Source organism: Acinetobacter sp. ABJ_C4_1 (assembly GCF_044538495.1).
GTDB lineage: Bacteria > Pseudomonadota > Gammaproteobacteria > Pseudomonadales > Moraxellaceae > Acinetobacter > Acinetobacter nosocomialis_A.
Genome location: NZ_JBIUCQ010000014.1, coordinates 55,960 through 112,619 on the forward strand (window position 1 = coordinate 55,960; position 56,660 = coordinate 112,619).

Here is a 56,660-nt window from a genome sequence, read left to right on the forward strand (position 1 = left end):
AGCAAGCTGTAGATCGCGAGAGCGCTTATGAAATGCTGCAAAATAAAGTCGCTGAACGTGAGCAGCAAAAACAGGATGCTGAGCTTGCCAAAGAGCAAGAAGCTTTAGCGAAGCAACAAGCCAAGGAACAAGAACGTTTAGCACGCGACCAACAGAAGGAAGAAGAACGCGCTGCAAGAGAACGAGCAAAACTAACTCAAGATATTGTCGGAACTTTCGCAAAAAGTGCTGCTCGAAGCTTAGGCGGCAGTACAGGACAGAAATTAGTACGTGGGCTACTCGGCTCATTATTTGGAAAATAAAAAACTTAACCAAATCATGATTTTATTTTAAGGGATTTAATATCCCTTAATTTTTTTAAGGTTTTTGTAAAAAAGCTATTGCCACAATTTTTTTAAAGATGTATTTTAAATACATCTTATATAGCCAGATAATTAAGGTCTAGCCATGACTCCACAACAAATTGAACTCGTTAAATCTACTGTACCTGTATTACGTGAACATGGCGTTACACTGACTACATACTTTTATAAGCGTATGTTGAATAACAACCCTGAATTAAAAAATGTATTTAATCTTGATGATCAGACCAGCCTGCGCCAACCTCGCGCTCTTGCAGCAGCAGTACTCGCGTATGCTGAAAATATTGAAAATCCGACAGTGCTCGCTAAAGCAGTTGAACGTATTACCACCAAGCATGTGAGTTTAGATATTCAGCCAGATCAATATGCAATTGTGGGCGACAACTTACTTCATTCAATTAGTGAAGTTTTAAATGTTCCATTTGAATCAGAACTCATTGAAGCGTGGAAACAGGCTTACTTACAGTTGGCAGATATCTTAATTGGTGTTGAAAAACAAAAATATGAACAGCTTGAAAGCTTAAAAGGTGGATGGGCTGGCTGGCGTTCATTTGAAATTACACAAATTGATCCACTTGAGTCTGGCAAGCGCTTTACGTTAAAAGCGACTGATCATGAAGATGTACTGACTAGTCCAGTAAATGCTTTTATTTCAGTAAAAATTCAAGTTCCCGATCAACAACTAGAACAACCTAAAGCTTTTAAATTTACAGAAGCTCAAGAGAACAATACTTATCATTTTGATGTTCAGCCTGAAGAAAACCATACAGAGTTCTCGGTTTCGAACATTTTGCTTGAACACTATAGAGTGGGTGATCAAGTACAAGTTTCAGCCCCTTTAACGCTGTAACTGAAAAAGCGCTAGCCTGAAAGTTTTATTCTTTAGACTTTCAGGCTAAGATGATCAACCTCTTAACCTTTAGTTTTTGGTGATCATGCAACTTAATAAATTTACCGATTATGCTTTGCGAATATTAATGTATGTCGCTCGCCCAAGTGACGCGCCTTACACAATTGCAGAAATCGCTCAAGATTTATATGTTTCGCAAAATCATCTCGTGAAGGTTGTCCATTTTATGGGTAAACAAGAGTGGATTATCACCATTCGCGGTAAAGGTGGTGGAATTCGCTTAAATCCCAAAGCATTAGACTTAAAGCTCGGTGCAATTGTCCGAATTTTACAAGGTGACCATCAAATTGTTGAATGCAACACCCCACCTTGCGTTCTACGCTCGCATTGCGGTTTAAAAGGAATTCTTGATCAGGCTTTAGAAAGCTTCTATCAAAGTTTAGACCAATATACGCTGGGAGAAGTCTTACAACAGCCTAAATCTGCTTCAAACACCTCACCTATAGACTTTTTACAAATCTAGTGCCCGTAATTCTATTTATCTTTGCAAGCAAGCTTGCTGAAAATTAGCAAGAATAACCAAGCTCCTTTATACTAGGCGCGAGCCCTCTCATTTAAAAAGTTATTTTTTATGCGTCGTAGTGAAAAATCGAAAGACACCAAAGCCAGACTCGCACCCAAGCAAAAGATCAGTTATGAAAAGAAACCAGATCCAGCAATCACAGCGTATGCTGTGCAATCTCTGAACTGGTTACGCCAAGCTGAATTTTTAATGAGTGCTCCTAAATTGGCACTTTGTGTTGAAGATAGTGGCTACGAGATTGCTTTTGCAGGGCGCTCAAATGCTGGTAAATCTAGTGCTATTAATGCCTTAACCAACAAAAAACAACTCGCACGTGCCTCAAAAAAACCAGGCCGTACTCAAATGATTAACTTCTTCAGCTTAGGTAATCCTGATCAACGCTTAGTTGACCTTCCTGGTTATGGTTATGCAGCTGTACCAGAAGATATGAAGCGTGTTTGGCAAAAAGAATTAGAAAATTATCTAATCCACCGTAAAAGCTTACAAGGATTAGTGTTACTTATGGATATTCGCCACCCTTTACAGCACTTTGATATGATGATGCTAGAGTGGGCTTATTCACGCCATCTATTTGTGCATATTCTTTTAACTAAAGCAGACAAACTGAACCGTGGTCCAGCAAACAAAGTCTTGCTTGAAGTTAAACAACAACTGAAAAAAATGAAGCTTGATTTCTCTATTCAGCTTTTCTCATCACTTAACAAATTAGGTTTAGAAGAACTCGCAAGTGTGATGGCTGGACGTCTGCACTTTACGCTTGATCAAGAGCCAGAATTTGACGTTGATGCGATCCCTGAAGCAAGCGACGAGGATGCTGAAGAGTAAATCGTCAAAACAGATACAATTTCTTTATTAAATTTATATTCAATTGGCCCCTATTGCTAAACACAAATGTAGGGGCTTTTTTTATACTCGTTATAACTTCATCGAGTTAAAAATCAGGACTAAATGATGAAATTGCTATCTTTTTTGAAGAATAAGGCTTTAGGTTCTTCTATTGATTATAAAATTCTTCCACGCAAAGTAAAATTTGACTGGAAAGATACCCCTGTAGACTGGATTCCAAACCAACCGTTTGCAAGTTATTTTATTAATGAAATTAATAATATCCTGCCTGCTGGAGAGTTCTGGTTCTGCCGACTTTATAACAAGGTTTTACCTCGTATTACCGATGAAAAACTTAAACAGGATGTTCAAGCATTTATTCGCCAAGAAGCAATGCATGCCAATGCACACACTTCTGCCAATAAAGAATATTTAAGCGCACGTAATATTGATATCCAGAGAAATCTGGACATTATGAATTATCTATTTACCACCGCTTTGGCAGATAAACCTTTTGACAAAGAAGTTCCTCAATTCTTGCAAGAGCAATGGGATTTATTTCGTTTAGGCGTTATTGCAACTGTTGAACACATGACTTGTGTACTCGGTAAATATGCGCTTTATAACAACCGTTGGGAGGAATTAGGCGCAGACCCTGAAATGGTCGATCTGGTTAAATGGCATGGTTCTGAAGAAATTGAACATCGCACCGTGGCTTTTGATTTATACCGTCATCTTGGTGGCGGATATATTCCACGTTACTACTTAAGCCTCGCAGTGATTGTACTGGTACTTGGATTATGGGTAGACGGCGCTGCACATATTATGAAGCAAGACCCTCGCTTTGCTGACGCTGCTAAGTCGAGATTTTTCCCAGCCTGGGTTGCTGTAGAGTGGTATAAAATTAGCCGAAAAGATAATCAGGTTTTACCAAACCCAATCTGGCTTATTGCTCAGCAAATTGACTACCTTATGCCTTGGTATGATCCGGTCAAAGAAGGCAGCACTGAAGACGCGGTAAGTTATTTATCTCAATCTCCAGCAGCAAAAAGAGCCGAGCTACAAGCCGCTTAAAAATAAAAAAAGCAGGATATAAATCCTGCTTTTTTTTATTTAGAGATCAGACACTGATATCTTTATCTTTTGTATATCGATCTACAACCACACTAATCATCATATCGCCCTGAACATTTACCACTGTTCTTACCGTATCAAGTAGACGGTCGATTGGAAGTAAGATTGCAATCGCTTCGGCTGGCAAGCCTACAGACTGTAAAACCATAATCATGGTAACCATACCCGCGCTCGGAATTCCCGGTGCTCCAAGTGATGCAATCATTGCTGTTAAACACACGACAATTTGCTGGGTCAGATTTAAATCTAGTCCTACTAGATTTGCCACGAACAGTGCAGCTGCTGCTTCATATAGTGCGGTACCATCCATGTTGAGCTGCGTACCTAATGGAATCACAAAACCCGCCGTTTGAGGACGTACGCCTAAGTTTTCTTGTGCGCATTTCATACTCAGTGGCATTGTGGCAGAGCTAGAGCTGGTTGCGAATGCAGTAATTAAAGCTGTACGTGTGCCTTTGAAAAAAGTCCAAGGACTCATACGACCAAAAATCCAAAGCAGTAATGGCAAAACAACAGCACCATGAAAAATAGTGGTTCCGGTTACCACAACGGCAAACTCTGCCAATCGACTTAATACTGAGATGTCTTCTGTAGCCATTAACTTAGCAAGTAATGCAAAAATTCCCAATGGCGCCAGCTTCATGACCCAGCCTACTAGCATCATCATCATTTCAAAAAACTGATGACTCAGTAAGCGGATACTCTTAAAACGCTCACCACCATGAACTAAAGCAACACCCACAAATAGTGCAAACACGACAACCGCTAGGACATTTCCATCACTAAATGCTTTAAATGGGTTAATTAAAGTATTTTGAATAAAATTCGTGAAGAAAGTTGCTGGGTTTAAACTATCTGGTGCCTGATAGCTTTGCATTGATGCCTGAAAAATTGAAATATCTACGCCTCGACCCACCTCAAATAAATGAGCACAGCTAATACCTAAAATTAAGGCCAAGGTAGTAGTGGTGATACAACATAAAAATGTGATTTTCCAAACGGGACCTAACTGCCCGCCTGCCTGTAAATTTGAAACTCCAACCACAATGGAAGTAAAAATTAATGGCACCAACAACATTTTAAGTAGTCCAATAAAAACATTACTTAATATGCCCAAGCCATATAAACTATGTTTTACAAAAGCAGTGTCTGGATACATGGTGAGTAGGAAGCCAAAGGCTAGACCTAAAATCGCGGCAATCAGAATTTGTGTATTTAAGTTCATATCAACATTATTTTTTTCAGTAGGCAATCCTTTTGCAAATATGACATGAGCTTGCTTTTCATTCGAGCAATTTTTTGTCACATCCTTTGAATTAAAAATAAAAAAGCCATCTTTTCGATGGCCCTTTATTATTTATTGCGTTTCAATTTCCCGCAAACGGATCAAACCCTCTTGCACCGTACTACATACAAGTTGGCCATTTTGCCACATACGGCCAAAATTCAATCCACGAGAAGCTGCACTAACCGTTGCCTCCATGTCATAAAGCATCCATTCATCAGCACGAAGTGGACGATGGAAATAAATGGCATGATCAATACTGGCACATTGCAAACTTGGAGAAATATAGCTTAAGCCATGTGGTCTTAAAGCCGTAGTCATTAAAGTGAAGTCTGAATAAAACGCCACAATTGCTTGGTGTAAAGCAATATCATCTAGCTGTTTTGGAATACGATCATGGGTACGAATATAGTGCGCATTAAACGGCGCTTCCGGCTGAGGCTGAAATGGATTGACCGGATCAATCGGACGAATTTCAACATGACGCTCACGCATGAAACTTGCACGGACATTTTCTGGTACAAAATTAAGAATACCTTCTTTCAGTTCACTTTCCGATTTTAACGTCTCAGGAGCTGGGTATTCTGGTTCTGAATGTTGGTAGTTCAAACCTTCTTCAGGATTGGCGAAAGACACCATTGCCGAGAAAATAACTCGTCCATGCTGGATTGCCCGAACTTGACGGCTGACAAAGCTTTTTCCATCACGCAAACGATCTACTTCATAGATGATTGGAGCATTAATGTCGCCACCATATAAAAAGTAAGCATGCATTGAATGCGCAGGACGGTCGGTTGTATAAGAGGCAGCACGTAAAGCCTGACCTAAAACCTGACCTCCAAAAACACGTTTACCGACCAAATTACGGCTAATTCCACGGTAAATATTTTCTTCAAGCTTTTCTAAAGTGAGCAGCTCAACCAGTTCTTGGGTTAACGCATTCATGAGAGATACCTTCATATTGCAGGCAAAATTGGTATTAAAGGACAGATGTGTAGAATCTATTGTGCCATAAAAAACTATTTGCACATGGAACAATCAGTCAACTTCTGACGAACATTGCCCTTAAAACAGCTAAAAATACGATTTTTAACGATAAAAAATGCCAAAAGCATTATAATTTATAAGAAAGTAGCATATTGTTTTTTTTAATAAATGCCTCAAAATAATTACCCTCTGCATTTGGTGCCGGGATTTGTCTTTAAGAAGTAGGAGTTCTTATGTCCAAGAGTGGGTTTGGTCAAATGTATCGTCGGCTTTCGAGTAAGCTACTTGACCTCGTGGTAACACCACATGTTCTTGGGGAAGTTCCTACTGAACCAGTATCAGAAACAGCGGAAACTGAAGCAAAGACTGAGCGCCAAAAAGTGGTGTGCTATGTCTTACAAAATCATTCTCGCAGTAATGCTTTAGTGGTGGATGGGGAAACTCGCCGTTTAAATTTAAAGCCGGCTTTAGATCCGTTAGTGATCGGTTCTCATCAGGAAAAAGCATCAGTTTTATTTTTACAGCACAATGATGAAAATAACCTGTTAAATCCCCCTCCTCATGCTTTTCCTCCGCGCTTAATTAAACTGATTGAAGTTTTACAGGCAAATCCTGAGCTCGACATAGAACTGGTACCAGTTACCGTTTTGTGGGGTCGCTCTCCAGATAAAGAAGACTCTTGGTTCAAGCTCTTGTTCTCAGATACATGGGCAACACCAAGTACAGTTAAGCAGCTTGTGAATATCGGTTTACATGGTCGCCAATCTTATTTGGAGTTCCATGAACCGCAGTCTTTACGTGATTTGGTTGAGTATGCTCAACAGCATTATCCAAACCTTTCACCAGCGACTTATATTGTTAGCACTTTAAATGACTATCTTGACCGTCAGCGTGAAGTGGTCTTAGGTCCTGACTTATCAGACCGCCGCAATGTCATGCAGTCAGTTGTAAAGTCTCGTGATGTGCAAGAAGCCATTCGACGCGAGAGTATTCGCGGCAAAATCAGCATGCTCGAAGCAGAACGTCGTGCGATTGGTTATGTCAATGAAATCGTATCTGACTATTCCCACTCAGCAGTTCGCTTTGCAGATTTAGCATTAACACGCCTATGGACTCAGCTTTATGACGGCGTAGAGGTTCACAACTTTAGTACTGTTCGTGAACTAGCGAAAGATTACGAAATTGTTTATACACCGTGTCATCGTAGCCATATTGACTACTTATTATTGTCTTATGTGATTTATAGACGTGGCCTAATGGTTCCGTATATTGCTGCTGGTGATAACCTGAACTTGCCTTTCGTAGGTCAGCTTTTACGTGGTGGCGGTGCCTTCTTTATTCGTCGTTCTTTCCGTGGCAATGGCCTTTACACCACTGTATTTAAAGAATATTTGTATAGTATTCTTTCTCGCAATACACCACTTGAATACTTTATTGAAGGTGGTCGTTCGCGTACAGGTCGTTTATTACCACCGAAAACCGGTATGCTTGCCATGACGGTTCATAGTCATTTACGTGGCCGTACAAAGCCAATTGTGTTTGTACCAACTTATATTGGTTATGAGCGCCTGATGGAAGGTTCGACTTACGTTGGCGAAATGCAAGGTAAGCCAAAAGAAGCTGAATCTATTTTTGGTATTGTTAAAACATTACGAAAAATTGAACGTATTTTCGGTAAGGTACACGTTAACTTTGGTGAACCCGTTTTTCTTGATGATTTGCTTAAACAGCATAATGCAGAAAATGTCTATATTGAGAAAAATGACGACCCAATTCCTCAAGCCGTTTCAGATGCTGTAAATAGCTCTGCACATGCAATTTTAGAAAATATTAACCGTGCGGTAGTCATTAACCCGGTTTCTTTACTCTCTATTATCTTACTTGCAACTCCAAAGCATACGCTTGATGAAGAAATCTGTATTAAGCAGCTTGAAGCTTACCGCAATTTAGCATCGAATTTCCCTTATGATCAGCGTACAGAAGTAACTCCGTTATCTGGCAAGGAAATTATTGCTTACGGCTTAAAGCTTAAATTGATTAAGCGTGTACAACATGCGCTTGGCGATATTATTGCGATTGAAGATAACCAAGCGGTTCTGCTCACATACTTCCGTAATAACATTTTGCATGCTTTCGTTTTACCTTCATTGGTTGCGTCGCTTGTTGAACATAACGGGAAAATCAGTCGTGCTGATTTAAGCAATGTCATCTATACGCTTTATCCATTCTTAAAAGCAGAACTATTCCTTAAATGGAAAAGCACTGAGCTTAAAGAACAGATTGAGCAATATGCAGATGCATTGGTTCAATCAAACCTTATTCAGCAAGATGACGAAGGCAACTTGATTAGCTCTGCACCAAATACTGAAGAGCATAATCAACTTGTAGTATTAGCAACACCTGTTAAGCAAAGTCTAGAACGTTATTACATGACTTTAGCTTTAATCACACAACGTGGTTCAGGCAATATCTCAGCAAAACAAGTTGAAGAGTTAAGTCATTTATTAGGACAGCGCTTGTCTGTTCTTTATGAGTTTAATTCTCCTGAGTTCTTTGACAAAGCACTGTTCCAAAGCTTCATTAAAGTTTTAACTCAGCAAAATTACATTCGCACAAATGACCAAGGCCAAATCGAGTTTGATGATAATTTCCGTCAAATGGCAGCAGGCGCACAGTTAGTACTTGATGAAGTAACGTTACAGATGTTGCAACACATCACGACCTTTACTGATGAAGAGTTAAAAGAAGCTCTTGAAGCAATGGCATCTCAACAAGCGAAACGTCGTTTAAAACGTAAAAAAGCTTAAAATTTTACTCAAAATAAAAGGCAACTCAGGTTGCCTTTTATTTTATCTACGCATTGAACATTCGAAATAACGTGGATCATCGATACAACGTAAACGCTTCATCAACTCAACAAAGTAAGCATCATAATATCCAGAGCGAACATATTGATTGCGTATTTTGGCCACCATAATGTCGTAGCTCTGCTTTTCGTAAAAAGAAACATCTACCCAATAATAGGCAGGTAAATGGTTTTCCCACTGTATCGCTCGATTCGTTAATAATTGGCTATTTTGCACAAACCAAGCCCGAATTTTTCGGCCAAAATTGGCAGGATAAGCTTGAGGCTTAATAATTAAATTTACTCCGAAATAAGCCAGTGGAAAGTTAATCACCTGAGTGTCTGGCCCAAAATCTTTTTGTAAGTTATAAGGTAAAAGCCCATAAATCGGTGCAGGCATAATATCGATTTTGTTTTGCTGAAATTGTGCAATCGCATTGGATAAATCGACATAGACTGGCTGCGCCCCTACACTTCTCACCAAAGCCTGCTGTGGCGGATTATTGGCTAACACCCCGACCCGTTGACCTCTAAGCTGTGCCACTTTCGATATTTTTTTGTTTTTCATGACCATATAGGCAGTTCCAACTGGAATCATACCAACCACTTCATAGTCTTGATTAATAAGTTTTTTCTCAATTGTAGGATGATTTAAAAGCTGTAATAAATTTCGAGCAGTCCTGTTATTAGGTATAAGGCCAATCCCTGAGCTACTTCCCATAAAATGATTGTATTGATACGTATTAAAGTTACTCGCTGCTAAACCTGAACATTTACCATCATCAAAAGCTTGAATGGCTTGCTGCTCTTTTTGATAACTGACAACTTTGAATTTGACATTATATTGCTGAGCATATAATCGGATGTCATTTAAACGACGCGTTATATCTCCTTGGGTACCCATAGGATCATATATACACCACAACTGATCCTCTGCCCAACTCGCAATAGACATTGCACTCAAAATAAGAGCTAAACAAAATTTCTTTACTTTCAACATTTTTATCTTTATCGGCAATTTATTTGCCTCTTCAGGTATTTCTATTGTTATTTAAAGTTTAGTCTAAATTTTGATTTGTACCATGAGCATTTAAACATAATAAATAGTCATTAAAGCAAATCGGGTGCTCAAGCTGAAAACCTGTTTCAAATAAATGTTTCGCATATATTTTTTTACCTGAGACATGAGCTGAATCTAAGGTAAGTAGCGGTAAGTCTAATTGGCTTTGAAACCAAAGAATGACTTCATGTAGAGGCACAGGGGCATTATTGGCAACAAGATAACTCTTATGCGGTTTTTCAAAATCGGCTAAAAATGCTAAAAACCTTGCTAAATCATCAATATGAATACGATTACTATAGTGAATATTTGGATAAGTTTCTGTGTTTTCAGCCATTCGTTTTAATCGGTCAACCGAAGCACCATAAATACCTGTAGGACGTACAATCACGCACTGTGACGGAAAATATTTCTGCCAAAGCAATTCCATATTATGAAGGATATGCCCTTGAGCATCATTCGGATGGATCTCACTATGATCATCAATTGCCTCACCAGAATTTTCACCATATACCCGCGTAGATGACACGACAATCAGTCTTTTGACTGGATGAGCTTTTAAAGCCTGACGAATAGGTTCAATACTGTCCACATAAGTATGTTGATAACCTTGAACTGTACTATCGTCCGGAGAAAGTAAAATATAAACTACATCTACAGGCGCAATTTCACTTAAATCGAGCGCAAAAATATCCTGTACGAGGTGTGTACCGTAAGGATCTGTTTTTTCAGTGCGGCTGATTGTGGTAATTTGATGTCCTGTCTCAAATAGTTGTTTAGCAACACGCTGAGATGTTTTACCATAACCGATAAATAATATATGCATAGAAAACTCGTTGAGGGGACATGACTTCAGTCCATCAGTTACAAGGCGTTGGATCGGCTTCAGCAGCCCTACTCGAAAAACTAAATATTTTTACCACAGATGATTTACTGTTTCATCTGCCCCGTGATTATGAAGATCGCAGTACTATTATTCCTATGAATCAATTGGTGGTTGGTCGTAGTTATTTACTCGAGGGTGAAGTCAAATCTGTTGATTTCCCTCCAGGTAAACGTAAATCTATGGCCGCATTAATACAAGATGAATTTGGTAAGGTGACTTTACGCTTTTATCATATTTATAAAAATTTAACCGACAAAATAAAACCTGGTAACCGTTTACGTATTTTTGGTGAAGTTCGCGTAGGTGCACGAGGGCTTGAGCTTTATCATCCAGAAATTCAGCTCATTAATGAACATACACCTCTGCCAAAAACACAGCTCACCGCAATTTACCCGAGTACTGATGGATTAACACAACCTAAATTACGCGAATATGTTAAACAGGCGTTGAAGCATCATAGTGATGCCTTGCCTGAGTTGCTCCCTAAGCAATATACAAATGGGTATGCTCTCAAAGAAGCTTTACATTACATTCATGAGCCACCTGTCGATGCCAATATGATTCAATTGGCCGAAGGATCTCACCCTGCTCAGCAGCGTCTTATTTTTGAAGAACTGGTCGCACACCAAATTAGTCTTCTCACCCGACGTGCTTATATTCGTCAAATTGCCTCACCCGCTTTTCCAAGTAGTAAAGTACTAGCAAAAAAACTATTAGAAGCTTTACCCTTTCAAATGACCAATGCACAAAAGCGTGTATCAAAAGAAATTTTAAGCGACTTAAAACAACACCAGCCTATGCTGCGTTTGGTACAAGGTGACGTAGGTGCAGGGAAAACTTTAGTTGCGGCAGTTGCAGCATGTCATGCATTAGAAGCAGATTGGCAAGTTGCATTAATGGCACCTACCGAAATTTTGGCAGAGCAGCATTATTTAAATTTTAAACGTTGGTTTGAACCTTTAGGCATTACGGTCGCTTGGTTATCAGGCAAACAAAAAGGTAAAGCGCGAGCACAAGCTGAACAACAAATTAAAGAAGGTCATGCCGAACTGATTGTAGGTACTCATGCCTTGTTTCAAGATAATGTAGGGTTTGCAAAGCTAGGACTTGTGATTATTGATGAGCAACATCGCTTTGGGGTAGACCAACGGTTAGCCTTACGTAATAAAGGCGCTGAACAACTAACTCCACATCAATTGGTCATGACTGCAACGCCAATTCCTAGAACATTAGCGATGAGCGCTTATGGCGATTTAGACACATCCATTATTGATGAATTACCACCAGGCCGTACACCAATTCAGACAGTCACGATTCCACTAGATCGTCGTGAAGAAGTGCTAAATCGAATTGCTACAAACTGCCGAGAAGGCAAACAGGCCTATTGGGTATGCACTCTGGTTGAACAGTCCGAAACTTTAGATGCTCAAGCCGCGGAAGCCACCTATCAAGAAATGAAAGAGCGCTTTCCTGAACTTAATATCGGTTTGGTTCATGGCAAAATGAAGGCTGATGAAAAGCAATCTGTCATGCAAGCATTTAAAAATAACGAATTACAGCTCTTAATTGCAACAACGGTCATTGAAGTAGGTGTAGATGTACCTAACGCTTCAATTATGGTCATTGAAAATGCTGAACGATTAGGACTTTCACAGCTACACCAATTACGTGGTCGTGTCGGACGAGGTGCAAAAGCCAGTTTTTGCGTTCTTCTTTATAAACCACCACTTTCACAAAATGGTCAGGAAAGACTTTCAATTTTAAGAGAAAGTAATGATGGCTTTGTGATTGCAGAAAAAGACCTTGAGCTAAGAGGTCCGGGTGAATTATTAGGAACAAAACAAACAGGTGATATGGGATTTAGAGTCGCGCGATTAGAACGAGATGACCATTTATTAAGTCAAGCGCATTATGTTGCACAACAAGTTCTAAAAGACTATCCAGAACAAGCTGATGCCCTCTTGAAACGCTGGCTTCCTGAAGCACCACGATATGCTTATGTTTAAGTTGTTCAATCCTCAATATCTTTTTCAATTATTGTCCCCTTGCCTGTTATGTGAAATAGGAACGCGGGGTAAGCACTCTCTTTGTAAAGAATGTTGGGAACAACTACCGTGGCTTAAGCAAACAGTCCAGCGCAATGATCAATCTGTTCTTGTGGCCTGTCATTATGCCTATCCAATTAACCGCATAATTCAGCAGTTTAAATATGAACAAAAATTACATTACCAAATCTTACTTGCTGAAATTTTACAGCAATTAAAATTTCCCAAGGTACAGGCCATAGTACCCATGCCTATTTCTAAACAGCGGTTAACGGAGCGAGGTTTTAATCAATCATTATTACTTGCCAAGCTTCTAAGCAAGCAATTAAGAATACCCGTTTGGCAGCCTATCCAACGCCTCAATGAGCGTTCACAAAAAGGGTTATCTCGACTCGAAAGATTTGAAAACATTGAACAGCAATTTGTTGCGATAACTCAAGAAAAACGACGCTACCGTCGTGTGTTGATTGTTGATGATGTGATCACAACAGGAAGTTCAATTTCCGCTTTAAGTCAGGCACTCAAACAGCTAGGTTGCACCTCTATTTATGCAAGCTGCCTAGCTGCTGCCTCATCTACATCGTATTAAAATAATCAAACTGTAGATAAGTTTTGCTCACACCATGGAATTACAATTTCTTTAGTTAATGGCGCAAGTTTGGTCTCGGAATCATTAAATTTCACCCACTTCATTTCAGCAATTTCAGCTGCAATTTGTGGAGATTGCTTTAATCGAACCAAATATAAATGGCTAATCAGCGTATGGTCCGGTTCATTAGCAGCTGCTGTCTCAAAACGCCCTATAAACTGTTCTATTACACACGGGCTGCCTATTTCTTCCAAAATTTCACGTTGTATGGCCGTTTCCGGAGCCTCATTTGGCTCCAGCTTACCGCCTACTTGCATAAAAGCTTGTGTATTACGCTTTCTAACAAGCAATAATTCATTGTGTTCATTTAAGATCACCGCAGCGGCGACCGTAATTATTTTCACCTATCTAACCTCGTTTATGGTTGAACGTCTGCATTAGCCCATTTTGGAGCTGGTGGTTGATATTGTTCAAATTGTTGAAGAATATCCTCAATTTTATCCGATGCGATCAATTTATCAGCGAATCGTGCTTGGCTAAAACCTTTATCTACAGTTCCTTGAACCATTTTAAGCAAATCTTCATAAAAGCCCGCTACATTTAGAAAAGCACACGGCTTTTGATGAATACCTAATTGCGCCCACGTCCATTGTTCAAAGATTTCTTCCAATGTACCTGCACCACCTGGTAAAGCAATAAAACCGTCCGACAGATCTGCCATTTTGGTCTTACGCTCATGCATATTCTCGACGACATATAATCTTGTCAGTCCGGGATGAGCTAACTCGCGATCGACTAAAGCACGAGGAATGACGCCAATGACCCGCCCACCGGCTTGCAAAGCACTATCAGCGACAACGCCCATTAAACCTGAACGGCCACCGCCATAAACGAGAGTTTTACCTTGTTTGGCAATAGTTTGACCGGTTAATTGAGCAATTTGTTGAAAGATTGGGTCTGAACCTAGAGATGAACCACAGAAAATGCAAATTGAATTCATAGTATAAAAACCGTTTTATTGAACTGTCATGCTGACAAACTAGACTATCGACAGAGTTTTTTTTTGCAAAATAGCGTATTGGCAAGTGTTTTTCGGCAAATCCTTGTCTAAAATACACCCATCGATTTCCATCAGACTGCGTGAGGAAAAAAGACACATGCTTGAAGCCTTTTATGCCACAGAACGCGGAAGTCTGGAAGATGCCACCATCAACGGTGGATTTGATCTACATCCCGAATTAGTATGGCTTGATCTAATTGCACCCTCTCAAGAAGAACAACAATGGGTCTTAGATGCCTACGATCAGAACTTACCTACACTAAAATCGCTAGAAGACATTTCATCTTCTGCTCGATTCTACCGTGATGATGACGGTATTTTGCATATCAGCACCTATTTTTTAACGAAAAATAAAAATTATCAGGTCGATGGTGATGCTGAAGAGTCATCGCATATGCTTGCCATGGTGCAAACCGTAGCATTCATTTTACACAAAGATCGCTTATTTACTTTGCGTGGTGAAAAGCTCGTTGCCTTTCGTGCATTTCGTGCCCGAGCTCGCCGTAATGACTATGAAATGGATTACAAAGATCCAACTTGGATTTTATTAGGCCTACTTGAAGCAAAGCTGGATGAGCTTGCGGATATCTTAGAAGATATCCACAAGGATCTAGAAAAATACTCTACTGAGGTTCTTAACAACCATCAACGTGAGAAGATTTTAGACCTTGATGACATGATTACCCGTTTGGCACAACAAGAAGACATGCTTGGAAAAGCACAACTTTGTTTAATTGATTTACGACGTGTCTTAACGTTTTTATCTCGTCCACGTGCCTTAGGCAGTCATATCTATGATGCAGATATTCGAGAGCTCAGTGAAGACGTCCGCTCGCTTGTAGAACATGATGCGTTCTTATTCCAAAAAGTACGATTCTTACTTGATACAACGTCTGGGTTCATTAACACCGAACAAAACGATACGATTCGTCGATTCTCGATCTTACCAAGTATGTTGGCACCACCAATGCTGATCGCAAGTATCTATGGTATGAACACTGAAGTATTGCCTTTTGCTCATGGTAAAAGTAGTTTTATCGCAGTCTTATTAATTATCGCTGGCTTTTTTATTGGCCCGATCATTTATTTCCGTTGGAAAAAATGGATTTAAAGTCTGTTCTTTTCCACCCATCCTTTATATAAAAAAAGCACCTAAATTTAGGTGCTTTTTTTGTTTTTGCATAGTCAGACCAAATGTAGATCTTCTTGCAAATGGCAAGCTTGAATGATTTTCAGCATCTTCTCTGGAACATTTTTAAAATGTAATCCAGACTTCTGTGGCGTCTGACGTAACCATTGGACTAATACCGCCAATGCTAACGTATTACCATGCTCAAGCTGTTTTAAATCAACAATTAGAGGAAAGCTTGTCTGCTTTTTAATAATTGCCAATCCAGCTTGGTATTGTTGTTCAGCATTTTCAAAATCGATTTTGCCTGAAACAACTAACTCTTGGTTAAGATACTGAACCACTCTTCACCTACTTATTTTTGTTTGTTCTGATTAACAGCAGCATCTGCATCAGGTTGGAATGTAGCAATTGCTTTATTTAAATCGCCACCATTACGCTTCACAGTTGCAGCAAACTGGTTGCGGAACTGTAAACCTAAATCAATACCAGAAACATTGATGTTACGGATTTTCCACTGCGAACCTTTGTCAGCCAACTGGAACGACACAGGAATTTTGTCGCCATTGTGGTTGAAGTCTAAAGTCACAACAGGGTTTTTACCTGCAGTCGCTTTATAAGGACGCATGGTGTAAGTCTGGTTTGTATACTTAGCAAATGCACTACCGTAATTCTCAATTAATGTATTACGGAAGTTTGTTTCAAACTGAGCACGCTGTGCAGCTGTACTATACTGATTTGTCGCATAAGTACCCATCACAATACGAGTGAACGCTTGTGAGTCAACATACGGATCTAAGTTCTGACGTATGATTGATTTAACCAAAGCAGGGTTGTTTTGCAACTTGGCATGATCTGTTTTCAAACGAGCAATCAAACCATCAGCAACACGCTTAATAAAATCAGGTGGTGCTTCTGAAGGTGCAGCAAAAGCTGTACCTGCAATCATAGTAGACAAAATACTTGCTGTCAGGGTTTGTTTAAACAACGTATTCACCTGGAACCACTCCTTCAAATAATCTCTTACTCAACAAATGACGGCTGTGCGCTGCTGTCAGTACTTGCAGGAGCTTTTTCTTCTGCTGAGGATGATGAACCAGCGGCAACTTTACCTGCGCCACCACCAGTAATAAATTTACTAATTAAATCTTCTAAATCCATCGTTCCTTGGGTGTTAGAAATTGTATCGCCACGTTTAAGGTAGTTAAGACCACCACCCGGTACGATTTTTAAATATTTCTCACCCAACAAACCATTGGTTGCAACCATTATATAAGCATCTTCATCAATACTGGTGATGGATGACATGTTACTGATCAGTTGCTGTTCCATTGTTTTTTGTTGCGCTGGCGTCGCTTGCGTATAATCAGAACTATAACGTAATTCGTCTAAAGCATTTTTTTGAACTTCTTTTAACTGCTGAGCATTAAAACTTGTCAGTTTTCCATCAAGGTCAAAAGTTACTGTAGCTAAACGTGTAACTGGATCAAGCGTAATTGAATCAACACGGCCAATTGTTACACCGCTCATCGTTACTTTAGCACGTGGTTTAAGTCCGTTAACGTTATCAAACTGAGCTTTCATGGTGTAACCTTCGCTCAAGTTTGTACCTACCAAACCACTTACTTTCATTGCTAAAAAGAATAAAGCGATACCGAAGATAATGACAAAGATACCTACGGCCAGCTCACTAGTACGTGATTTCATTAAATCCCTCCGAACATGACCGCAGTCAACACGAAATCAAAACCTAAAACACATAATGAAGAATATACAACCGTCCGGGTCATTGCCGTTGCAATGCCTTCAGGTGTTGGATCACATGCATACCCTTGGAAAACTGCAATCCATGTACAAAGTAAAGCAAATACAATGCTCTTAATGATGCCATTTACGACATCATGGCCAAATTGAACATTATTTTGCATACCACTCCAGAAGGAGCCTTCATCAACGCCAAGAAAGTCAACACCAACCAATTTACCGCCAACAATACCAATCGCAGCGAAGATAACAGTTAACATTGGCAAACTGACTATGCCAGCCCAAAGACGTGGTGATACGATTTGCTTTAAAGGATCAACACCAATCATTTCCATACTGGCAAGCTGTTCACTTTGTTTCATTGAACCAATTTCAGCAGTTAATGCAGAACCTGCTCGTCCAGCGAATAGTAAAGCAGCAACAACTGGTGCAAGCTCACGCAGTAGGGTTAAAGACACCATCGTGCCTAACATTGATTCACTACCCACATTGACCAATATTGAGTAGCCTTGCAATCCGAGTACCAGACCAATAAATAAACCTGATACCGTAATAATAAGTAAAGACATTACCCCTACACGATGCATTTGATAGACGAAACGCCCAAAACCGCCCGATGAAGGTAATGAAAAAATAATCTGTAAGAGCATCAGTGCCGCAACACCAATCCCTCTAATCCGCTCAATAACGAGTCTACCTAACCAGGCAATCGTATTCATGGACGAACCTCGTTATCTAAATAAGCTTGATGGCTAAACTGGTATTCAACCGGACCTTCTGCCGAGCCGGTTAAGAACTGTTTTACAAATGGCGAAGCATATTTTTGCAATTCTTCTGGCGTTCCTTCCCCTTGAATTTTCCCTTCTGCCACAACATAAATGTAATCGGCAATAGATAGGGTTTCAGGAACATCATGCGAGACAATAATGGTGGTTAAATCCAAAGCTTCTCGCAATGAACGTATGAGACGCGTTAAAACCCCTTTTACAATCGGGTCCTGCCCTGCAAAAGGTTCGTCATACATAATTAAATCTGGATCAAGTGCGATTGCACGAGCCAAAGCAACTCGTCGGTTCATACCGCCTGATAGCTCAGTAGGCATAAGCTGTTCTGTTCCACGCAGGCCAACAGACTCAAGCTTTAAAGCGACCAGTTCAGCAATCAGATTTTCAGAAAGCTTCGTATGCGCACGGATTGGAAAAGCGACATTTTCATAAACCGACATATCGGTAAATAAAGCGCCACTTTGGAATAGCATTCCCATACGCGCACGGGCTGCAAACAATTCCTGACGTGACATTTGAGCAATATCTTTACCATCAAGCAAAACTTCGCCTTGATCAGGAACAAGCTGTCCACCAATCAGACGTAATAAAGTCGTTTTACCCGTACCAGATGGTCCCATGATGGCCGTAATCTGGCCTCGACGTATATTTAAACTAATATTGTCATAAATGACGCGTTCCCCTCGGTTAAAACTCAAGTTTTTCACTTCAATGAGTGACTGAGTCGAGAGAGGAGTTTTATTATTCATAATGGCAATCATTCCTGCACTTTTATGCCCGCATACTATAACACTGAATTTTGGGAATCTTGTTGTAATTTTGACAAAAGCAAAATCAGGCTCATTTATAAATATGAGCTAGATTTTAAAAAGAAATTTATTGATTGAGAACTTGAAACTGATCTACGAAATGGCCAGTTAACAAAGCATACGCAAAATAGATTCCATTACACAAAGCGAGTGCAATAAAAAGGTATGGCAAACCACGTTGAAGTAATAATTTACTCAACCATGCCAATGGAGTCTCTTTTCGCTTACTTTTACGCATTATTACAATAAATGTTGAACTATTTCACACTTTGTTATTTTATAACAAAACTGAAAAATAAAAAAGGCCAGTATGTTAACTGGCCTTTTTTTTAAATCTTTTTAAGATTAACGGTCGAATTTACGACGCGGTTTATCATCAAAACTACGACGTGGACGATCTTCACCACCGAAGCTACGTTTTGGACGATCTTCGCCACCAAACGCTGGACGCTCACCACGTGGTTTGTCGTCAAAGCTACGACGTGGCTTGTCATTAAAACCACCTTCACGACGTGGACGGTCTTCGCCACCAAAACTACGTTTTGGACGGTCACCGAAACCACCTTCACGACGTGGTTTATAGTCTACGCGGTTACCACGGTTATCATCATTTGAATCAAAACGAGGCTTATCGTTAAAACCACCTTCACGACGTGGGCGATCAGAGTTGAACTCGCGACGTGGACGGTCTTCACCACCAAAGCTACGTTTTGGACGGTCTTCAAAACCACCTTCACGACGTGGACGATCTGAATTGAACTCGCGACGTGGACGATCTTCAAAACCACCCTCACGACGTGGGCGATCAGAATTGAACTCGCGACGCGGACGATCTTCACCACCGAATGGACGATCACCACGTGGTTTGTCATCGAAGCTGCGACGTGGACGGTCATCACGACCACCTTCACGACGTTTGAAGTTGCTTTCGCCTTCAAAACGACGACCACCGCCAAAACCGCCACCACCACGACGACCATCACGACCACCGTTGCCGCCACGACCGCGACCACCACCATCACGACCTGAACGTGCAGGAGGTGGAGATGGCTCTAAGCCTTCAATTTCAGAAACACTTAAACGAGCTTCTAAATATTCTTCAAGTGCACGAATCTTACCGCGTTCACGATAAGTCGCTAGAGTAATCGCTTGACCTGTACGACCCGCACGACCTGTACGACCAATACGGTGTACGTAGTCTTCGTGCTTCATTGGTAAGCCGAAGTTAATTACGTGAGAAATAGTTGGTACGTCAAGACCACGAGCAGCAACGTCAGTTGCAACTAAGATCTTCGCACGACCTTCACGGATACTACGTAAACGACGGTTACGAACCGTTTGTGGCATTGCACCGTGAAGTGCAACAACTGAATGACCTGCTTCTGCAAGTTCTTCAGCCAACATATCAGTGTCTTCTTGAGTGCTTGCAAAAACTACAGCTTGATCTAAGTTTTCATCACTTAACCAGTGAGTAAGTAATTTTTTCTTGTGCTCAAAGCCATCAGTCCAATGCAATGTTTGCGTAATATCTGTATTGGTTGAATGACCTGTTTCAATTGCGATACGCATTGGATCTTTCATCATGCATGCTGCAAGACGAATAATACGATCAGCAAATGTTGCAGAGAACATTAATGTTTGTTTACGGTTAGCCGCTAATTCGCTAATTGCTTCTAAGTCTTCAGAGAAACCTAGGTCAAGCATACGGTCCGCTTCATCAACGATTAAAGCATCTACTTGGTCTAATTTAATTTGACGACGATTTACCAAGTCAAGTAAACGACCTGGTGTTGCAACAACAACTTGCGCGCCTTTTAACTGTTGGATTTGTTTAGCAAACGGCATACCACCCATGATGGCAGCAATACGAACACCTTTCATGTGACGTACAAATGCGATTGCATCTTGGCTTACTTGTTGCGCCAATTCACGAGTTGGTGAAATTACTAAAATATTCGGTTGTGTTACAGCTTTCATGCGTTCTTTGAACGGAACGAAAGTTTCTTGACCTGCCAAGTTATTTAATGTCGGCAACAAGAATGCAGCAGTTTTACCAGAACCAGTCTGGCTAGAAACTAAAAGGTCTTTACCTTCTAAAGCTGCAGGAATAGATTGTTCTTGCACAGGAGTCGGGGTAGTAAAACCTAAACCTTCAAGCGCTTGTTGTAAGGTTTCATGCAAAGAAAATTCGGCAAAAGTTTTGCTCATAGAGAGTTTCACCCTAGTGGGTGCTCCATTTTTAATAAGTACAAAATAGACATCGGCACAAAGCGGCAAAGCAAAATTAGCTGAACCTTATTATTCAGCGGCAATCCGAGTAACGACGATGTGGATTAAACGCACGCTTGATTACGGCCGAACCTGAAGAATCGCTGAGCGATCGGGGCGCAAGAAATGGTCCTCTCTATGGACAGCGTGCGCTTACAATGAATAGAACAGAATGTTCAGGTAATGAACGGAAATTTAAGTGCGTGGGCGGATTATAGCAGAAAGAATTTAAAAGTCATGTGTTTTAATCAACTTTATCGTTATTTCTACTATTATTTGTATTTTACCGATCATTAAAAAGTTAAAACCCTCTATAAAAAGAGGGTCTTAACATTGAAAGCATTTCTAAATTATTTTGCAGCTTTGTCCCAAGCAGGAACAACTGTTTGCATTAATGGCTTTAACATTTTAAGTGAACATGCAATCACTTGACCATTTTCAAGTGAATCATTTCCACCACGAGCATCAACCACTACACCGCCCGCTTCTTTAATAATAAGCTCACCAGCAGCGATATCCCATGGTTTTAAACCAAGTTCGAAGAAACCATCGAAACGACCAGCAGCAACATAAGCTAAGTCGAGAGCAGCTGAACCACCACGACGGATTTGAGCACCCGCTTGAGTCACAGCTAATAATGAAGCAAAGTGCTGCTCTGCATAAGATACGATTTCACCAGCACGTTTAGCACGGTAAGGGTGACCTACTGCCAAGAATGTATTTTCTAAGCTATCTTTTACATTTACACGAATACGGCGTTGGTTCATTACCGCACCGCGACCGCGACTTGCAGAGAACAATTCGTCACGTACAGGATCGTAAATTACGCCGTGTTGAGTAACGCCTTTATGTTGAACTGCAATAGAGATACAGAAATGAGGGAAACCATTAATAAAGTTTTGCGTGCCATCAAGTGGGTCAATTACCCAGCACCAGTCTGCATCATGGCCTTTGCCTTCTTGCAAACCGAACTCTTCACCTAAGAAGCTATGGTTTTTATAACTTTTACGTAACGTATCAATCGTTAATTGTTCTAAATAACGATCTACACGTGTTACCGGGCCATCAATGCCTTTCTCTTCAACTTGCAAATCGAGTTTATGACGATTTTGATGCGCTTTTAAAAGCTCTTGACCAACTGTTTGAGCCGCACGCGCAGCCATAACCACCATAGGTTCCATTGAACACCCACTACAATACAAATTTGAAGATTTTGACAAAGAATAATGCATAAAAGCGCATACATTTTAGCAAATGAATGCGCTTTATGGGAAAAAATGTTTCAAAAATTTTATTAAAGGCTTAAACCACCTGATTTTGCTTAAGCCAAGCTCTCTCAATTGAGTTCAAAATACCCTTAGCATCTAGACCACAATCTTGCAGCATTTGATTATGCGAAGCCTGATGCAGGAATGAGTCTGGCAAACCTAAGTTAATGATAGGTCTCACAATTTGCTCTTGTGCCATAAACTCATTCACCGCACTACCTGCACCACCCATAATCGCGTGTTCTTCAACTGTTACGAACAAATGAGTATGTTCAGCCAAGTCTCGAATCATTTGTTCATCAAGCGGTTTTACAAAGCGCATATTTACGACACGCACACCGACATCATGTTTTTGTGCAAGTTGCTCGGCAGCTTCTATAGCAACCATGACACGGCTACCAAATGCTAGAACTGTAATTTGCTCATCACTATTTGGTTTAATTTCTGCAACGATTTCAGCTTTACCTAATTCAAGAACAGTCATTTCTTTTTGAATTTCGACACCAACACCTGCACCACGTGGATAACGTACTGCAGCAGGGCCATTATAGGCATAAGCTGTATGAAGCATTTGACGACATTCATTTTCGTCTTTTGGTGCCATAATCACCATATTCGGTACAGTACGCATATAGGCATAGTCATATGCACCTGCGTGTGTTGGGCCATCTTCACCCACTAAACCAGCACGGTCAATCCCGAAAGTTACATCAAGATTTTGTAATGCAACATCATGAATAAGTTGATCGTAACCACGCTGCAAGAATGTCGAATAAATTGCAACAACAGGTTTTAGTCCTTCACATGCCATACCAGCTGCAAGTGTTACAGCATGCTGCTCTGCAATGGCGACATCAAAGAAACGTTGTGGGAATTGCTTGGCAAACTTAACCATGCCCGAGCCTTCACACATGGCAGGCGTGATCGCAAGCAAACGCTCATCTTGAGCAGCTTCGTCACATAACCACTCACCAAAGACATCGGAATACTTTGGTGGTGTTTTCCCACCTGAAGCAGCATTAATTTTACCAATCGCGTGGTAAGTAATTGGGTCAGCTTCCGCTGGAGCAAAGCCTTTGCCTTTTTTAGTATAAACGTGAACTAAACGTGGGCCTTTACGTTTTTTAAGCGCATTGAACACTTGAACCAACTGAGTGACGTCGTGCCCATCAAATGGTCCAAAATAATCAAAACCAATTGCTTTAAATAGATTATCTGCTGCATCGGTTGCTGATTGGTGTAACCGAGAGTTATAGGTCCATTTTGGATGTGGCTGAATATAAGCCTCACCATGTTCATCTACATTGACTAAATGACCTTTTTCCCAAATTGCAGCTAAATGCTTAGCAAAGCCGCCAGTACTGCAAGAAATTGACATGTCATTGTCATTAAGTACAACAATCAAGTCAGCATCATGTGCGACAGCATCGTTCATGGCTTCAAAAGCCATGCCTGCAGTCATTGCACCATCACCCACAATACAAACAACTTCACATGGATCATTTTGATAGCGGCGTGCAAGTGACATACCCAAGCCAGCTGAAATAGCTGTTGATGAATGCCCTACCCCAAAGGTATCAAAAACTGATTCTTCTCTAGCAGGGAAAGCTGCTAAACCATTTTTTGAACGGATAGTTGTAATTTGTTCACGGCGACCAGTCAGGATTTTATGTGGATATGCTTGATGTCCCACATCCCAAACTAAACGGTCATTTGGTGTATTAAAGCAATAATGCAGCGCAACCGTCAGCTCAACCACGCCGAGGTTAGCACCGAAATGGCCACCACTCTGGCCTGCTGCATATAAAATATATTGACGCAACTCATCAGCCACTTGAACCAGTTGGCTATGCTCGAGCTGACGTAATTGTTGAGGATGATCAATTGCATCTAACAATGGCGTAACAGGGCGTTGAGTTGGAATTTCGGTATACAACATATGTGGCAAAGCCTTTATAAGCCTGGCAAATCCTAAGCTGGGTCAAAATGGGTCGATCATACAATCGAATGAAGTCACCTTCAATCAGCCACATTTGCGAACGAGATCATGCAAAGCAGTCTCTCATACATTATGGGTATGGTTGGCAGATTATCCTGAATAATCTGACTATTTATCAACTATTATCGTCTTCTTTATACAAAAAAGAAAACCTTAGTGTGCAAAATGATTATGACAATTCGACCAATCTCCCAGCATTACGCTATACTTTAAACCGTTTTCGGTTAAAAGATGAGTTAATCTGTGCCTATAGAGTTCATTGCAACATCAAAACTCCCGACCGCTTTTGGTGAATTCAATATTTCTGTGTTTCAAGATCCAGCAACAGGTGAAGAACATGTGGCACTTTCTAAAGGGTTAGAAAATCCGCCAACAGGCCCTGTTTTAGTCCGTGTACATTCTGAATGTTTAACAGGTGATGCTTTTGCATCATTAAAATGTGATTGTGGCCCACAACTACAAGCCACTCAAAAACTCATCAATGAAGCAGGACAAGGCGTAATTCTATATTTACGCCAAGAAGGTCGTGGAATTGGTTTAACCAATAAAATTCGTGCTTATGCCCTACAAGATCAGGGACACGATACTGTAGATGCTAATTTACTACTGAATTTACCTGCCGATGCACGTCGTTACGATATGTGCAGCATCATGCTCGACCACTTAAAAGTAAAAGAAGTAAAGTTAATTACCAATAATCCTTTGAAAATTCAGGCACTCAAAGATCAGGGAATTAATGTCGTAGACCGTGTACCGTTAACCGTAGGTCGTAATCCTTTTAATGAGCAATATTTAAAAACTAAACGTGAAAGAATGGATCACCTTTATCAAAAAGATGATTTTTGATTTCAAATCCAAAGTTTAAAAACAATGTTTAAGGGATTTTTTCAAGATTTAGAAAAAATCCCTTACTTTTTTTATGGTTTTATGTTTTGATGTATTTAATTTATATCAATCATCTTTGAGGGTCATTATGCAACATCCGACTTCCACAGATATTCAACGTGTCCGCGAATTTCTCCTCGATTTACAAGCCCGTATTTGCGCTGGTTTAGAACAACAAGAAAAAGCTGGCGGTGGTACGGCAGAATTTATTATTGATGATTGGGAACGACCTGAAGGCGGCGGCGGTCGTTCACGTGTGCTGCAAAATGGCACAGTGATCGAAAAAGGCGGCGTGATGTTTTCTCACATCAACATTAGTAAACTGCCTGCTTCTGCTACTGAACGTCACCCTCAAATTGCAGGCGCTAAAGCTCAAGCACTGGGTGTTTCTTTAGTTATCCACCCTAAAAATCCAAATATTCCAACTTCTCATGCCAATGTACGTTTATTCGTTGCAGAACGTGAAGGACAAGATCCGATTTGGTGGTTTGGTGGTGGATTTGACCTAACGCCATTTTATCCAGATGACCAAGATGTTTTAAATTGGCATCAAGCTGCTTATGACCTATGTAAACCTTTTGGCGACAATGTTTATGCTGAACATAAGCAATGGTGTGATGACTACTTTTATTTAAAACATCGCGATGAACAGCGCGGTGTCGGTGGTCTATTTTTTGATGATTTAAATTGCTGGGATTTCGAAACTTGCTTTAAATATATTCAAGCTGTAGGCAATGGTTATTTAAATGCCATTTTGCCAATTTTCGAAAAACACCGTGAACAGCCTTATACCGAAACTCAACGAGAATTTCAGCTTTATCGCCGCGGCAGATATGTTGAATATAACCTAGTGTATGACCGTGGTACTTTATTTGGTCTACAAACAGGCGGTCGTATCGAGTCGATTTTAGTCAGCTTACCTAATTTAGCTGCATGGTCGTATCGCCCTGAATGGGATGAAGACTCACCAGAAAAACGTTTAACTGACTACTACTTAAAACCTCGTGATTGGTTAGGCTTAAAAGAAAAAGTCGCTTAATTTTTTGTTTTGGAGATTCTTTGGCTTCCACCCTAAAGGATCTCCTTTTTTGTTTTCAACTTTTCTACACCCTCCAAATATTTTTTCTTGTGCCAATTTGACTTATAGTGAGGCCTGCTGAATATTCAGTATAGGCTTTGTCTGCCTCATGCCATTTTAAAATTTTGGATACAAGAATGACCAAACAGTTTGCAGTAATTGGCAACCCGATCGAACAATCACGCTCTCCTGAATTGCATCATGCTTTCGCTGAAAAAACAGGTGTTGATCTAAACTATCAAAAACGGCTGGCTTCTCTCGATGGTTTTGAATCGAGCATGCGTAGTTTCTTTGCAGAAGGCGGAAGTGGTATGAACGTTACTGTTCCGTTTAAAGAGCAAGCTTTTGCTTTATGTGATGTGTTAACTGAGCGTGCTCAAATTGCTAAAGCTGTAAATACGTTATGGATGGAAAATGGCAAATTGCATGGCGACAATACAGATGGCCAAGGCTTAGTCGCCGCAATACAAGCTTTAGATTGGAACTTAGAAAATACAACTATTTTAATTTTAGGGGCTGGTGGTGCAACTCGTGGAGTTATTTATCCACTTGTACAAGCTGGCGCTAAAAAGATCGTCATTGCCAACCGAACCCTCGCTCGTGCAGAACAACTTGTAGATGACTTAAAAACAGCAGTTCCACAAGCCCAATTACAAGCAATTTCTTTAAATGATTTAGACGGCGATTTTGATATTGTAATTAATGCAACTTCTGCAAGTCTTTCAGGTGATGCTTTACAACTTCCTGAAAAATTACAGTTCAAATATGCGTATGAAATGGCTTATGGCAAACCTTCTAGTTTCCTTGATCAGGCGAAACAGCGTAATGTGCCTTATGCTGAAGGTTTCGGCATGTTAGTAGGCCAAGCGATTGAAGCTTTTTATATTTGGAATGGTGTAAGACCAGACTTAAAAGATTTCTTATAAACAAAAAAAGAACCTACTTAAAGTAGGTTCTTTTTTATCTCATTTACTATTTTTTAGCAGCGACCATTTGCTTATAAACATCTCGGAAAATTTCATAATCAATAAATTCATTATGTTCAGGTTTTAACTTCTGAATTGTTTTTTCCGTAAGCTGTTGTTTACGAGCGGCCACATAGACATTTCCTAAAATATCAGCCGTTTCTGATAACAAATGCTTTTCTTCAGCAGAAACACCGTTTTGTTTTTCAAAATCTAACTGATACTGTTTTGAGAAAAGTTGAGCTGGCTGTTTATATTGTTTCTGTAGTTTTTGCCAAGCTTCACGCCCTGCTTTACCTTGTATAGTCTCTATTACAATATGATCTACAGCACGACCTAATTCATGATCAAACTGCTCATCTTGCTCAAGATGATGCTTTTGCTGTAAAGCTGTAATACGTTCTAAAGCCTTTCCTTGAGGATTATAAGTATCTTCCTCAGAGAACCAGTAAGCATAAACCTCAGCAATTTCTTGGAGTTGTTGAACTGAGTAATACTTAATATATGACGGTTTTTCGGCAGTCAATTTGGCAATAAATACTGCTTTATAAGTTTTGTCATAAGCAGGCGTTGCATCATAGGTTTTATCTGCAAGTACAGCCAGATTTGTATCTAAATCTTGTACATCACTATGTGTGCCTACTGGATGCTCTAACACATCACCTTGACCAAGTTTTTCTCCAAAGCCTTTAATAAAGTTTTCCAGCATAGAGCCTTTACTTGCTTCAGCTACAGACTTGGCTTGTTTAAGTTGCTGCTGATCAATTGAAGTTGCTTTACCGTAGTTTAAAATTTGCATATCCGCTTTAATATTAAAGCTGTGTTTAAACTCAGCTGGCGTATAAGCAACATCATAAGTCATGTTCACTGCACGGCCTTTGTCATCTAAAGCTACATCAATCGTAATTGGATTTCTTTGCTTCGGTAAAGCTTGTTCAATCTCGGCTTTGTGTTTTAGCCATAGTGCTTTGAATGCTTCATCATTGATAAACTGGTTTTGGTTATAAGCTTCAAAAGTTTGTTTTAAAGCATCTCGGCGAGACTTAGTTTGAACTTTTTCAGCACTTGCAGCGCTTTGATCAAGCACATCTATACCGTAGACTTGGCAATAATTAATATCACCTAAAGCAACAGGTTTCTTCAGTGATTTTAATTCAATACATTGATCTTCAGTGAGGTTTACAACATCTTCAGCTTGTGCATCTTGTACACCATCTGCAGCAGCTTCTTCACTGGCATCTTCGTCTTCAGAAACTGATGCATCTGCAGCTTCCGTAGCTTGTGCTGCCGTACTTAAATTATCTTCACCTTCATCATCTGATGAAGAAAGAGCACCATCAAAGTGTGCGTTGATTAAACTATATAGTTCCTGACTTACAGCAGCGGCATCATCCGAAGAAACTTTTTGTTCTTCTTTATCAGCAGCTCCTTTTTTCGCTTCAGCAGCAGCAAGCTCATTGGCTACCTTTTCTGCCATCTTTTCGTTGTCGAAACCTAAGACACTTTTTTGAAGGTATTTATCATTGACCTGACCATACAGCTCAACTTCTAAAAGTAATTCTTCAATCGTGGTTTTTAAACGAATTTTATCAACAGCCCCAGCCTTACGATCAGTATCTGTCAGAGATACACGTTGTAAGTTTTGTGCGTCTGCCAAACGATAAGACACTGCGCTAGAAGCCTTAAGATATTCAACAAACTTCTTCATATCGACATTTTTAAAGAAGTCTTTGTACTTTGAAAAATCAATATAAGCTAAATTGTTTTGATTTTCTTTATTGACCAAATACGGCATTAAACCAAAGTAATTTACGTAAAACTTATAATTCTCTAAATCAAGCACCATTGGCAATTTTGCCTGAACCAATAGCGTTGGTTTTTCATATCTGGCAGTCAGGTTAAATGAACCCATTTTTTGACGATAATGAATTGAACCATCATAGCTAAACTGAAGATCATTTAATAAATTAATTAATACAGCATTTACTTTTTCAGAACGTGCTGATGAGGTCAGCCCCAAATCGCCTTGTTCATTTGCAATCGCTGCATATAAAGTCTGTTTCTGTGCTTTACTTAAGCCAACCTTTTGCTCACGTAGATACTGATCAACTTTCTTTTGTAATTCAGCATCAAGCTTAGGTGTATTTTCAGCTTTTGAGTTTTGCTTTATTTGTGATGGATCAACCGTAATTTTAAAGTTTCCGCGATAATCGTAACTTGGATATTCATACATCGCGTTAACGCTTTGAATAGCTTTTTGCTCTAAATTCGCAGATGCCACTTGTGGTCGCACACTGTGTTGCGCACATGCCGTCAAGCCCAAACTAAATAAACATAAACTGAGATATTTTAAATGCATAACCTTTTTTAAAACCTTATCGCTTTATCTTTTCAGCAAAACTTGCTAAAAATAAAAAAATTAATTGTTTTTTCACATAAAAGTATAAGACCTGACTTTATCAGAAATTATAATTTTCAGTGTATTTATTTTCGACAAAATTCGCTTTTCTGACATTCTTTTCGGGTGTGATTAACATTGTATTTTTATCATGCGAGTGAATAATCAAATCATCGATTGAGATAATCCCACAATGATTCAAAATTAGGATTAAAGCCATGCCAGCATATAAAGCTCCCCTACACGATATCCGCTTCTTAATGAATGAAGTACTAGACTACCCTGCTCACTATAAAACTTTATCGAATGGTGAAAGCGCGGATCCAGATACTGTAGATATGATTCTTGAAGGTGCGGCCGATTATTGTGAAAACGTACTGTCACCACTTAACCAATCTGGCGATGAAGAAGGTTGCCATTTTGACAACGGCGAAGTGAAAACACCAAAAGGTTTTAAAGAAGCTTATGACCAGTTTGTAATGGGTGGTTGGCAAGGTCTTTCTTATCCTGAAGAATTTGGCGGCCAAGGTCTTCCAATGTCTTTAAACCTGATCAAATCAGAGATGATGGGTACTGCAAACTGGTCATTTACCATGTATCCAGGTTTAAGCTCAGGTTGTATGAATACTATTTTGCAATTCGGTACAGATGAGCAAAAACAAACATATATGCCTAAACTTGTTGAAGGTACATGGAGCGGCACAATGTGCTTAACCGAACCTCAATGTGGTACAGACTTAGGTCAGGTAAAAACTAAAGCTGAACCTCAAGCAGATGGTACTTACAAAATCACGGGTACAAAAATCTTTATTTCTGCCGGTGAACACGATTTAACTGAAAACATTATTCACATTGTGCTTGCGCGTCTTCCAGATGCACCAGCGGGTACACGTGGTATTTCTTTGTTTATCGTACCTAAATTTATGCCTACAGCTGATGGCGGTGTTGGTGAACGTAATACGGTAACTTGTGGTTCAATCGAACACAAAATGGGTATTCGTGCTTCTGCAACTGCTGTACTCAACTTTGACAATGCAACAGGTTATCTGATTGGTGAAGTAAACAAAGGTTTACATGCAATGTTTACCTTCATGAACACAGCGCGTATCGGTACTGCGGTTCAAGGTATTGCACATGCTGAGTTATCTTTCCAAGGTGCTCTACCATATGCCAAAGACCGTATGTCTATGCGTGCCCTTTCTGGTAAGAAAGATCCAGATAAAGTTGCTGATGCAATCATTCACCATGCAGACGTACGCCGTATGCTTTTAACTCAAAAAGCAATCGCTGAAGGCGGTCGTGCAATGATTTACTACGCTGCACAAATCGCTGACAAAATGACAGATGCATTAACACGTGGTGATCAAGCTGCTTTTGAAGACTACGATGACAAACTTGGTTTCTATACACCGATCTTAAAAGGTTTCTTAACTGAACTTGGTTTAGAAGCTGCTAACCACGGTATGCAAGTTTATGGCGGCCATGGCTATATTAAAGAATGGGGTATGGAGCAAATCGCACGTGATGCACGTATTGCGACCTTATACGAAGGAACAACAGGCGTTCAAGCTCTCGACTTGATTGGTCGTAAAGTGTTGTTAAGTTCAAAAGGTAAAGTAGTACGTGAATATACTGCTGAAATCTTAAAATTCTGTGCTGCTCATGCACGTAATAAATACTTACGTCGTTTTGCTTGGGACTTAACAAAGCTTTGTGCACAGTGGAATACGTTAACAGTTCGTATCATGCTTGCTGCACGTAAAGACCGCGACATCGTATCTTCTGCTTCTGTAGATTTCTTGATGTTCTCAGGCTATGTCATGATGGCTTATTTCTGGGCACAACAAGCTGTGGTTGCTTCTGAAAAATTAGAAGCAGGTAACGGCCAAGAAACTCCTGAATTCTATAAAGCAAAAATTAAAGTTGCTGATTTCTACTTCGACCGTTTATTGCCACGTGCACAAGGTCATGCAGAATCAATGGTGACTACGTCTCGTACACTTACTTCATTACCAGTTGAACACTTTAGTTTCGACTACTAATAATAAGTAAGTATTAAAATCAAAAGAGCGCAATATAAATTGCGCTCTTTTTTATTAAATTAAAATTAACTTTATTCTTTATTAAGCACATAGGCTTTTGTGGGAACAAAATAGTTTTGTTCTAGAAATTCACGATTTTTACCATAATCGCTGTAGAACAACTTCTCCAAATTTACGATTAATTTTTGTTTTGAAATAATATTAAAATAAAAATTAACATCTGATGTTGGACATTGAATCTTTAACTCATGAGCATCAGAATCAACTTTCCACGTCAAAGAAGGGCATAATTGATTAATGGCTGCACTTTTTGCACCGTCTTTATTACTAATTCGGCCAAAATGAATAACATTCCAATACGCAGTACCATCAGGTAATAAATTTAAAATATATTCTGCTTCACCTGTTTCACAATCGGCAAAATTATCTTCACACGAAATACGAGTATGGTAGCGACCCGCATATTGTTGATCTGTTTCAGATAATTTTGACGTCTTATCTTGCACACCATCAGGCAAGAAAGTTCGTCCCGCGGCATCATCCAAAGTTTTAACCACAGTAGTACTTTTAACTAAACTATCTTCATGTTTAGAGGTCGTTGCTACCGCTGAGTGATCCTTAGAATCGGCATGATTTGCATCACAGGCACTCAGTCCTATACATAAAATGGCAGCCAAACCCAAATGTTTCATTAAAAGACCAGACGACTTCAAAGATATATACATCATTTACATACAACAGCAATGCCACAGTTCAAACTAGGATTCAAGAACGATCTCATCACTGCTACAAACACTTTCAGCCCCGAAAGAGTGCATTTTAGTTGATGTTGCTTTCATTCATTTAAACCATTTACATATTTTAACTATTTTTAGTTTTACCGGACTTTAATTTGCTAATTTTGACGCCATATTTCTACTAAGCAAGGGAAATAAATATCCCTTGTCATTTATATATTTGAGGAGAACTACATGACCAATTCTGGTTTATATCGCTCGAACCGACAAAGCATGATCGCCGGTGTAATGGGCGGTATTGCTGAACGTTTTGGTTGGAACGCAAATTTATTACGCATTATTTTCGTATTGGTTTCGGTAATGAGTGCGGCTTTCCCAGGAATTTTAGTCTACTTGGTTTTATGGTTAGTCATTCCTAAAAGACAGCCTGAACAAGTACAAGGTTATCAACAACCTGTTCGTACTGTACGAGAAGAACAAATACATTAAATAACTTAGTTTATTTTGGTCGCTACGGTTGTATCCCCTAATCAACCGTAGCTTTTTTTATTTTAAAAATTATAGTTTTCGATTTAACTGTTGCTGTAAAGCCGCGATCATATCTGCACGACTAATCATTCCTATAAGCTTACGATCTTCAACCACAGGAATGTAGTTAAACGACTTTTCAACAAAGTATGGCACTAAATCTTGAATAGGTTGAGTTGGTAGTACAGTAACCACTCGACGACTCATGATCTGCTTTACATAATGCTGCCAAGAGTTTCTTGGATCAGCTGCCCTTTTAAACCACTCTACGATTTCATATAACGCTAAAGTTCCCACCAAATGGTTTTCTGCATTGACCACAGGTAAACTCATGAGATTCTGCTGTTTAAACTTATCTAATGCCTGATGAATATCATCATCTTCATGCAACTTAATGACATCACGGCTCATAATATCCTGACAGATATATTGGTTCACCATACGTTCATTAGCGTGCTCTTGCGCTTCTAAAATAATTTTTTCTAAATCGTACTGGCTAATATCTAACAGTTCAGTGTGATGCTCTAATGCATACTCAATATCTTTAGGTTGAATCGACACTTTCTGAGTTGGCGTTGGATCCTTACTTCGCTCATTTAAATGTGCGGTAACAGGATAATGTCGCCCAATCAATCGATTAAAGAAAATAGCGAAACCGAGTAGAAGCAAAGAGTTGAGTAAAACTGGATAAAAAACGAAATAAAAACCTAATTTATGAATGGCAGCACCACCTAGTACAGCCGTAATTGCGACTGCTCCACTCGGCGGGTGTAAAGAGTCGGTGGTCATCATTAAAAAGATGGCGAGCCCAACAGCCACACTAAAAGCTGTAGTTAAATCAGGAATCCACTGCGCACAAGCAACTCCAATAATTCCGGCTAATGTATTACCAACAATCACATTCCAAGGTTGAGCCAACTGACTGGTTGAAACTGCAAATAATAAAACAGATGAGGCGCCCATAGGCGCGATGTACCAAGCATTAATTCCGCCAAGAACATACCAACTAATTAAGGAAGAAATTGCTAAACCACATAGTGCTCCAATACCGCAAAGCAATCGCTCTTTTAGTGGTAAAACCTTAAAATTCGGCTTTAAAATCTGTAACCATTCTCGCTGTATAACACTCACAGTACACCTTAGGGGATATGCCGTTATTTATAACGGGCAAAAGTATACGCCCAAAGCCACATAAAGTGCATTTAAATTATATCTTTTAAATATCAGAAAACTTGTTGAACGTATTCTTACTATTTTAAAACTTTAATATTCAATTAGTTTTTCATTCAAATAACGCCAGTACCGTTTCGGCAAATACTGCACGTGGAGTTTGATATTCTGACGTTCTGTAATATTTACACTCTTAAAATAATCTTTCCAAAGCTGATCATACAAAACTTCCTGCTCATCTAACTCAAGCTGAAAACTTTGACTCATGCCATTTTTTAAATTACGGTCAACTTCAGAAGCTTCGAGTGAAACTTCATGTATTTCACGTAAATCATAATAAATTCCAAACTTACGTTGCTCATCATAAATGAGCCAACGCTGATCTTGATAACGCCGTTTAAAATGCGGCTGGATAAGCGGTAAAACATTAAAATCAGGACGAACCAGACTTAAAAAAAGCTCATCTTTAGTTTTCTTAAACCGAATAAAAGCCTCCATTCTATGCTTTTCTCGCCCGACTTTTTTCGTCCACTGCGCAATCGCTAAAACACTTGGGTGCGAATAATCTTTTTCTACAGACGAATGACTACTAAACACATAAATACAATAATTAAATAAATGCTGATAGGCATCTAAAGATTCAGATAAATAAGCAAAATAAAATTGTTTCAACGAAGAGGATGAAAGCTTTTTTTGTAGCGCAGACCACACACGTTCGGCATGTTGCTCGTTATTTGCAACTTCAATTTTATCGGCAAATAAGCCATATTGAGCCGCATCATTTAAACAGAGCCTGACCTGTAATTCTTTAAATTGAAATGCGCGAAATACACAGCTCAGCAGTCCAACCATTGAACCATCAAAATAGTAAGCGACTTCCTCATTAAACATGGCTAAAACCCAAGGCTTAATTGTGGCGAGAGTTGCTGCACATATTTCGAAGATCCCTGCGTTAAAATTTGCTGTCGAATATAGCCAGAAGATAGTTCCTTTTGGAATTTTGGACTGTCTTCACAGCGAATAAAGTATTTTGCACGCTGGTAAGCCACGCCTAGTTTTTTAAGTAAATCGATATGGATTTTTCCAAAACGGCGAGCCTGCACAATTTTCTTAGCCGATTTCACTCCAATGCCCGGTACACGCAAAATCATTTGATAATCTGCATGGTTTAAATCTACCGGAAACTGTTCGGGATGCCTCAAAGCCCAGCTTAATTTAGGGTCAACATCAAGATCTAAATTAGGGTGTTTTTCATTGACGATTTCATTGACTTCAAAACCGTAAAAACGCATCAGCCAATCGCTTTGATAGAGTCGGTTTTCACGAAGTAAAGGCGGTGCAGAACCCACTGCTGGCAAGTAGTTATTTTCAGTATTAATTGGGATATAACCCGAAAAATAGACGCGCTTGAGTTTAAATTCTTTATAGTGCTTGTCTGCCATAAACAAGACATCTTGGTCTGATTCTTGATGAGCACCAACAACCATTTGGGTGGTCTGCCCTGCTGGTACATATTTCGGTACATGCTTAATGATTTGTCGCTCATCTTTAAGCTGAATGAGCCTGTCACGGACTAAACCTAAATCTTTTTGTACTTCCTGATGTGATTTTTCTGGTGCAAAAGTTTTTAGCCCAATCTCTGTTGGCATCTCTAAATTAATACTCATACGATCAGCATATAAACCTGCTTCATGAATCAGTTCAGGCGATGCTCCTGGAATAGTTTTTAGATGAATATAGCCATTAAAATTTTCTTCAAGGCGCAACTTCTTCACAACTTGAAGCATACGCTCCATCGTATGATCGGCTGATTTAAAAATGCCTGAGCTTAAAAATAACCCTTCAATATAATTACGGCGGTAAAAATTAATGGTTAAATCTACGACCTCTTGCACCGTAAATGCTGCACGCTGGACGTCATTAGAACGACGTGAAACGCAATAGGCGCAGTCAAAAATACACACATTACTAAATAGAATTTTTAAGAGAGATACACAGCGGCCATCTTCAGTATAGCTATGACAAATACCCGAATGACTGGCATCTCCCAAACCTTTATCTTTATTTTTACGGTCACTGCCACTTGATGAACAAGACACATCATATTTAGCAGCATCAGCAAGAATCTGTAGTTTTTCCCGAATGCGATCAGACATATCAAACGACTCATTTATGGCATCGTTTAAAAAATATCATTTTGCATTCTTAAATTTAATCCAGTGAAGTACGCTCGGCGTCATGAGGTGACGTTTAAAATAATCCGTCTTAATTAACGTATTCTTCTAGTTGCTTTACACGCTCGGCATACTCTTGCATTGGGCAATATGAATACATCGGTGAACCAATGTATGAGCCTGCATTATTACACTCCTGATCTACATAAGCTTTCCAAAGTCGCTGAGATTTTAGAATATCTTGGTAACGTTCTGGCTGTTTGTATTCTTCGCTTTGTGTGCGAATTTGATCAATCAGAGCAACTATTTTTTCTTCATAAATCTTTTTAGCTTGTTCAGAACAGCTATGCACAACCATATTGTTAATACTCTCAAGCTGCATTTCTTTAATGGTCTGCTCTACACATTGGTTATACTCGTCTTGCTCATCAGTTTCGGTTTGTGCATACAACCATGTACTACAGAAAAGACTGGATAAAACAATAAGTTTGCAGCAAAATTTCAGCATAATTTATTCTCAATTCTATAATTTTTAATATGCTTCAATATAACAAAAAAATGATTATTCGCGCACTTGCGCTAGCCCCCATCCCTTTGTTGAGTATATCTGCCTTAGGAATAATCATCTTCAATACGGAATTTAATCTTTATTCGGTTGCAGTTATTTTTCTAGCCCATTTCTTATTTTATTTACTTTTTTATGGCCTTCTGGTTATTCCTTTCGCATATATCACTTCATATTTTCTCGCACGTAAAAATCGTTTAAATCTGATGAGTATTTTTATCTGCGCAACTGTCATCTGGTTTTTGATTAGCCCTATTACACGCTTAATTTTTGTCGGTTCATTCCCTTCTCCTTGGTGGCATATTTATAAGATCTATAGTTTTTATCTTATGATTTTATTTACCAGCTTTTGTTACTGGTTAGGCTTGGAATGGCTGAGGCGAAAACAAATCGGCTAAACACATATTCCTGTGATTAAGCCTTTGCCACTCCCCCACAAAATCCTTATACTTAGGGGCAATTTTTCTCATAAATTCGTGGATGCTACATGAGTCGCGCCATCTCGCACATTGATACATTTCAGGGCTTAATTCTTGCCCTACAAAACTATTGGGCCGAACAAGGCTGCGTCGTATTACAACCTTACGACATGGAAATGGGCGCTGGAACATTCCACACCGCAACATTCTTACGTGCTTTAGGGCCAGAGACTTGGAACGCGGCATACGTTCAACCTTCACGTCGTCCAAAAGATGGCCGCTACGGTGAAAACCCGAACCGTTTGCAACACTACTATCAGTTCCAAGTGGTACTTAAGCCAAATCCAGACAATATCCAACAGCTTTATCTCGATTCTTTAAAAGCAATCGGGATTGATACGCTTACTCACGACATTCGTTTCGTAGAAGACAACTGGGAATCTCCAACCCTAGGTGCTTGGGGCTTAGGTTGGGAAGTTTGGCTTAACGGTATGGAAGTAACTCAGTTCACTTACTTCCAACAAGTCGGTGGTGTTGAATGTTACCCAGTAACAGGCGAAATCACTTACGGTTTAGAACGTCTTGCAATGTACCTTCAAGGTGTAGACTCGGTTTATGACCTTGTTTGGACGAAAGGCCAATTTGGTACTGTAACTTACGGCGACGTATTCCATCAAAATGAAGTTGAACAATCGACTTATAACTTTGAATACGCTCCAGTTGAAAAACTATTTGAACTATTTGATTTTTACGAATCAGAAGCAAACCGTTTAATTGAAGCAAAACTTTCTCTTCCTGCTTATGAGCAAGTTGTTAAAGCATCTCATACATTTAACTTACTTGATGCACGTGGCGCAATTTCTGTGACTGAGCGTCAACGTTACATTTTACGTGTACGTACTTTAGCGCGTGCTATTGCACAAAGTTATGTACAAGCACGTGCAGAGCTTGGCTTCCCAATGGCAGAACCACACTTGCGTGATGAAGTATTGGCACAGCTAAAAGCACAAGCTGAAAGTGAAGCAGCAAAGGCGGAGAAAAACCAATGAGCAAACATACTGTTTTATTCGAACTTGGCTGTGAAGAGCTTCCACCAAAAAGCTTAAAAACTTTACGCGATGCATTACAGGCAGAAACGGTAAAAGGCTTAAAAGATGCGGGCTTAAACTTCGTATCAATTGAAGCTTATGCAGCGCCTCGTCGTTTAGCACTTAAAATTGTTGATATCGATGCTGCTCAAGCTGATACACAAAAACGTTTTGATGGCCCTGCTGTTCAAGCGGCTTACGATGCGGAAGGCAAACCAACTAAAGCACTTGAAGGCTTTATGCGTGGTCAAGGGATTACAGTTGAGCAGCTTTCTACTTTCCAAGCAGGTAAAGTTGAAAAAGTTTGCTATTTAAAAGATGTAAAAGGTCAAAGCCTTGACGCTTTACTTCCACAAATTTTACAAACTGCATTAGACAATTTACCAATTGCTAAGCGTATGCGTTCTGCTGCAAGCCGTACCGAGTTTGTACGCCCAGTTAAATGGGTTCTTTTACTCAAAGACGACCAAATTGTTGACGCAACGATTCAAGATCACAAAGCTGGTAATGTGACTTATGGCCACCGTTTCCATGCACCAGAAGCTGTGACTTTAGCAAATGCAAATGACTACTTAGCTGTTTTAGAAAAAGCGTATGTTGTTGCGAACTTTGAAAAGCGTCAAGCAACTATTCAAGAACAAGTGAAAAAGCTAGCTGATGAAGTTAACGCGACTGCGATTGTTCCGGCTGACTTACTTGATGAAGTAACAAGTCTGGTTGAATGGCCTGTAGCTTTACGTGCAACCTTTGAAGAACGCTACTTAGCTGTTCCTCAAGAAGCTCTTATTACGACAATGCAAGACAACCAGAAGTATTTCTGTTTGATCAATGCGGAAGGTAAATTACAGCCTTACTTCATTACTGTTTCAAACATTGAGTCTAAAGATCCGACTCAAATTATTGAAGGTAACGAAAAAGTTGTTCGCCCTCGTTTGTCTGATGCTGAGTTCTTCTTCTTACAAGATCAAAAGCAACCGCTTGCATCTCGTAAAGAAAAACTAGCAAACATGGTATTCCAAGCACAACTTGGTACGCTTTGGGACAAATCAACACGTATTGCAAAACTTGCTGTTGCATTATCTTCAATCACTGGTGCAAACCCAGCAGATGCTGAAAAAGCTGCATTACTTGCTAAATGCGACTTAACGTCTGAGCTTGTTGGTGAATTCCCAGAACTTCAAGGTATTGCGGGTACTTACTACGCGCGTATTGAAGGCGAAAACACTGAAGTTTCAGAAGCTTTAGGTGAGCAATATTTACCAAAATTTGCTGGTGATGTTTTACCAAAAACCAAAACTGGTACAACCATTGCCCTTGCTGACCGTTTAGATACCCTAGTTGGTATTTTCGGTATTGGACAAGCGCCAACGGGTTCTAAGGACCCATTTGCTCTTCGTCGTTCAGCAATTGGTATCTTACGTTTAATCATTGAAAATGAGCTAGACGTAACAATTGAAGAGTTAGTTAATCTTGCACTTCAGGGTTATGGCGACATCGTTAAAGACCACGACAAAACTCGCGCTGATGCCGTTGCATTCTTGGAAGGTCGTTACCGTGCTAAGTACGAAGACCAAGGTGTTGCTGTTGATGTGCTTCAAGCAGTTCAAGCACTTGCACCAAAATCTCCACTTGATTTTGACAAGCGCGTAAATGCTGTTAACCACTTCCGCACATTACCTGAAGCTGCTGCACTTGCTGCTGCAAATAAACGTGTTGCTAACATTCTTGCAAAAGAAGCAACACCTGAAGGTTCTGTAGTTGAAGCAAACTTGGTTGAAGATGCTGAAAAAGCATTATTTGCTGAACTTCAAGCAGTGACACCTGTGGTTGAACCATTACTTGCAGCAAAAGATTACACAGCTGCCCTTTCTAAGCTTGCAGCACTTCGCGCGCCGATTGATGCATTCTTTGATGGCGTAATGGTAATGGCAGATGATGCTGACCTAAAAGCAAACCGTTTACGTTTATTGGCTCAGTTACGTAACTTGTTTACTGCAGTGGCTGATGTGAGCGTGTTGCAGGGCTAAGCCTTTATTAGTTGTAAATTAATGAGAACCCCTCTATAGATTAGTGGGGTTTTTTAATATTAAGAATAAATCAGCAGTTATCATAATGAATACCACTTCAATTAAAAAGTTTTACCGTATAGATGCTTACCTTGTTCTTTGCCACACTCTTTTGATGGCATTCGGTTATGGTCTATGGAAGCTATATCCTCATATAAAGACCAAACCAGATATGAGCGGCCTGTTCTTTATGATTATCTCTATTCTAGGCGGTTTCGCAGGGCTGATTATGCTCGCTATAACTTTGCCTCGTTTAGATCGTTCTGTTCATAATTTATCAGTGAACAAATTTATTTTGGCTCTGCTGTATTGGGTTTCTAGTACCATTATTTTCGTACTATTTGGCATCAGCAAATTCTTCTTCAATAATCCGCTAGTTTTGCTGGTTTTTGTTTTGGTTTTTTTCAGCAGTGTTTATCTTTCGGTGATTCGCCTTGCAGATATGCGTAAAAAAGACTGGTTGATCTTAAGCGGAATTTTTGGAGCTATTGTGCTGTTCTTCTTTTTGCCAGAGCTTTAGAAAATGGTTTAAGTAAAGATTCTAAGCTTGTAATGCTTTGCGTACTTAACAATACCTTCTTTGATGGTGTAATGGTAATGGCGGATGATACTGACCTAAAAGCAAACCATTTACATTTATTGGCTCAGTTACGTAACTTGTTTACTGCTGTGGCTATGTGAGTGTGTTGCAGGGTTAATTAGCTCCTTATTAAATAAAGGGATCTAGATCCCTTTATTTTTTACGTTAAACAAACTCTTTAATTTCTTCTAAACTTTTCGATGGCTCAAACCACATAAAATCATAATCAGCCACATCATGAATATAAAACGGATCATTTTTCATGATTTCTTCAGCTTCTTGAATCGAAGAACTTAAAACTAAAATCACCCCACCTACTCTATTTTCGCGGCGCCCCGACGCCAGAAACTTCTTTTGCTCATAATAATGATCTAAAAAAGCAATATGCTCTTTGAGTACAGCATCAACTTCGGTTAATGGTTTTTTATACGTCAAGGTAACAACAATCATTTCATTCTCTTAAAGCAAGTAGCGCATGACATAACTTATTCGATGGTACGCCTATTCCTCCAATTCATCCATACCAAACTCCCCACAATAATCACTCTACCTAGCAGTATAGTCATTGAAGCTGTATAACTTTTTCATCACGCTATTTAATATAAATATTTTTGCATATATAAGTCGACATAATAGTTTGATATTTCTAAAAAAGTTCGTTATAAGTCTGCTGGCTTTATAAATTAATATCATCTAGAGTCATAAATAAATGAAGAAGAATATTTTATTACTTGTTATTTCTATGTTATCTGTTGGACAAATGGGCTGTTCTATAGATCCTCATCGGATCACTTTACCTAACACTGCAAATCCGCCTGCTATAGAAAAGATTAATGTGGTGGGAATGTCTCGAAATGAATTTTTAAATAAATTCCATCCACCTGTAGTAAGTAGACTCATTGGTGATAAAAGAGTAGATACGATCACTTCATATAAAATGAACAACAAACCCAAAGCATACGGAGTGGCGTTATATAACGGCTTAATAGCGAATACAATCGTGTCGTCAATACATAGTGTAATGCCGAGTAAATTACCGCTCGATTCCGTGGACGAAACTCTATTAATCCCAGACTCAGTAATTGGCAGAGAGAAAGTAGTCATTGCAATTACATATAATTCTTCTGACTATATTGAGAAAGTAGAAAGAATAGAATGATTTCATTACTGGTATTTTTGAGTTCTATCTAACTTTTTACCCTGCAGTAATTAGGCTCTAAGATACAACTATCGAGATTTGCTGATTTAAATGATCATTTTTTTAATAAAATTAATACTCTCATCTTAAATCAGCGCTCAAGAACTAAAATATTAAATTACTATCTTTTCCAATTCATCCACACCAAACTCCCCACAATAATCACTCCACCTAGCAGTACCATCATGGATGGTTTTTCATTTAAGAAGACGATAGCCAAACTCATCGCGACAATAGGCGAACAATATAAAAAATTCGATGCAATCGTTAACGGCATATTTTTAAGTACATAGCCCCACAGCACATAAGCCATCGCACTTGGGAAAATACCTAATAGGACAACTGACATATTAGCTTGCCAAGTGGCATGTAAAATTTCATTCGGTAGATTAGCGCTATAAAATAGTAAAGGAATGGTCCCGAACCAGATGATGTAGCACATCATGCTCAAGGCATCATAATTTAAAGCAAATTTTTTATATAAATTAAAATAAAGGCCCCACGCAATTGCTGCTAACACTATTAACAAACTGTAAGGGCTCGGCATACCAAAACCATGATCTCCACTAACCACTAACACGGCGCCGCAAAGACCGAGCAAAATACACAACCACTGTTTGAAACTAATTTTTTCCTTAAAAAGCAAAGCTGAAATAATAAAGGTAAATAGCGGAATAGATTGACTCAAAATACTAGATGCGACCGCAGTTACGTATTGCTGCCCCGTATTGATAAGCAAATGATGCAGCGTTACAGAGAAAAACCCTAATACGGCAAGCGCAGGAACATCTTTCCACTTTAATGGCTGAATTCTTTTTTTCATGACCAAAAGAAGTAAGAAAACGGATGCGATTAAAAAGCGGAGCAAGGCAATATGCTGCGGTGTATATGAATGCAAGGCACTATGTACGCCAATAGGTGAATAGCCCCAACAAAAGACAGTAATAGCAATACATAGGTAAAGCTTAAATGCGGGAGGCTGAGTTTCGGCAGTAAGAGAAATTGCCATGTTAAATCTGCACTAAAGAAATGGAACACTTTCATCATATGCGCATGGATAGTTGAATAAAATTAACTTATATTGAGTCATATATTCATTAAAAGTGAATGATAAAATATGCATATCGCCCAGTTAAAAATGTTTCAAACCGTGGTTGAATGCGGCACCATGGCTAAGGCATCAATGCAACTACATTGTGTACCCTCCAATATCACAACGCGTATTAAACAACTTGAAGAAGAACTAGGGGCACCGCTGTTTTATCGTGAAGGAAAAAGCTTAAAGCTCACGCCATCTGGAGAAATCTTTCTCGATTATTGCCGTAAAATTTTAGCACTCTGTGACGAAGCCAAACGAAGTATTCACCCTGATGCACCGCCCTCTGGCCCATTAAAAATTGGAGCTATTGAATCTTCTGCCACAACTCGCCTACCCAATTTACTTGCGAAATATCATCAACGTTATCCAGAAGTTTCCATTCAAATTATTACTGGCACATGGAAACAGCTATTAGTCGATATTTCTCAGCACAAACTTGATGGTGCAATTGTCGCGGGCAATATAGAGTTTCCTATGCTCAATAAACTCAGTATTTATCAAGAAGACATGGTCCTAATTGCGTCTCACTCTTTGGGTGAAATTCATTGCCAAGAAGATCTGATTGGTAAAGAAATTTTTATGTGGACTGAAGGCTGCCCTTACCGTGCAGCTCTCGAAGATTGGCTTAAACTCAAGAATATTTCGCTTCCCATCACTAGCATTACCAGTTATGCCACCATTATTGGTTGCGTCAGTGCGGGTTCTGGGGTGGCTTTAGTCCCTAAAAGTATTTATGAACAATATAAAAATTTAGCGCATATTCAGAGTTATAAGTTTGAACATCTTGCCTTTATGCAAAATCACTTTTTCTGGCATAAAAATGTGAGCAACCACAAAGCGAGAGATACATTTATAGAGTTAATTAAGTCTGAATTTTATTTATGAGTATTGGGAATAGTAAGTCTATTGCTATTAAATGATGAATTCTCGTAATCAAATCGTATGGGTTTTATCTCATGGCTGCACAAGGTTTATTTTTAACAGTAACATCAACACTTCAACTTTTAAAGTAATTGGGGAGATTGATCCAAATGAAAACCTTACAAGTGTTATGCGTTGCAAGCTCTATATTGGCTTCATCAACCCTTTTTGCTGAAACAACACAGCCTCAACAAGTAAGTGAAGTAACACCTAAAGCTCAACCTTATGGCGATAACCCAAGTTTAGGACGTGTCCTGTTATATAAAACAGGAAAAGGCATACAAAATTTAGGAGACTCTATTCAAGGTGCTTCAGAAAAAACCTCGAACAAAATTAGTGAAAAATGGAAAAACACCAAAGAATTTACAGCTGAAAAAGCAGAAGTCGTTCAACAAAAAGCAGATACCGCAAAAGTCTTTACTGAACAGAAAATAGAGCAAGCCAAACAAAATATTACCAGTAGTCGAAATGGTGAAAACATACCGATAGAACAAGGTGAGTTAAGCAAATCTAGCACGACGACCAATTAAAATTGGATTTGAGGAGCGCGATCATGTCGCGCTTTTCAAAAAATATATACTTTAAAAAGAAATGTCACCAAATACAAAGAGCTAGGAATCTGCCTTATGAATAGTCAAAAACTTCTCTTTTCAACACTATGCTGTGTAGCATTAACTGCATGTGCGACCACCAAATCTGTTTCTTCTTATTCTCAGGCACAAGTTTTAGAACAAGATACAAATATTGAAGCTTATCCAACCACCACCGGCAATGTAGCCAAACTTATTAAACACGATAAACAAGCTTGCATGATTGAATTTACGGGTTATTTAGGTGGAGGCCAAGTGACTGAGCATTGGATTTTTAACAATAAAGGCCTGATTTCAGCTCAATCATTTACAGAGCAATATCCAGATTCTTCCGGCATATTAAGTCAAGCCACCAACTCGACAACAAAAAGCTCAACCACGTTTAATATTCAAGATCCAGCAATTCAAAATAATTTTAAAAAGCTCCAGAGCAATTTTAGTAAAGCCAATTTAGAAAAATGTAATTAAAAATTTTCCATAAAAAAACTCGTTGCAGAAGTAATCTTTTGCAACGAGCCATAGCCATTTTAAATTTCTTGGACCTAATAAAAAATTATAAATATGCTATTTAGTTAACAGTTAAACCATTGGTTGCCGCCAGCAAATCAATACGTGGGAAAACTAAGCCCGTTCTTGAATCAGTAATAGGTTTACCAGTGGTTTTTAAACGGTTAATGGTCTGATCGATAGTTTCAGTTGGTGTAACACTGTTTGCTCTTAATAACGCAATCGCGCCAGCCACATGTGGCGTCGCCTGAGAAGTACCTCCCATAGTATAGCCACCCGCAGTAATCATTGCCCCTGGTGCCAATAAAGTCACAAGGCTGCCCCCGTTACTAAAGCATGCCACTTTGTCCGCTGCCGTGGTTGGGTCAGAACATTTCACTGGGTTCCCCCATGACACACCACCAATATTACTGTCATATACAGCACCTACTCTTACCGCTCCAGCAACACAAGCAGGTGAAGAAATACCATCAGGGAATGCATCGTTACCAGTTGCGACTACTGGTACTACTCCAGCAGCTCGCGCATTTGCAAATGCTGTTCCATAACTACTATTACTACATTCAGATTTGTATTTAACACCAGGAACACCAAGGCTCAAATTTATCGCTTTAATATTGTATGTTTTAGCGTTATTTACTGCCCAGTTAATGCCCGCAATAATATCACTATCATAGGCTGAACCTGATCGAAAAACGTCTATTCCAATAATTTTTGTTTTGGTAGCAACTTTAGACACAATCGCTGAAACATTACTACCATGACCATTATCGTCAAGTGAGCCATCATCTGGAGCACTATCAAATGAATAAACGACACGACATGTACTTGAAGGTGTATTCACCGCCGTACAGCCAAAATCCGAATGTAAATAATTTACCCCTGTATCCAGCACAGCAACACTAGAACCGGTTCCATTAAAACCTTTAGTATTGGCCTGAGGCTGATTAATTAAAGGCAGACTTTCCATCGTCGTAGGCTGATTGATTCGGTTTGGATATACGGCCTTAACGTTCGGATCGTTAAGTAAATCAACTAAAGCTTCTCTATTACTAATTCGATAAAAAGCTAAAGGCAAATTATTGTAGTCTCGAAGTACTTGTACCCCTACACCACGATTAAACCTCGATTGTATATTCTTTTTATTTGCAGCAATATAACTTCGCCGCTCCAAACCTGAAGCTACACTTTCCGAAGGGATATTGTATTCAACGATAAGGTCATTAGAATCATTGGTGACCAAGGCATCTAAATCAATTTTACCCTGAAATACTTTTTGTTTTGCTGCCTGATTTAACTGCTGTTTAGCACCTTTAGAGTCCAAAGGAAGAGCAGATGCAGTCGTACTTAAGATCGTACATAGACCTAATAGAAATAACGTTTTACTTTGCATTATTTTTCTCCGTAGTCTTTCGACTAACAATTTACTTATTTCGCTTTTATTTCATTTGCTGGATCTTTTTCTGGATCAATTGGTTGAATAGAAAGATCACTTTTTGTGTCATAAAAAGGAACAGTATCTGCTGATACTGGGCTGGGTTGAGTTGAATTTAAAGATACGTTTTTAGGTTGAGCAGGCTCCTTAAGTTTAGAAAGTAAAGATGAAGTGTCTGGTTGTGATGAATTCGGCTTATGTAAAGCAGAATTGAACACCTCAGATGCACCGCTTGTTGGCTTAAAATAAAGAACAACGGCGACTAAGCCGACCAATATGAAAAGGGAAGCAATAATTTTCATCATTTAAGATCTCTGTTTTTTTGTTTATAGACATCTATATTTATTTTTGATTATTCGAAATAAGGCGCTATTTCTTTAGATATATTTCATGTGAAATTTCTATTTCTTGAAATATATAAACATGAGAAAAGCTAAAACACCTTTTCCCGAATAAGCAAAAATACAGTTCTGCCCTGTACGTTTATATTTCTGGCAGAATATGGTTCAAAAAAGCGCCAAAAAGCACCCTATTCTCATAATAAGCAATAACTATGCCGTTAACTCCAATAAAAAATGAAAAAAGAATCATCTTTATAGATATAGAAAAATGGTCATGTTGAATGCTTTTATTTGTTTTTATTTCAGAGAACAAAAAAAGAGGAAATATTTTGCTCGGTTTTAAATCATAAAATATCGATATCTATTTCACTTTATTATTAATATTTTTCTTTCTCCACAATTTCTCCCTTATGTGTTTATTGACTGTAATGCTGTTGTAACGTTTTGATGAAGGTGATTCCCAAGCGAATCAAGGTTTGACTATGATGCGATTGCGTTTATGAAATACCTCACTAAAGGGTATATTCTTTGAAGGATATCGCAATGAAAATGATGAAAACAGCTATCGTGACTGCAAGTGTTCTTGCTTCTGCCTCTATTTTTGCACAAAGTGCGGGCGTTAATGCAGGTGCCTCTGCCCAAGTTAATGTACAACCAGGTGGACTTGTTAGTGGCGTAGCCAATACAGTCAAAAATACTGCTCACACTGTAGGCCATACTGCAAAACATGCTGGTCATGTAGCGGCTGACACTACAGTTAAAGCAACTAAAAAAACAACAGGTAAAGTGACTGAACTTTCTTCTGATGCTGTAACAGGAACAAAAAATTTAGCGACTAAAGCTGCAACGGGTACTAAAAACTTAGCCGTTGAAGCTAAAGCAGGGACGAAAGCGCATCTTGATGCAGTAAAAACTAAAGTTGCAGAAAAACAAGCTGAACAAAAAGAATTTACTGCTGAAAAACAAGCTGATGCTCAAGCACGTGTAGATGCGGTTAAAGCCCGCGTAGCTCAAAACCAAGCAGAGCAAAAAGAATTTGTTGCTGGCACTAAAGCAGATGCTCAAGCACAATTAAATGCAGCTCAACCAGCTCATGCCGTTAACGCTCAAACAGGTGTAAACGTTGGTGTTAATGTTGCTCCAGTTGGAATTAGTGCAAATGCCAACGTAAATGCAGGTGCTCAAGGTTCTACACAAAAAACTGAAAAGAAATCTTTCGTTAAAGGTCTTCTCGGTACTAACTAATCAGTTATAAATAAAAAAGGGCAATAAATTGCCCTTTTTTATTGATCTAAAAGTTATTTAGCGTGTTTCAGTTAAAACCAAGCCTGCACGTAAGCCGATCTTCACATTTGGGTTTGGAAATAAAATCCAGACCTGCTCTTGCTCAACTACATAATTACCCGAAGGTTGCATCGCAATGATTTCACCTTGGGTAAATGTCGAAAAGTTCGGAGCCTCAGCCGATAAGTTCATTTGGAAATCTTCATCTTTTTTAATTAAAGAGTCAGATACCTGAAATACTCGAATTTTCGATTTATGTCGCGTCGGTAAATTTTGTTCAGAAACCACGTTACGAATGACTTCATCAATTGCAGCAAACTGACTCAAGTCATTTTGTCCAAATGGCAAGGCTTTACCCAACTCCAAGGTGGCACTCGCAGCTTTAAAACTCTCACTGGTAAAATGTGTGAAGGTTTTACCTGCAGCGCGGTGATAAACCAAAGCATCTAAATCGGCAGCATCAAGACTTGCTATCAACTTGGCATCGTAGTCATGGGTTTGATAAGGCAATAAAGCAAAGGTTGGTAATAATGAAGCCCGAATTGCGGTATGCAGATCATAGTGATAGCGCTTAGCATCACTCGCACTTTCCTGAAAGAAAGTAGCAATTGCGTGTTCTAAAACCTCAGCTCGCTTAGACTCTTCTGTTACGGGTAGGGTTTTGTATCCACCACAAAACATACGGTTTACATCATCATGTACATAACGCTTGCCTTGACGCATTGCATAAGGGTTACCCAACACAAGCAGCAACCTCACAGCAAGGTTTAAACGTCCAGCAAACAAATCGGTGCAAAGATGAGATAACAACTCAATTGGTGCTGTTTCATTACCATGTACCCCAGCTGACAGTACGACAGTTTTGTCGTACTGCTCATGTGGTGTACATTCAAGAAGACCCTCACCTAACCAACGCCAAGTAAAATTATCTTGTTTTCCTTCGCGTGTTGTAGGTTGCTCACCCTGTAAGGTTAATGCTAGAAAATCTTGCATGTCACCTCCTCATTACTTTTGGAAAGGATAAACCGAACCCAAACCTAAAATTTTGGTGAGTTCATCAAGCGCCATACGGCTTTCCATAAGCAAATGCGGATCTGCTAAATCTTCTTGAGCTAAACGATCACGATAGTGTTTATCTACCCATTGATTGAGTGTGCCAAACAACTGATCATTCATGAGGACTTTTGGATTTACAGCATTTAATTCAGTTTCGTTTAAAGCTACACGCAAGCGTAAACATGCTGGTCCACCACCATTACGCATACTTTCGCGTAAGTCATATACCTGAATAGCATCAATTGGTGTGCCCATTTGAATCATATCGTTCAAATAGCTCCACACTGCAGCATTTTGGCGAGACTCTTCTGGTACAACAATGGTCATACCACCATCTGGACGAGTCAAAATCTGGCTATTAAACAAATAAGTAGCCACAGCATCGTCTACAGTAACGCGGTTTTCAGGCACTTCAATTGAAATAAAGTCTTCACCGATGCTTGCCATCTTTTGACGAATTTCAGCAAAAGCTTGATCTTGATTTAAGAAAGCGTGTTGATGGTGGAATAGAACCTGCTGGTTACTTACCGCGATCACATCGTTATGGAAAACGCCTTGATCAATCACATCCGGATTTTGCTGAACAAAAACGGTATGAGCTTCATCTAAACGATGTAAACGTGCAATTGTTTCACTTGCTTCACGCGTCTGACGTGCTGGATAACGCTTTGGTCCCGGTAAGCCATTATTTAAATGTTGTTGACCATAAACAAATACTTGAACACCGCGCTTAGCATAATCACCACCTAAACGATTGTGATTTGCTGCACCTTCGTCACCGAATAAAGCCACTTGTGGTAAAGCTTCATGGTGTACAAAGTGACGTTCATTTTTAAAGATGGCTTGTAAAACTTGGCTCGTTGTTTCAGCTTCAATTGAACGGTGAAACTTATTGTTCAGGTTCGCTGCTGTAAAATGCACGCGCTCATCTTGGCTATCAGCCGAAGGTGAAACTGTTGCAGCATTTGCAGTCCACATTGGAGAAGCTGAACTTAAAGATGACAATAGCTCTGGTGAATAACGCATTGCTTGAGCAACAACGCTAATGTCATCTCCAGTAAAACCTAAACGGCGTAACATTGGAACATGTGGACGTTCATGCGGAGCAAGTACACCTTGTTTCATTCCCATATCAGCCAAGGCTTTCATTTTTAATAAGCCTTGTTTCGCTGCTAATTTTGGATTTGAGGTGTTATTACGGTTTTTGGTTGATGCTTCATTACCAAAAGATAAACCCGCATAGTGATGTGTTGGTCCCACTAAACCATCGAAATTTACTTCATATCCTTTCATTTTTTCTTTCCCTAGTGTTAAGGCAACACAATCCCTGGAGATAATTTTTCTGGCAAACTTAAGCTTTCACTTTCAAGTGAAGCCATTGGCCAAGCACAATAGTCAGCAGCATAAAACGCGCTTGCACGGTGGTTACCCGAAGCTCCAACACCACCAAATGGCGCAGCACTTGAAGCGCCTGTTAATGGCTTATTCCAGTTCACAATACCGGCACGTGCTTCAATCAGTAAGTCATCAAATAATTCACGTTTTGGAGAAACCAAACCAACAGACAAACCAAAACGAGTTGCATTGGCAATTTTCAATGCTTCATCAAAGCTGTCATAACGTTGAATGGTGGTAAGCGGACCGAAATATTCTTCATCTGGAATACCAGCCACACCTGTTACATCAACAATACCCGGAGTAAGTAGCGAGCTGTCTTCTTGAGGACGCGTCATTGGCAATAAGCTTTTGGCACCTAGCTCAAGTAACTTTTGCTGAGCATTCATCATGTTTGTTGCAGCAACCGATGAAATCACACCACCCATAAATGGTTGTTGCTCATCGTTCCAGCGACCAACTTTCAGGTTTTTAGCAACTTCAACAAAACGTTGAATAAATGCATCACCTTGCGCACCATTTTTGACTAAGATGCGGCGCGCACATGTACAACGCTGACCAGCCGAAACAAAAGCAGATTGAATAGTGAGGTTAACTACAGCATCAATATTTTCGATTTCATCGATAATAAGTGCATTATTACCACCCATTTCAAGCGCAAGAATTTTCTCTGGTGCACCCGCCATTTGCTTATGTAAGTGGTAACCCGTGTTAGCACTTCCGGTAAACAATAGACCATCAATTTCATGGGAAGCCGCCAAAGCTTCACCAGTAGTACGGCCACCTTGAACTAAGTTCATTACGCCATTTGGCAAACCTGCTTGTTGCCAAAGTTTTACAGTTTCTTCAGCAGTCCAAGGCGTTAATTCACTTGGTTTAAATACAACCGTGTTGCCTGCAAGCAATGCAGGAACAATATGTCCATTTGGTAAATGGCCCGGGAAGTTATATGGACCAAAAACTGCAAGTACACCATGTGGACGGTGACGTAACGATGCTACACCATCTGCCATTTCAGTTGAACTTTCACCGGTACGTTGGTGATAAGCACGAATCGAAATCGCAACTTTGCCAATCATTGACTGAACTTCAGTTAACGTTTCCCAAAAAGGTTTACTGGTTTCTTGGCTAATGACTTCTGCTAAATGTTTTTTATTTTCTTCAAGCAGCTTTGCAAACTTTTCTACAATCGCTACGCGCTCAGCAAAAGGTAAACGTGCCCATGCAGGAAATGCTGTACGTGCCGCTTGGCAAGCTTTCTCAACATCACTAGCTGTAGCTTCAGTACCAGACCATACAGTTTGGTTATCAACCGGATTTGTTTTTACAAATGTTGTACCGCTGCCTTGTAACCAGACACCGTTTATAAATAAAGAGTTTGACATCAGGATACTTCCATAGGATTTAGTGATAACACACGAACAGCGTGACCTTCTTGTACGCCGAGTTTTTCAGCTTGTTCATGGGTTAAATTTAGAGTGCTATCTACGAGATCAAGCTTCATTAACATAGCTCGATAGTCGTGATAATTATCATTGGCAACAAGGTATTGTGTTTTACCTACTGTTGTTTCATTTGTAATTTTGACTGTTAAAAATTGGCTTTCTTTAACTGCGCGTAACTCATCAATATTAGCTTCAATGGTTGGACCCGCATCAAAAATATCGACATATCCTTGATAACGTAAACCTTCAGACTCAAGCACATGATAAGCAGGCAGAGTATGTGGATGCATTTTTCCAATTACTTCTTGCGCGTCTTTTGGCAAGAGGTCTACATAAACTGGAAAACGTGGCATAAGTTCCGCAATAAAAACTTTTTGACCAATTCCACTTAAATAGTCTGCTGTTGAGAAATCCATATTGAAGAAATGGTGGCCAATCGCATCCCAGAAAGGCGAACATCCATTTTCATCAGAGAAACCACGCATTTCAGCAATCAGTTTTTTCTCAAAATATTGCTTAAATGCTGCAATAAACATAAAACGGATTTTTGATAAGAATTTACCGTTTTGGTTCTCACGACGTTCCGGATCTAAAAATAATGTACAGAGCTCACTGCTTCCTGTTCTGTCATTACTTAAAAATAGAGTCGGTAATGCTTTATAGACATTTAATGCTTTTGAAGCGTGTACTTGTGTTCCCACATGAAAGTTATACCAAGGTTCGATTAAACCTACAGCAACTTCAATTGCACTCACCCCAATAACACGTTGAGCTTCTGTATCTTCAAGAACAAACAAATAACCTTGTTCGCTCTTATGAACATTACCATTTAAAGTATTGCGAGTACGTGAAATTCGAGCCGAAAGCGTATCCATATTTTGTGGCAAGGAAGTCAGGCCAACACCTGACTTACCTGCTAATTTATAAATATCTTCAAGGTCTCGAAACTCGGCATGACGGACAATCATCATGGCTAGCTTTCCTTTTTTTTATTTAGCCAACTTTGCCAAAGCTCTTTTTAAACGAGTAATTCCTTCATCAATATCTTGTTCAGGAATAATCAGAGAAGGAGTAAAACGAACCACGTTAGGTCCTGCGATTAAAGCGAGTAGTCCTTCTTCGCCTGCCCAAGTTGTAATGTCTTTTGCTTTACCTGCATATTCAGCTTTTAATACACAGCCAATCAATAAACCTTGACCACGAATTTCATCAAAAACTTGATATTCAGCATTTAAAGTATTTAATGCATCAAGGAAATATTGATGACGGTGTTTTACACCTTCAAGTACTTCTGGCGTATTAATAAACTCGAATACAGCACCAGCAACCGCACTTGCTAACGGGTTACCACCATAAGTCGTACCATGTGTACCCACTGAAAAATGCGGCGCAAATTTATCAGTTGTTAACATTGCACCGACTGGGAAACCTCCACCTAGTGCTTTTGCAGTGGTTAACACATCTGGTGTAACACCATAGTTCATGTAGGCATAAAGTGAACCTGTACGGCCTACACCTGTTTGTACTTCATCAAAAATAAGTAAGGCACCGAACTCATCACATAGTGCACGTAAACCTTTTAAAAATTCGATGTCAGCAGGAATTACCCCACCCTCACCTTGTACAGGCTCTACAATCACGGCACAGGTTTGTTCATTAATGACTGCTTTGGCAGCTTCTAAATCATTGTAAGCAACGTGGCTAATGCCGTTTGGAAGTGGTGCAAAGTCTTGTGAATATTTAGGTTGACCACCTGCTGAAACGGTAAATAAGGTACGGCCGTGGAAAGCATTATTAAATGCCACAATGCCACTTTTACCTGCCACACCGCTGTCGAGCCCAACTTTACGAGCAAGCTTTAAGGCTGCTTCATTCGCTTCTGCACCCGAGTTACAGAAGAATACTTTATCTGCAAATGTTTGTTCAGTGAGTTGTTTAGCAAGGCGTAGAACGGGTTCATTGGTATAACCGTTACCTACATGCCAAAGTTTTGTTGCTTGTTCTGTTAATGCATTTACTGCCACTGGATGCGCATGACCTAATGCGTTTACTGCAATCCCGCCTGCAAAATCGATATATTCTTTATTTTCTTGATCCCAAATACGTGAACCTTCACCACGTACCGGAATGAAATTTGCCGGTGCAAAAACTGGAACCATCCAGTCATTAAAGTTGCTTCGAGTTACAGAAATTGGCTGTTCCATGCTTACCTCAGTATCTATTTAATTTATTTAATCTGTCTTACTGTCTTTCATTTAATTTATTTAGAAAAAGGGACTGAACAAATAACCCTATACATCCTTTATATTTGCTCAGCCCACTTTTTCTAAAAGGTAATTTCCTCAGATTAGCCTGGGAAAATACCGCGTTCTTTACGAGCTTTTAAGATACGCTCACATGCCAAGATGTAAGCTGCTGTACGTAAAGTACAAGCATTGCTGTTTGCTGTATTCCAAACGTCATGCATAGCTTGAACCATCAACTTGTCTAAACGCTCGTTGATTTCTTCTTCGGTCCAGAAGTAGCTCGCCATGTCTTGAACCCATTCGAAGTAACTTACAGTTACACCGCCGGCGTTACATACCACGTCAGGAACCACAACAATGCCACGCTCAACTAAAATATCTTCCGCTTTAGGATAAGTCGGGCCGTTCGCGCCTTCTAAAATCAACTTAGCTTTAATTTTTTCAGCACGTTCAACTGTGATTTGACCTTCTAACGCAGCAGGAATAATGATGTCTACATCTGCAGTCCAGAAATCTTCATCAGCAATTGCTTGCGCGCCAGCGAAACCACCAACACCACCTTGGTTTGCATTTACGTGTTCACGTAATGCAACAAGATCAATACCGTCAGCATTGAAAATTGTGCCAGTGTGATCTTGAACGTGAGTGATTTTTGCTTTTGATTCAACAAACAAGAAAGCAGCTTCACTACCTACGTTACCAAAACCTTGAACAGCGATTTTCGCGCCTTCAATTGGTAAGTTGATTTTTGCAGCTACTTCGCGACCTGTAACGAATACACCGCGACCAGTCGCTTTAACACGACCTAAAGAACCACCTAAGTGAACTGGCTTACCAGTTACAACACCAGTTACTGTATAACCTTGGCTTGTAGAGTAAGTATCCATCATCCAACCCATGATATTGGCATTTGTACCAACGTCTGGAGCAGGAATATCTTTCTGAGGTCCGATAATGTGGCCAATTTCAGTCGTATAACGGCGAGTTAAACGCTCTAATTCACGATTTGAAAGTTTACGTGGGTCAACACGGATACCACCTTTTGCACCACCAAATGGTAAGTTCAAAACAGCAGTTTTAATTGTCATCCATGCAGACAACGCCATAACTTCGTTTAAATCAACATTTGGATGGTAACGAACACCGCCTTTACCAGGACCACGAGACAAGTTGTGTTGTACACGGTAGCCTTCAAAGTGCTGAATAGAACCGTCATCCATCACGATTGGCACGTCAACAATAAGCGCACGCTTTGGACGTTTTAAAGTGTCGATAAACTCAGCTAAGTGGTCTAAGTACGGAGCAACACGGTCAATTTGTGCCAAGTAAGTTTGCCATGCATCGCTGTGTTCGTTTACGTATGAAAGATCTGACATCTTTTTTCCTATTTACCTATACAGACTCAGATGTGATAAATCCGCAGTCTTTATTATTCAGCAACCAAAACCTTGCAATAACAATGTCTTGATTTATTTATAAAATCTTCAGCTCTTCTAAAGCTTCAGACCTTTTAAATTCCATCTTGTGATATCAAAAGTACGATTTACTTTTATATATCGATATCTTTTACAATCTTTCTTTTGCCTCATCTGCTGTTTATAAAAACGTCTTTATAAAAGCAAAAGTTCCACCGCAATCAACTCAAACAAGTCGATCGTAAATAAGTGCAAAAGAGGTGATATAACCGTTTGGGAGTTAAAAAGAACTAGGGTTCATAAAACGAAAAAACCATAAGTCCATAAAATTATTTTTGACTAATCGATAGATCCCTCCATTAGTCTTTTTAAATAAAAATTGTTCACTAATACTGCAAGCTTCACGTCACTACTCAAGCTGGTTAATCATGCTTTCATATAGACATAAAATCTTTAAGTAAATATAGCACAGCGCAAGGTAATTTAGAACATTTTAAAAT

The 56,660-nt window shown here is 39.5% G+C and carries 53 protein-coding genes and 2 pseudogenes (1 of these 55 running past the window's edge); 25 read left to right on the forward strand and 30 right to left on the reverse strand.

All coding sequences use genetic code 11. The features are described 5' to 3' along the window. The 6 genes and pseudogenes from ACIF8R_RS15205 to ACIF8R_RS15230 form a co-directional block, all read left to right on the forward strand. Positions 1 to 302, forward strand: the final stretch of a protein-coding gene (locus tag ACIF8R_RS15205; RefSeq protein WP_396481646.1) for a helicase HerA-like domain-containing protein. It extends 1,234 nt beyond the left edge of the window; 302 of the gene's 1,536 nt are visible here — the last part of the coding sequence; the start codon falls outside the window, past its left edge; its stop codon occupies positions 300 to 302. 24 nt (positions 303 to 326) lie between these two features. Further along, a pseudogene (locus ACIF8R_RS15210) lies at positions 327 to 445 on the forward strand (hypothetical protein). Positions 446 to 447: 2 nt separating this feature from the next. Next, positions 448 to 1,212 (forward strand): globin domain-containing protein, encoded by a 765-nt coding sequence (locus ACIF8R_RS15215; RefSeq protein ID WP_396481648.1) that lies wholly within the window; start codon positions 448 to 450, stop codon positions 1,210 to 1,212. Positions 1,213 to 1,297: 85 nt separating this feature from the next. Then, on the forward strand, positions 1,298 to 1,735 hold the full coding sequence (locus tag ACIF8R_RS15220; protein WP_145849729.1) for an Rrf2 family transcriptional regulator: 438 nt from the start codon (positions 1,298 to 1,300) through the stop codon (positions 1,733 to 1,735). A 108-nt stretch (positions 1,736 to 1,843) separates the two neighbouring features. After that, on the forward strand, positions 1,844 to 2,620 hold the full coding sequence (gene yihA / locus ACIF8R_RS15225; protein WP_005067265.1) for a ribosome biogenesis GTP-binding protein YihA/YsxC: 777 nt from the start codon (positions 1,844 to 1,846) through the stop codon (positions 2,618 to 2,620). 123 nt (positions 2,621 to 2,743) lie between these two features. After that, positions 2,744 to 3,694, forward strand: a complete 951-nt coding sequence (locus ACIF8R_RS15230) for a metal-dependent hydrolase (protein ID WP_145849731.1) — start codon at positions 2,744 to 2,746, stop codon at positions 3,692 to 3,694. A gap of 46 nt (positions 3,695 to 3,740) precedes the next feature. Here ACIF8R_RS15230 and ACIF8R_RS15235 read toward each other — a convergent pair whose 3' ends face one another. Beyond that, the gene (locus ACIF8R_RS15235) at positions 3,741 to 5,006 is read right to left on the reverse strand and encodes a dicarboxylate/amino acid:cation symporter (RefSeq protein WP_396481704.1); all 1,266 of its coding nucleotides are present in this window, start codon (positions 5,004 to 5,006) and stop codon (positions 3,741 to 3,743) included. A gap of 105 nt (positions 5,007 to 5,111) precedes the next feature. Next, the gene (locus ACIF8R_RS15240) at positions 5,112 to 5,984 is read right to left on the reverse strand and encodes an acyl-CoA thioesterase II (RefSeq protein WP_004705360.1); all 873 of its coding nucleotides are present in this window, start codon (positions 5,982 to 5,984) and stop codon (positions 5,112 to 5,114) included. A 275-nt stretch (positions 5,985 to 6,259) separates the two neighbouring features. Between ACIF8R_RS15240 and plsB the strand changes: the two genes are divergently transcribed. Beyond that, positions 6,260 to 8,833, forward strand: coding sequence for a glycerol-3-phosphate 1-O-acyltransferase PlsB (plsB, locus tag ACIF8R_RS15245; protein ID WP_396481651.1), 2,574 nt, complete (start codon positions 6,260 to 6,262; stop codon positions 8,831 to 8,833). A gap of 42 nt (positions 8,834 to 8,875) precedes the next feature. On the opposite strand, the gene ACIF8R_RS15250 is transcribed toward plsB, so the two are convergent. Both ACIF8R_RS15250 and ACIF8R_RS15255 read right to left on the reverse strand, forming a co-directional pair. After that, complete coding sequence (locus ACIF8R_RS15250; protein ID WP_396481653.1) at positions 8,876 to 9,871, reverse strand: putative solute-binding protein; 996 nt, start codon at positions 9,869 to 9,871, stop codon at positions 8,876 to 8,878. A 58-nt stretch (positions 9,872 to 9,929) separates the two neighbouring features. Beyond that, positions 9,930 to 10,757 (reverse strand): NAD(P)H-binding protein, encoded by an 828-nt coding sequence (locus ACIF8R_RS15255; protein ID WP_396481655.1) that lies wholly within the window; start codon positions 10,755 to 10,757, stop codon positions 9,930 to 9,932. A gap of 20 nt (positions 10,758 to 10,777) precedes the next feature. On the opposite strand from ACIF8R_RS15255, the gene recG reads away from it, so the two are divergent. Then, the gene (gene recG / locus ACIF8R_RS15260) at positions 10,778 to 12,823 is read left to right on the forward strand and encodes an ATP-dependent DNA helicase RecG (RefSeq protein WP_396481657.1); all 2,046 of its coding nucleotides are present in this window, start codon (positions 10,778 to 10,780) and stop codon (positions 12,821 to 12,823) included. Next, positions 12,816 to 13,451: a ComF family protein gene (locus ACIF8R_RS15265; protein WP_396481659.1), complete on the forward strand. Its 636-nt coding sequence runs from the start codon at positions 12,816 to 12,818 to the stop codon at positions 13,449 to 13,451. Before recG ends, ACIF8R_RS15265 begins: the two co-directional genes overlap by 8 nt. A gap of 5 nt (positions 13,452 to 13,456) precedes the next feature. Here ACIF8R_RS15265 and ACIF8R_RS15270 read toward each other — a convergent pair whose 3' ends face one another. Both ACIF8R_RS15270 and ACIF8R_RS15275 read right to left on the reverse strand, forming a co-directional pair. Beyond that, positions 13,457 to 13,855, reverse strand: a complete 399-nt coding sequence (locus ACIF8R_RS15270) for an NUDIX domain-containing protein (protein ID WP_263614662.1) — start codon at positions 13,853 to 13,855, stop codon at positions 13,457 to 13,459. Between the two features lie 14 nt (positions 13,856 to 13,869). Beyond that, the gene (locus ACIF8R_RS15275; RefSeq protein ID WP_263614663.1) at positions 13,870 to 14,451 is read right to left on the reverse strand and encodes a TIGR00730 family Rossman fold protein; all 582 of its coding nucleotides are present in this window, start codon (positions 14,449 to 14,451) and stop codon (positions 13,870 to 13,872) included. A gap of 157 nt (positions 14,452 to 14,608) precedes the next feature. Here ACIF8R_RS15275 and ACIF8R_RS15280 point away from each other — a divergent pair, with 157 nt between their 5' ends. Beyond that, entirely contained in the window at positions 14,609 to 15,622 is a 1,014-nt protein-coding gene (locus ACIF8R_RS15280; RefSeq protein WP_263614664.1) for a magnesium and cobalt transport protein CorA, read from the forward strand. 74 nt (positions 15,623 to 15,696) lie between these two features. On the opposite strand, the gene ACIF8R_RS15285 is transcribed toward ACIF8R_RS15280, so the two are convergent. From ACIF8R_RS15285 to dxs, 8 genes are all read right to left on the reverse strand, one after another. Further along, positions 15,697 to 15,984, reverse strand: a complete 288-nt coding sequence (locus ACIF8R_RS15285; RefSeq protein ID WP_000250997.1) for a lipid asymmetry maintenance protein MlaB — start codon at positions 15,982 to 15,984, stop codon at positions 15,697 to 15,699. 11 nt (positions 15,985 to 15,995) lie between these two features. After that, on the reverse strand, positions 15,996 to 16,637 hold the full coding sequence (locus ACIF8R_RS15290; protein WP_263614666.1) for a phospholipid-binding protein MlaC: 642 nt from the start codon (positions 16,635 to 16,637) through the stop codon (positions 15,996 to 15,998). A gap of 26 nt (positions 16,638 to 16,663) precedes the next feature. Further along, positions 16,664 to 17,347: an outer membrane lipid asymmetry maintenance protein MlaD gene (locus tag ACIF8R_RS15295; protein WP_263614667.1), complete on the reverse strand. Its 684-nt coding sequence runs from the start codon at positions 17,345 to 17,347 to the stop codon at positions 16,664 to 16,666. Beyond that, positions 17,347 to 18,123: a lipid asymmetry maintenance ABC transporter permease subunit MlaE gene (gene mlaE, locus ACIF8R_RS15300; protein ID WP_002061269.1), complete on the reverse strand. Its 777-nt coding sequence runs from the start codon at positions 18,121 to 18,123 to the stop codon at positions 17,347 to 17,349. The genes ACIF8R_RS15295 and mlaE overlap by 1 nt, the downstream gene beginning before the upstream one ends. Next, on the reverse strand, positions 18,120 to 18,938 hold the full coding sequence (locus ACIF8R_RS15305) for an ABC transporter ATP-binding protein (protein ID WP_263614668.1): 819 nt from the start codon (positions 18,936 to 18,938) through the stop codon (positions 18,120 to 18,122). The genes mlaE and ACIF8R_RS15305 overlap by 4 nt, the downstream gene beginning before the upstream one ends. A 405-nt stretch (positions 18,939 to 19,343) precedes the next feature. After that, on the reverse strand, positions 19,344 to 21,206 hold the full coding sequence (locus tag ACIF8R_RS15310; RefSeq protein ID WP_311069750.1) for a DEAD/DEAH box helicase: 1,863 nt from the start codon (positions 21,204 to 21,206) through the stop codon (positions 19,344 to 19,346). A 410-nt stretch (positions 21,207 to 21,616) separates the two neighbouring features. Continuing rightward, positions 21,617 to 22,447 carry an inositol monophosphatase family protein gene (locus ACIF8R_RS15315; RefSeq protein ID WP_000433617.1) on the reverse strand — a complete coding sequence of 277 codons (831 nt, stop codon included), beginning with the start codon at positions 22,445 to 22,447 and terminating at the stop codon, positions 21,617 to 21,619. 121 nt (positions 22,448 to 22,568) lie between these two features. Beyond that, positions 22,569 to 24,473, reverse strand: coding sequence for a 1-deoxy-D-xylulose-5-phosphate synthase (gene dxs / locus ACIF8R_RS15320; protein ID WP_396481661.1), 1,905 nt, complete (start codon positions 24,471 to 24,473; stop codon positions 22,569 to 22,571). Between the two features lie 303 nt (positions 24,474 to 24,776). On the opposite strand from dxs, the gene ribA reads away from it, so the two are divergent. From ribA to aroE, 3 genes are all read left to right on the forward strand, one after another. Further along, positions 24,777 to 25,379 (forward strand): GTP cyclohydrolase II, encoded by a 603-nt coding sequence (gene ribA / locus ACIF8R_RS15325; protein ID WP_001121170.1) that lies wholly within the window; start codon positions 24,777 to 24,779, stop codon positions 25,377 to 25,379. A 127-nt stretch (positions 25,380 to 25,506) separates the two neighbouring features. After that, the gene (gene hemF, locus ACIF8R_RS15330; protein WP_396481663.1) at positions 25,507 to 26,457 is read left to right on the forward strand and encodes an oxygen-dependent coproporphyrinogen oxidase; all 951 of its coding nucleotides are present in this window, start codon (positions 25,507 to 25,509) and stop codon (positions 26,455 to 26,457) included. A 176-nt stretch (positions 26,458 to 26,633) separates the two neighbouring features. Then, on the forward strand, positions 26,634 to 27,422 hold the full coding sequence (gene aroE / locus ACIF8R_RS15335) for a shikimate dehydrogenase (protein WP_396481665.1): 789 nt from the start codon (positions 26,634 to 26,636) through the stop codon (positions 27,420 to 27,422). Positions 27,423 to 27,468: 46 nt separating this feature from the next. On the opposite strand, the gene ACIF8R_RS15340 is transcribed toward aroE, so the two are convergent. Continuing rightward, positions 27,469 to 29,820, reverse strand: a complete 2,352-nt coding sequence (locus ACIF8R_RS15340; protein ID WP_396481667.1) for a hypothetical protein — start codon at positions 29,818 to 29,820, stop codon at positions 27,469 to 27,471. Positions 29,821 to 30,077: 257 nt separating this feature from the next. Between ACIF8R_RS15340 and ACIF8R_RS15345 the strand changes: the two genes are divergently transcribed. Further along, the gene (locus tag ACIF8R_RS15345; RefSeq protein WP_174747979.1) at positions 30,078 to 31,901 is read left to right on the forward strand and encodes an acyl-CoA dehydrogenase C-terminal domain-containing protein; all 1,824 of its coding nucleotides are present in this window, start codon (positions 30,078 to 30,080) and stop codon (positions 31,899 to 31,901) included. Between the two features lie 71 nt (positions 31,902 to 31,972). On the opposite strand, the gene ACIF8R_RS15350 is transcribed toward ACIF8R_RS15345, so the two are convergent. Continuing rightward, positions 31,973 to 32,629, reverse strand: a complete 657-nt coding sequence (locus tag ACIF8R_RS15350; RefSeq protein WP_263614673.1) for a hypothetical protein — start codon at positions 32,627 to 32,629, stop codon at positions 31,973 to 31,975. A 243-nt stretch (positions 32,630 to 32,872) separates the two neighbouring features. Between ACIF8R_RS15350 and ACIF8R_RS15355 the strand changes: the two genes are divergently transcribed. After that, on the forward strand, positions 32,873 to 33,127 hold the full coding sequence (locus ACIF8R_RS15355; RefSeq protein WP_002052345.1) for a PspC domain-containing protein: 255 nt from the start codon (positions 32,873 to 32,875) through the stop codon (positions 33,125 to 33,127). Positions 33,128 to 33,196: 69 nt separating this feature from the next. Here ACIF8R_RS15355 and ACIF8R_RS15360 read toward each other — a convergent pair whose 3' ends face one another. The 4 genes from ACIF8R_RS15360 to ACIF8R_RS15375 form a co-directional block, all read right to left on the reverse strand. Further along, the gene (locus ACIF8R_RS15360) at positions 33,197 to 34,297 is read right to left on the reverse strand and encodes an HPP family protein (protein ID WP_396481670.1); all 1,101 of its coding nucleotides are present in this window, start codon (positions 34,295 to 34,297) and stop codon (positions 33,197 to 33,199) included. A gap of 132 nt (positions 34,298 to 34,429) precedes the next feature. After that, positions 34,430 to 35,227, reverse strand: a complete 798-nt coding sequence (locus tag ACIF8R_RS15365) for a TIGR03915 family putative DNA repair protein (RefSeq protein WP_396481671.1) — start codon at positions 35,225 to 35,227, stop codon at positions 34,430 to 34,432. A 2-nt stretch (positions 35,228 to 35,229) separates the two neighbouring features. Next, on the reverse strand, positions 35,230 to 36,492 hold the full coding sequence (locus ACIF8R_RS15370; protein ID WP_396481673.1) for a putative DNA modification/repair radical SAM protein: 1,263 nt from the start codon (positions 36,490 to 36,492) through the stop codon (positions 35,230 to 35,232). Between the two features lie 109 nt (positions 36,493 to 36,601). Continuing rightward, positions 36,602 to 37,018: a lysozyme inhibitor LprI family protein gene (locus ACIF8R_RS15375; protein ID WP_044100013.1), complete on the reverse strand. Its 417-nt coding sequence runs from the start codon at positions 37,016 to 37,018 to the stop codon at positions 36,602 to 36,604. Between the two features lie 29 nt (positions 37,019 to 37,047). Here ACIF8R_RS15375 and ACIF8R_RS15380 point away from each other — a divergent pair, with 29 nt between their 5' ends. The 5 genes and pseudogenes from ACIF8R_RS15380 to ACIF8R_RS15400 all read left to right on the forward strand — a co-directional run. Then, entirely contained in the window at positions 37,048 to 37,473 is a 426-nt protein-coding gene (locus tag ACIF8R_RS15380) for a hypothetical protein (protein WP_044100015.1), read from the forward strand. Positions 37,474 to 37,562: 89 nt separating this feature from the next. Further along, positions 37,563 to 38,543, forward strand: a complete 981-nt coding sequence (gene glyQ / locus ACIF8R_RS15385; protein ID WP_396481676.1) for a glycine--tRNA ligase subunit alpha — start codon at positions 37,563 to 37,565, stop codon at positions 38,541 to 38,543. Beyond that, positions 38,540 to 40,609: a glycine--tRNA ligase subunit beta gene (gene glyS, locus ACIF8R_RS15390; RefSeq protein ID WP_396481678.1), complete on the forward strand. Its 2,070-nt coding sequence runs from the start codon at positions 38,540 to 38,542 to the stop codon at positions 40,607 to 40,609. Before glyQ ends, glyS begins: the two co-directional genes overlap by 4 nt. An 85-nt stretch (positions 40,610 to 40,694) precedes the next feature. Then, positions 40,695 to 41,168, forward strand: a complete 474-nt coding sequence (locus ACIF8R_RS15395) for a hypothetical protein (RefSeq protein ID WP_001098608.1) — start codon at positions 40,695 to 40,697, stop codon at positions 41,166 to 41,168. 53 nt (positions 41,169 to 41,221) lie between these two features. Next, a pseudogene (locus ACIF8R_RS15400) lies at positions 41,222 to 41,346 on the forward strand (hypothetical protein); the annotation flags it as partial. A gap of 47 nt (positions 41,347 to 41,393) precedes the next feature. On the opposite strand, the gene ACIF8R_RS15405 reads toward ACIF8R_RS15400, so the two are convergent. Then, positions 41,394 to 41,678 (reverse strand): YciI family protein, encoded by a 285-nt coding sequence (locus ACIF8R_RS15405; RefSeq protein ID WP_000637649.1) that lies wholly within the window; start codon positions 41,676 to 41,678, stop codon positions 41,394 to 41,396. A gap of 259 nt (positions 41,679 to 41,937) precedes the next feature. Between ACIF8R_RS15405 and ACIF8R_RS15410 the strand changes: the two genes are divergently transcribed. Beyond that, positions 41,938 to 42,387, forward strand: a complete 450-nt coding sequence (locus ACIF8R_RS15410; RefSeq protein ID WP_396481680.1) for a hypothetical protein — start codon at positions 41,938 to 41,940, stop codon at positions 42,385 to 42,387. Between the two features lie 160 nt (positions 42,388 to 42,547). Here the strand turns inward: ACIF8R_RS15410 and ACIF8R_RS15415 are convergent, their stop codons facing one another. After that, entirely contained in the window at positions 42,548 to 43,435 is an 888-nt protein-coding gene (locus tag ACIF8R_RS15415; protein WP_396481682.1) for a DMT family transporter, read from the reverse strand. Positions 43,436 to 43,543: 108 nt separating this feature from the next. Between ACIF8R_RS15415 and ACIF8R_RS15420 the strand changes: the two genes are divergently transcribed. From ACIF8R_RS15420 to ACIF8R_RS15430, 3 genes are all read left to right on the forward strand, one after another. Next, a complete protein-coding gene (locus tag ACIF8R_RS15420; RefSeq protein ID WP_396481684.1) occupies positions 43,544 to 44,410 on the forward strand; it encodes a LysR family transcriptional regulator in 867 nt (288 codons plus the stop codon). Between the two features lie 146 nt (positions 44,411 to 44,556). Next, positions 44,557 to 44,976 carry a hypothetical protein gene (locus ACIF8R_RS15425; protein WP_396481686.1) on the forward strand — a complete coding sequence of 140 codons (420 nt, stop codon included), beginning with the start codon at positions 44,557 to 44,559 and terminating at the stop codon, positions 44,974 to 44,976. 96 nt (positions 44,977 to 45,072) lie between these two features. Next, positions 45,073 to 45,504, forward strand: coding sequence for a hypothetical protein (locus ACIF8R_RS15430; protein WP_396481688.1), 432 nt, complete (start codon positions 45,073 to 45,075; stop codon positions 45,502 to 45,504). A 100-nt stretch (positions 45,505 to 45,604) separates the two neighbouring features. Here the strand turns inward: ACIF8R_RS15430 and ACIF8R_RS15435 are convergent, their stop codons facing one another. Together ACIF8R_RS15435 and ACIF8R_RS15440 are read right to left on the reverse strand one after the other, a co-directional pair. Then, on the reverse strand, positions 45,605 to 46,936 hold the full coding sequence (locus ACIF8R_RS15435) for a S8 family serine peptidase (protein WP_311069768.1): 1,332 nt from the start codon (positions 46,934 to 46,936) through the stop codon (positions 45,605 to 45,607). A 35-nt stretch (positions 46,937 to 46,971) separates the two neighbouring features. After that, positions 46,972 to 47,280 (reverse strand): hypothetical protein, encoded by a 309-nt coding sequence (locus ACIF8R_RS15440; RefSeq protein WP_031945722.1) that lies wholly within the window; start codon positions 47,278 to 47,280, stop codon positions 46,972 to 46,974. Positions 47,281 to 47,862: 582 nt separating this feature from the next. Between ACIF8R_RS15440 and ACIF8R_RS15445 the strand changes: the two genes are divergently transcribed. Continuing rightward, positions 47,863 to 48,564 (forward strand): hypothetical protein, encoded by a 702-nt coding sequence (locus ACIF8R_RS15445; RefSeq protein ID WP_396481690.1) that lies wholly within the window; start codon positions 47,863 to 47,865, stop codon positions 48,562 to 48,564. Between the two features lie 57 nt (positions 48,565 to 48,621). Here the strand turns inward: ACIF8R_RS15445 and astE are convergent, their stop codons facing one another. From astE to ACIF8R_RS15475, 6 genes are all read right to left on the reverse strand, one after another. Then, positions 48,622 to 49,596 carry a succinylglutamate desuccinylase gene (gene astE / locus ACIF8R_RS15450; protein ID WP_396481692.1) on the reverse strand — a complete coding sequence of 325 codons (975 nt, stop codon included), beginning with the start codon at positions 49,594 to 49,596 and terminating at the stop codon, positions 48,622 to 48,624. A gap of 12 nt (positions 49,597 to 49,608) precedes the next feature. Continuing rightward, positions 49,609 to 50,952, reverse strand: coding sequence for an N-succinylarginine dihydrolase (gene astB / locus ACIF8R_RS15455; RefSeq protein ID WP_396481694.1), 1,344 nt, complete (start codon positions 50,950 to 50,952; stop codon positions 49,609 to 49,611). Positions 50,953 to 50,969: 17 nt separating this feature from the next. Further along, positions 50,970 to 52,439 carry a succinylglutamate-semialdehyde dehydrogenase gene (astD, locus tag ACIF8R_RS15460; protein ID WP_396481696.1) on the reverse strand — a complete coding sequence of 490 codons (1,470 nt, stop codon included), beginning with the start codon at positions 52,437 to 52,439 and terminating at the stop codon, positions 50,970 to 50,972. Continuing rightward, positions 52,439 to 53,470: an arginine N-succinyltransferase gene (gene astA / locus ACIF8R_RS15465; RefSeq protein WP_396481698.1), complete on the reverse strand. Its 1,032-nt coding sequence runs from the start codon at positions 53,468 to 53,470 to the stop codon at positions 52,439 to 52,441. The genes astD and astA overlap by 1 nt, the downstream gene beginning before the upstream one ends. Positions 53,471 to 53,488: 18 nt before the next feature. Then, entirely contained in the window at positions 53,489 to 54,703 is a 1,215-nt protein-coding gene (locus ACIF8R_RS15470; RefSeq protein ID WP_396481700.1) for an aspartate aminotransferase family protein, read from the reverse strand. A gap of 143 nt (positions 54,704 to 54,846) precedes the next feature. After that, positions 54,847 to 56,121: a Glu/Leu/Phe/Val dehydrogenase gene (locus ACIF8R_RS15475; RefSeq protein WP_134262440.1), complete on the reverse strand. Its 1,275-nt coding sequence runs from the start codon at positions 56,119 to 56,121 to the stop codon at positions 54,847 to 54,849. Positions 56,122 to 56,660 lie beyond the last annotated feature (539 nt).

Bases quoted from the DNA above. Each gene is read 5' to 3' on its own strand.
- ACIF8R_RS15215 (WP_396481648.1), top strand. From the start codon at position 448: ATGACTCCACAACAAATTGAACTCGTTAAATCTACTGTACCTGTATTA.
- ACIF8R_RS15220 (WP_145849729.1), top strand. From the start codon at position 1,298: ATGCAACTTAATAAATTTACCGATTATGCTTTGCGAATATTAATGTAT.
- yihA (WP_005067265.1), top strand. From the start codon at position 1,844: ATGCGTCGTAGTGAAAAATCGAAAGACACCAAAGCCAGACTCGCACCC.
- ACIF8R_RS15230 (WP_145849731.1), top strand. From the start codon at position 2,744: ATGATGAAATTGCTATCTTTTTTGAAGAATAAGGCTTTAGGTTCTTCT.
- ACIF8R_RS15240 (WP_004705360.1), bottom strand. From the start codon at position 5,984: ATGAATGCGTTAACCCAAGAACTGGTTGAGCTGCTCACTTTAGAAAAG.
- plsB (WP_396481651.1), top strand. From the start codon at position 6,260: ATGTCCAAGAGTGGGTTTGGTCAAATGTATCGTCGGCTTTCGAGTAAG.
- ACIF8R_RS15250 (WP_396481653.1), bottom strand. From the start codon at position 9,871: ATGTTGAAAGTAAAGAAATTTTGTTTAGCTCTTATTTTGAGTGCAATG.
- ACIF8R_RS15255 (WP_396481655.1), bottom strand. From the start codon at position 10,757: ATGCATATATTATTTATCGGTTATGGTAAAACATCTCAGCGTGTTGCT.
- recG (WP_396481657.1), top strand. From the start codon at position 10,778: ATGACTTCAGTCCATCAGTTACAAGGCGTTGGATCGGCTTCAGCAGCC.
- ACIF8R_RS15265 (WP_396481659.1), top strand. From the start codon at position 12,816: ATGTTTAAGTTGTTCAATCCTCAATATCTTTTTCAATTATTGTCCCCT.
- ACIF8R_RS15275 (WP_263614663.1), bottom strand. From the start codon at position 14,451: ATGAATTCAATTTGCATTTTCTGTGGTTCATCTCTAGGTTCAGACCCA.
- ACIF8R_RS15280 (WP_263614664.1), top strand. From the start codon at position 14,609: ATGCTTGAAGCCTTTTATGCCACAGAACGCGGAAGTCTGGAAGATGCC.
- ACIF8R_RS15295 (WP_263614667.1), bottom strand. From the start codon at position 17,347: ATGAAATCACGTACTAGTGAGCTGGCCGTAGGTATCTTTGTCATTATC.
- mlaE (WP_002061269.1), bottom strand. From the start codon at position 18,123: ATGAATACGATTGCCTGGTTAGGTAGACTCGTTATTGAGCGGATTAGA.
- ACIF8R_RS15305 (WP_263614668.1), bottom strand. From the start codon at position 18,938: ATGAATAATAAAACTCCTCTCTCGACTCAGTCACTCATTGAAGTGAAA.
- ACIF8R_RS15310 (WP_311069750.1), bottom strand. From the start codon at position 21,206: ATGAGCAAAACTTTTGCCGAATTTTCTTTGCATGAAACCTTACAACAA.
- ACIF8R_RS15315 (WP_000433617.1), bottom strand. From the start codon at position 22,447: ATGGAACCTATGGTGGTTATGGCTGCGCGTGCGGCTCAAACAGTTGGT.
- dxs (WP_396481661.1), bottom strand. From the start codon at position 24,473: ATGTTGTATACCGAAATTCCAACTCAACGCCCTGTTACGCCATTGTTA.
- hemF (WP_396481663.1), top strand. From the start codon at position 25,507: ATGCAACATCCGACTTCCACAGATATTCAACGTGTCCGCGAATTTCTC.
- aroE (WP_396481665.1), top strand. From the start codon at position 26,634: ATGACCAAACAGTTTGCAGTAATTGGCAACCCGATCGAACAATCACGC.
- ACIF8R_RS15340 (WP_396481667.1), bottom strand. From the start codon at position 29,820: ATGCATTTAAAATATCTCAGTTTATGTTTATTTAGTTTGGGCTTGACG.
- ACIF8R_RS15345 (WP_174747979.1), top strand. From the start codon at position 30,078: ATGCCAGCATATAAAGCTCCCCTACACGATATCCGCTTCTTAATGAAT.
- ACIF8R_RS15350 (WP_263614673.1), bottom strand. From the start codon at position 32,629: ATGATGTATATATCTTTGAAGTCGTCTGGTCTTTTAATGAAACATTTG.
- ACIF8R_RS15355 (WP_002052345.1), top strand. From the start codon at position 32,873: ATGACCAATTCTGGTTTATATCGCTCGAACCGACAAAGCATGATCGCC.
- ACIF8R_RS15365 (WP_396481671.1), bottom strand. From the start codon at position 35,227: ATGTTTAATGAGGAAGTCGCTTACTATTTTGATGGTTCAATGGTTGGA.
- ACIF8R_RS15370 (WP_396481673.1), bottom strand. From the start codon at position 36,492: ATGTCTGATCGCATTCGGGAAAAACTACAGATTCTTGCTGATGCTGCT.
- ACIF8R_RS15375 (WP_044100013.1), bottom strand. From the start codon at position 37,018: ATGCTGAAATTTTGCTGCAAACTTATTGTTTTATCCAGTCTTTTCTGT.
- ACIF8R_RS15380 (WP_044100015.1), top strand. From the start codon at position 37,048: ATGCTTCAATATAACAAAAAAATGATTATTCGCGCACTTGCGCTAGCC.
- glyQ (WP_396481676.1), top strand. From the start codon at position 37,563: ATGAGTCGCGCCATCTCGCACATTGATACATTTCAGGGCTTAATTCTT.
- glyS (WP_396481678.1), top strand. From the start codon at position 38,540: ATGAGCAAACATACTGTTTTATTCGAACTTGGCTGTGAAGAGCTTCCA.
- ACIF8R_RS15395 (WP_001098608.1), top strand. From the start codon at position 40,695: ATGAATACCACTTCAATTAAAAAGTTTTACCGTATAGATGCTTACCTT.
- ACIF8R_RS15405 (WP_000637649.1), bottom strand. From the start codon at position 41,678: ATGATTGTTGTTACCTTGACGTATAAAAAACCATTAACCGAAGTTGAT.
- ACIF8R_RS15410 (WP_396481680.1), top strand. From the start codon at position 41,938: ATGAAGAAGAATATTTTATTACTTGTTATTTCTATGTTATCTGTTGGA.
- ACIF8R_RS15415 (WP_396481682.1), bottom strand. From the start codon at position 43,435: ATGGCAATTTCTCTTACTGCCGAAACTCAGCCTCCCGCATTTAAGCTT.
- ACIF8R_RS15420 (WP_396481684.1), top strand. From the start codon at position 43,544: ATGCATATCGCCCAGTTAAAAATGTTTCAAACCGTGGTTGAATGCGGC.
- ACIF8R_RS15425 (WP_396481686.1), top strand. From the start codon at position 44,557: ATGAAAACCTTACAAGTGTTATGCGTTGCAAGCTCTATATTGGCTTCA.
- ACIF8R_RS15430 (WP_396481688.1), top strand. From the start codon at position 45,073: ATGAATAGTCAAAAACTTCTCTTTTCAACACTATGCTGTGTAGCATTA.
- ACIF8R_RS15435 (WP_311069768.1), bottom strand. From the start codon at position 46,936: ATGCAAAGTAAAACGTTATTTCTATTAGGTCTATGTACGATCTTAAGT.
- ACIF8R_RS15440 (WP_031945722.1), bottom strand. From the start codon at position 47,280: ATGAAAATTATTGCTTCCCTTTTCATATTGGTCGGCTTAGTCGCCGTT.
- ACIF8R_RS15445 (WP_396481690.1), top strand. From the start codon at position 47,863: ATGAAAATGATGAAAACAGCTATCGTGACTGCAAGTGTTCTTGCTTCT.
- astE (WP_396481692.1), bottom strand. From the start codon at position 49,596: ATGCAAGATTTTCTAGCATTAACCTTACAGGGTGAGCAACCTACAACA.
- astB (WP_396481694.1), bottom strand. From the start codon at position 50,952: ATGAAAGGATATGAAGTAAATTTCGATGGTTTAGTGGGACCAACACAT.
- astD (WP_396481696.1), bottom strand. From the start codon at position 52,439: ATGTCAAACTCTTTATTTATAAACGGTGTCTGGTTACAAGGCAGCGGT.
- astA (WP_396481698.1), bottom strand. From the start codon at position 53,470: ATGATGATTGTCCGTCATGCCGAGTTTCGAGACCTTGAAGATATTTAT.
- ACIF8R_RS15470 (WP_396481700.1), bottom strand. From the start codon at position 54,703: ATGGAACAGCCAATTTCTGTAACTCGAAGCAACTTTAATGACTGGATG.
- ACIF8R_RS15475 (WP_134262440.1), bottom strand. From the start codon at position 56,121: ATGTCAGATCTTTCATACGTAAACGAACACAGCGATGCATGGCAAACT.